The sequence below is a fragment of the Flavobacterium sp. genome (genome assembly GCF_031381455.1).
Taxonomy (GTDB): Bacteria; Bacteroidota; Bacteroidia; order Flavobacteriales; family Flavobacteriaceae; genus Flavobacterium.
Genome location: NZ_JANMXZ010000012.1, coordinates 1 through 57,671, shown reverse-complemented (window position 1 = coordinate 57,671; position 57,671 = coordinate 1). Strand labels below are relative to the sequence as shown.

The window sequence follows — 57,671 nt, the reverse complement described above, 5'->3', positions numbered from 1 at the left end:
TTCCAATACAGTTGCAATACAACTTTTACCTCTGGCATTTCTAACGAAATAGGAACCGGTTTAGAAAATTCACACGCCATAAAAAACATTTGTAATTATAATAATATTGCCTGTGCTGTTTGCTTGGACAAGACTTATAACGGACAAACAAACGGCTCATGGTTTGTTCCATCAATAAACGAGTTAAAGCAATTATATAAACTTCAAGTTATTGGTGTTGTTAATTTCAGCTATACATTGTTAAGTTCTTCACAGTCATCAGACACCAGTGCCTATGTACTTGAAACTTACGGAACAAACGCTGGGACAGAGACATCAGTAACAAAAACATCTCAAAACTATGCAGCTTGGCCGGTAAGAAGATATTAATATTCTTAGCAAAAACATAAAAAGCCTTTCAAAATAGAAAGGCTTTTTTATATAAATATCTTATCTTATTCTAAACAGTTTTTTTGTTGCTTATAAACCGTTTAATTGATGCGGATAAATCGAATGGTTTATGCGGATAAACTGAATGGTTTATGCGAATCAATTTTAAGCCTTTAAAGACAGGCGTTCCCAGTTGTTTAAAAAACAAAAAAGATTGCACTTTTCAGCACAATCTTTTTTAATTATATCAAGTACAAATTACTCTTATCCTAATATCGATTTCAAATCACCATTCATTGCTCTAACCGCATCCGCGCTCTTCGCAAATTTTGCTTTTTCATCTGCATTTAAAGTGATGTCAACAATTTTTTCTACTCCGTTTTTACCAATAATACATGGCACTCCCATACAGATATCGCTTTGTCCATATTCACCTTCAAGGTAAACCGAACATGGAATTAGTTTCTTTTGATCGTGCAAAATACTGTCTACCAAAAAAGCAACCGAGGCACCCGGAGCATACCAGGCCGAAGTTCCTAATAAAGCAGTCAGAGTAGCACCACCAACCATAGTGTCAGCGGATACTTTTTCTAATTCAGCTGCCGATAAAAATTCAGAAACGGGAACGCCGTTATAAGAAGCTAATCTTGTCAACGGAATCATTGTCGTATCGCCGTGACCGCCAATTACCATTCCCTGGATATCGTTTGCGGGTTTGTCCAAAGCCAATGATAAATAGGTTTTGAAACGGGAACTATCAAGCGTTCCACCCATTCCGATGATTCTGTTTTTTGGTAAACCTAAAGATTTGAAAGTTAAATAAGTCATCGTATCCATTGGATTCGATACAATTACAAAAACCGCTTTTGGAGAATGCTGCAATAAACTTTCCGCTACTGATTTTACAATTCCGGCGTTGATTCCAATTAATTCCTCACGCGTCATTCCCGGTTTTCTCGGAATTCCGGACGTGATGACTACCACATCGCTATTGGCTGTTTTACTGTAATCATTGGTGCTTCCTGTAACTTTGGTATTGAAACCTAAAGTAGTTTGCGTTTGCATGATGTCTAACGCTTTACCCTCGGCAAAACCTTCTCTAATATCTACCAACACTATCTCGCTGGCAATTCTTCTGTAAGCGATAGCATCTGCGCATGTGGCACCAACGTTTCCTGCTCCTACAATCGTAACTTTCATTCTTATATTTTTTGTTGTTGTTTTTATTTGTTTGAAGCTAATCCCGCTTTCCGCTTTATCTTTTATACCTTAAAGGTCTCAAAAACCTGTCAGGTATAAAAGGATACCGCTGCAATCGGGGCTAGTTACGCGTCAATTTTAGCATAAACCGCATTCTTCTCGATAAACTCTCTTCTTGGCGGAACTTCGTCTCCCATCAACATAGAGAACACTCTATCGGCTTCAGCCAAACTATCAATCGTAACCCGACGTAAAGTTCTGAAACTTGGATCCATTGTAGTTTCCCATAACTGTTCCGCATTCATTTCTCCAAGACCTTTATAACGTTGGATTGCGGCGCTTCCACCCATCTTTGCGTTGGCAATATCGCGTTGATCATCATTCCATGCATATTCTTTTTTGTTTCCTTTCTTCACTAAATATAAAGGTGGCGCCGCAATATAAATGTGTCCGCCTTCGATTAATTCTTTCATAAAACGGAAGAAGAATGTTAATATTAAGGTAGAAATGTGACTACCATCGACATCGGCATCACACATGATGATTACCTTGTGATAACGCAGTTTTTCTAAGTTTAATGCTTTCGAATCTTCTTCGGTTCCGATAGTAACGCCAAGTGCAGTGAATATATTCCGAATCTCTTCGTTTTCAAAAACCTTGTGATGCATCGCTTTTTCCACATTCAAAATCTTACCTCTCAAAGGTAAAATCGCTTGAAAATTTCTATCACGACCTTGTTTTGCTGTTCCACCAGCCGAATCTCCCTCGACTAAATAAACCTCGCATTTTGCCGGATCTTGTTCTGAACAATCCGATAATTTCCCTGGTAAACCGCCACCGCCAAGAACGGTTTTACGTTGTACCATTTCACGCGCTTTCTTAGCTGCATGACGTGCCTGAGCCGCAAGGATTACTTTTTGCACAATGATTCGGGCATCATTTGGATTTTCTTCCAAATAATTTTCTAGCATTTCAGCTACAGCCTGAGAAACCGGAGAAACTACTTCCCTGTTTCCTAATTTGGTTTTGGTTTGTCCTTCAAACTGTGGCTCCTGAACTTTAACCGAAATAATAGCGGTCAATCCTTCACGGAAATCATCTCCGGTAATTTCGAATTTTAATTTATCTAACAAACCCGAAGAGTCAGCATATTTTTTCAACGTACGCGTTAATCCCATACGGAAACCTTGCAAATGGGTTCCTCCTTCGTGCGTATTGATATTGTTTACATACGAAAATATATTTTCAGAATAACTGGTGTTGTAAACCAAGGCAACTTCAACAGGAACTTCTCCTTTTTCGTGCTCCATGCTAATCACATGCGAAATAATAGCTTCTCTTCCTTTATCTAAAAAGCGAACGAATTCTTTTAATCCTTCAGTTGAATGAAAAATTTCTGAGGCAAATTCGCCTTTATCATTTACATCTCTTCTATCGGTAAGCGTAATCGTAATTCCTTTATTCAAAAAAGACAATTCACGCATACGACCCGCAATAGTATCATACGAATACTCAATAGTTTGGGTGAATATGCTTTTATCAGGATGGAATGTAACCATAGTTCCGCGCTTGTCTGTTTCGCCAATCTGCTTCACCGGATACATTGCTTTCCCTTTTTCGTATTCTTGTTCGTAAACTTTTCCTTCTCTGTAAACGGTAGCCCTCAAGTGGTCAGAAAGTGCATTTACACACGAAACCCCAACTCCGTGAAGTCCACCGGAAACTTTATACGAATCTTTATCAAATTTTCCTCCGGCACCAATTTTAGTCATTACAACCTCAAGTGCAGAAACGCCTTCTTTTTTGTGAATATCAACCGGAATTCCACGTCCGTTATCTTCAACCGTAACCGAATTATCTTCATTTATAATAACACCAATTGTGTCACAATGTCCAGCTAATGCCTCATCGATAGAGTTGTCTACTACTTCATAAACCAAGTGGTGCAAACCTCTAACTCCAGTATCTCCAATGTACATGGAAGGACGCATTCTTACGTGCTCCATTCCCTCTAATGCCTGAATACTATCGGCCGAATAACTGTTCTTTTTAATCTCGTCGCTCATATTATTTATGGTAAAAAATCTATTTTTTGTCTAACGAGCAAATATATAAAAACGCATAGGATTTCCTATTGAAAATTGGGTTTAAAACCTTTAAGTTATTAACATTTTTGACATAATTTCAACAAAAAAACGCCTGTCAAAAATCACAAGCGTTTTAACAAACAAACTAATCTTCAAATAAAACTCAAACTACTACAATTGAGTTTTCGTTTTAAGGTTGCCCTTATGGCTGCAATATACTTTTTTATGCTTTAATATAGGCATCGTCATGGACATTTGCCACAGCTCTTCCTGAAGGATCATTCATGTTTTTAAACGTTTCATCCCACTCTAAAGCGATTTTGGTACTGCACGCCACACTCGCTTCCTGAGGAACGCTTAAAGCGGCTGCATCGCTTGGAAAATGTTCCGTAAAAATAGAACGGTAATAATACTCTTCTTTCGATGTTGGTGTTTGTATCGGAAACTTGTATTTAGCATTCGCTAATTGCTCATCCGAAATTTCAACAGCTACCACTTCTTTCAAAGTGTCAATCCAGCTATAGCCAACGCCATCACTAAATTGTTCTTTTTGTCTCCATGCTACACTTGCCGGCAACATGTCTTCAAAGGCTTTACGCAATACCCATTTCTCCATTCTTTCACCATTAATCATTTTGTCCTGCGGATTGATTCGCATTGCCACATCCATAAATTCTTTATCCAAAAATGGTACGCGCCCTTCAATTCCCCAAGCCGCTAAACTTTTGTTAGCACGAAGACAATCATACATGTGTAATTTGCTTAATTTACGAACCGTTTCTTCATGAAATTCTCTTGCATTTGGCGCTTTATGAAAGTACAAATAACCCCCAAATAATTCATCTGAACCTTCACCGGACAATACCATTTTAATTCCCATAGATTTGATAACTCTCGCCATCAAATACATTGGCGTGGAAGCTCTTATCGTAGTTACATCGTACGTTTCTATATTGTAAATCACATCGCGAACGGCATCTAAACCTTCCTGAATTGTGAATTTAATTTCGTGGTGAATGGTTCCCAAATGATCGGCTACAACTTGTGCCGCAGCTAAATCAGGCGAACCTTCTAAACCAACTGCAAACGAGTGCAATTGTGGATACCAAGCGTCAACTGTGTCTCCGGATTCGATGCGTTTCTGCGCATATTTTTTGGCTACCGCCGAAGTGATAGAAGAATCCAATCCACCGGAAAGCAGAACGCCATAAGGAACATCGCTCATCAATTGACGGTGAACTGCTGCTTCTAAGGCGATTTTAATTTCTTCAATGCTAGTTGCATTTTCTTTTACGGCATCATAATCGGTCCATTCTCTTTTGTACCATTGTACAAATTCGCCGTCTTTACTTGACATATAATGTCCTGGAGGAAACAACTGGATTTTGGTGCAATAGCCTTCTAAAGCTTTTAATTCGGAAGCTACATAGAATGTTCCGTTTTGATCCCAACCAATATACAACGGAATAATTCCCATATGGTCGCGGGCAATAAAATATTCATCTTTTTCAACATCATAAATTGCAAATCCGAAAATACCATTCATTTCATCAAGAAAGTGAACGCCTTTTTCTTGATAGAGTGCTAAAATAACTTCGCAATCACTTTCAGTTTGAAATTGATATTTACCTTCAAATTGCTTGCGTAAATCTCTGTGGTTATATATTTCACCATTAGCGGCTAAAACCAATTTTTTATCTTGACTAAACAACGGCTGTTTTCCCGAAGCCGGATCAACAATAGCCAAACGTTCGTGAGCAAGGATAGCTTTTTCATTACTATAAATTCCACTCCAATCCGGACCACGATGGCGAATGATTTTCGACATTTCCAACACTTTTGGTCTTAAGACTTCTGCTTTTTGTTTTAAATCAAAAGCACATACTATTCCGCACATATTCTTTTTATTTTATTTTCCCTTCGACAAGCTCAGGGTGACATTAACTGATTTGTTTTTACATGGGCAAAGATGGAATAATAGTTATAAATGAAAAATATAATTAACTATTTAATTATAAATTATAACTAAAAAATAAAATACTGTTGAATTATGAAAGTTAAAAAGTAGGAAAAGGTGGTTTTGGATTAGAAAGTGTTATGAAACGCTTTCAATAGTATATAGTTTGCCATTCATATCAAATGAAAAACTGGCCTCATTTCCCATCAATTTGCTTCCTAATGGAGACTGTGGCGAAAGCGCGTAAATACTTTTATCTTCAATAATTAACTTTGGCAAAGCGGTGCTAATAAAAAGAAGCATTCCATTGGCCTGAACCAAGCTTCCTAATGCTACTTTTTTGTGTGTTTGAGAAGCGTCAATTTTGTCCAGAATAGCTTTTTGTTCTAGGATTTCCTTGAGTTTGTGATTGAGTTTTTCCTGCTCCAAATGCATCATCGATAAGGCTGTTTCATGCTTATCACCTGCCGAACCTTTAGCATCGTTTTGTGCGTCAATAGTCAAACCAGAAATCATGTCTTGGAAAACATCTATTCGGTCTTGAAGCATTTCTTTGTAACGTTGGAGTATTTGTTGTTTCATTGAGGAGTTGCTGAGTAACTGAGTAGCTAAGTAACTGAGTTTTTTTCTTAGCTACTCAGGCACTTAGTAACTTAGGCACTTCTTTTAAAAATCAAATTTATAACTCGCGCCACCCAAAATCTGCAATCCCTGCACCGGATAATTGAACCATCTTTCGTAATTCTGATTGGCTAAATTGTTTCCTTTTAAGAAGAAGGTTAAGCGTTCACTAAATCTATAGCCAACATGTGCATTCAAATCGAAATAGCTTTTTAGGGTTATGTCTTCATCCAGTGGTAAAGGTAAAGTTATTGCCGATTGTTCGAAAATATCTTTTCTTTCCCCAACAAAGAACAAACTCGTTCCGGCATACCATTTTGTTGTAATGTTTACATCAAGCGTTGTCGCCAATTTTATTGCCGGTAAATTCCATGCTTCTGCTTGCTCATCTGTCGAATAACTGCTAAACGTTCCGTTGATCCCAAAAGATACATTTTTAGAAAAATCTGCTTTCAATTCACCAAAGAAACTCAACGTTTTTACTTTATCATATACTACGCCAAAGGAATTGGAATAAGTATATCCATCAGTATTAGCGTTAGATTGATTATAAATATTGCTTCTGAATAATGCTTTACCTTCTTCGTTTTTGAATGAACCGCGAATGTTATAGCTAATACTGCTTGCCAACTTTCCTTTTAATCCGGCATAGATATCAAACTTTTGATCTGTTGGTGCAACGACAAGTGTTGGTGAAACAAAGAAATTTTCCTGTACAAAATCATGATATGAATTCTGCTGTAATGTTCCTTCTAAACCAGCATAGAAAATCATCAAATCACCAACTACTTTATACGAACCTGTAACCTGCGGATAAATAAAGAATTTGCTTTCACCAGATTCTTGTGCCGCACTATAAAAGAAACCAACACCAAGATTCATCGTTAAATCATCTTTGTGAATTTTGATACTTGGCTGAAATCCAACATTCGTAAAACCATATTTTATCGAAACTGTCTTGTCAAAATTTTGATCAAATGAACCACTGATGTAATCTAACACAAAATCGGCTTTGATTTTTTGCTCAACAATATCAAACTCCAACGAAGGTTTTGCTACAAAACGATTTTCTGCCGAACCAAATGCATCCCAAAAACGACTGAATTTTAATGTGCTTTCTTTTAATATACTGTCCAAACCTAATCTTCCGCCAACATATAAAGTGTGATAGGTTTGCTGTTCGTCAATCGTTGCAATCGTTGCATCTAGCAATAAACCGGGGTAAGTTCCGTACCAATTATATACTTGATTTTTATAACCCAAATCGGCATTCCATGACATTGTTTTTGTTCTGCTTCCGTAGGTTAAATCCAAAGCGGTATTAAAGAACTTATCATCCAAAACCACATCTTTTATTCCGCCTTGAGACGAACTGTGTCGCAACATTCCACCAAAATAATCCGTGTTGCTGATGTTTTCGGTAATAAAAAGTTCCGCGTTGACTGTTCCATAATTTCCTGCTGCCAGTGTCATATAGTTGCTGAATATTTTCTCTTCCGCACTTTTATCCACATTTGCTGCTTTTCCTTTGGCTGGTGCAAAAGTTGAAGCTACCGGAAACGAAAAAATATTGTATTTAATGTTTTCTTTTTTAGCCGTTTCTTCATCATCAAGAGTTGGCGTTTCTTTCACTTTAAACGCATCCGAAATTGATGGCGTATAAGGCTTTACTACGTTTACAACTTCGGTTCCAATGTTATCGTCTTTCTTTTGGGAAAAAGAAATTTGGGTCAAAAGAAATGCTATTATTATATATTTTACTTGTTTCATATTTAAATGTTGTTACACAGAGATTCACAGAGTTTTATTTAATTTTTTTTTTGAGATTCACAGAGATTGCTATTTAAAACGCCTCTGTGTATCTCCATTTTTCTTTGTGTGTCTCTGTGAAATTATTTTGTTTTACAGAGATTTTTTCTTAATCCGTTAATGATGAGTTCGTTTTTGCGGCTTCGCCTTTAATAATTTTCAGTTCATTTTGTGCTTCAGCAACAACGTCATCGAATTCTTTGAAATTTTTGATAACGCTGTCTAAAATAGAAGTAGCGCTAAAATTATCTTTCAATTCGTAATAGTTCTTTGCCATTACAATCAAACCCTTGGCTCCAAAATATTTATAACCCGAATAATCTCTAGCTAATTTTTGAACTGTTTTATTTGAATCTTCATACTTGCCATCTTTATTTTTGAAATAAGCATCATAATACATCGCTTCGGCTGCTAATTCTCCTTTGGCAATCGTTAACAATTTTGCGTAAGCCACTCTGGCTTTTTGTTCATCATTCACTTTAATCGCAGCACGGGCAACTATAATCTGTGCATCACTTTTTATTTTGTTATCCGTTTTTGGATTTGCCAATACTTTATCAGCATACACAACCGCATTAGCATAATCTTTTTGATCGTAATACGCACGCATCAAATTGGCTTGCGCGAAGGTTACGTTTTGCGGAAAATCAGCTTCAGTTTCTAGTCGTTGTAGCACTGGAACCGCTTTGGTGTAATCGTCTTTTTTCAAATGAATTTCAGCTAAACGCGCTAACGATTGCTCGGTAAATTCGTTTCTTGGTTTGCTGATTACAAACTCATAATTCGGAACAGCACTAGCTTCTTTTCCGTCAGTGTAAAGTGATTGTGCTAAATAAAAATTGGCTTTCAAAGCGTGAATTCCGTTTGGAAATTGTTTTACATAACCGCTCAAACTCGTAATAGCTTGTTTCGTGTTGTTTTGCAAAAATTGCTTTTCTGCTGCTTCATAAGTATCATTATCCAAATCGGCATCAGAAACTTCAACAAAATCTAATGTTCTTACCCAAGCTGCATATTCGTTTACTTTTCCTTTATCCATATAAACCAATCTTGCTGTCGAAACTGCTTCTAAAGCTTCAGGCGTTCTTGGATATTTAGCCGCAACTTCTTTAAATTTGGCAATAGCCGATTCGTCTTTTTGAGCGTTATAATAAATCAATCCTTGACGCAAAATCGCTTTGGAAGCAAACGAACCATTTTTGAATTCGCTTAACAATTGGTCGTAAGTTTTGATTGCCAAATCGGTTTTGTTTTCAGTAACATAGGTATTTCCTAATTCGAACAAAGCGTCATCGCGATACTGTGACGTTTTGAATTTTTGCAGAAACAAGTTAAAGTCTTCAATTTTCTTATCGTTTTTACCAACAAATCCGTAGCTCAATGCTTTTTGGAAAGCGGCATAATCCGCATCAATCCCTTTCATATCAATGGCTTTGTTATAAGCATCCATTGCCGGCCAATACTTAGCAGTAACAAATCGGGAATCGCCTAATCTTAGATAAGCATCATTTAAACGTACTTTGTCATCTTTAGCTCCATCAACATATTTTTGGAAATAATTTCCGGCCTGATCGTATTCCTTTTGTTTGAAATAAGCGTAAGCAATATTGTAATTAATGTTCTTGTTTTCCGGAGTTGTTCTGGATTCTGCCGAACTTTCAAATTGTTTAAAGCTTGAAGTTGCATCACTAAAATTATCTAAAACATACTCGGTTTCTCCTTTCCAAAACGTAGCACGAGCCGTTATTTTTTCGTTTTTCTGATTGGCAATCGATTTTTTAAACATGCCCAACGCTTCCTGATAATTTCCGTCGGTATACAATTCGATTCCTCTGTAAAACAACACTTTTTGATAAGCCACTTTGTTTTCAGGAGTATTGTTTTTCTCCAATAAAGTCAAGGCATCTTTGTAATTCTTTGAAGTGATATAAGAGTTAATCAATAAGGTTTCGATTTCTGTTTTGCTTGTCGTATTTGGATATTTAGCTAAAAAAGCAGACAAAACATCAGGCACAGATTGATATGAATTTCCAATTTCATAACTCAATTTAGCATAATTCAGATTGGCATCTTCCTGAATTTTTTTATCAAAATCCATTTCTGATGCGCTTTTGAAAGCATTTAATGCCTGTTGCTTTTTATCGGTTTTGAAATAGCATTCACCCAAATGATAATAGGCATTCTGTGCTACAGAATCTTTTCCGTCAATGATTTTATTGAATTGCGAAATGGCATTTTCGTAATCTTTTTGCATGTAATACGTATAACCCAATTGATAGAAATCGGTATTGCTCCATTTGCCTCTTTTGCCTTTGTATTCTTTTAAATAAGGCAAAGCTTTGTCGTATTGCTGCAAGTTGAAATAGCTTTCGCCGATGATTTTATTCAATTCTGATTTTTCTGAAGCATTTGATTTTGGCATCGCTGCAATTCCGGCATCAATCGCTTTTTGAAAATCGCCCGATTTGAAATTCATATCAGCTTTGAAATACGATAGTTTATCCGAATATTTTTCTTCTCCTTCAACTTTTTGGAAATACTTATTGGCTTCCTGGTAATTGTTACCTTCGTAAGCCAAAAATCCTAAATAATAATTTGCCTGCGTTCCGTATTCTTTGGAATTGATCACTTTATTAAAGTAATCAGTGGCTGCTTTTTTGTCGCCAGCTGTGAAATAAGCATAACCTTTTTGGAAGGTAAATTTTTCAGTTTGCTCATAAGTCAAAGCATTTTCATCGACTTTGTCAAAATATTGTAACGCTTGCGGAAACTTTCCTTGTTCAAAATAATATTGCGCTACTTCTATGTAGGCTTGGTTTTGTTTAGAACTTGTTGGATAATCCGAGATGAATTTTTCAATAAGCTCATCCGCATTATTCTGATTCAGATGAATTGCGCAAATACCAATGTAATAAGCACAATCTGCCTGAATATCTTCCGTTGCGTTATCGTTTTTTATTTTATCAAATAAGATTTGAGCGGATTGGTATTGTTTATCTTTAAATAATGAAATTGCTTTATCAAATTCAGACAACCCGTTAGTGTAAATAGCTGATTGTTGAGCGAAAACCTCAGGTATTCCGGCTATAAAAAAAAGAAAAAATAACATTAAAATCTTGCGCATAGTTTTTATTTTAATTTATTCAAAAATATTACTCTTACACCTATAACGTAAAAAGCATATCATTTATTATAAACATTGTTGTAAACAATTTTTCAGGAAGAGAAAAGAGAAAAGAAAATAGAACATAGACAGACACTTAGACGTAAAATCTATATTCTATTCTCTATGTTCTATATTCTTATAAAAATAATTTTGAATACAAACCTTATCTTATTACATTTACCCAATAAACAAATTACCCATGTCAGAAACTGTTTTATCTCTAAAAAACGTAACGATTTACCAAGAAAACAAAGTGATTTTATCACAAATAAATCTTGATGTTAAAGAAGGCGAATTCCTTTATATCATTGGTAAAACCGGAACCGGAAAAAGTAGTTTTATGAAGACGCTTTATGGCGATTTACAGCTAACCGTTGGTTCCGGATACATTGTTGGTTATGATTTACTAAATCTAAAAGAAAATGAGATTCCGTTTTTGAGAAGAAAAATTGGTATCGTATTTCAGGATTTTCAATTGCTTCCAGACAGAAATGTGAACGAGAATATGCTTTTTGTATTAAGAGCAACAGGTTGGACAAACAAGACTGAAATGCAGGTTAAAATTGATGAAGTTTTGCATAGTGTTGGGATGAAAGGTTTGACAAACAAAATGCCTCATCAGCTTTCCGGCGGTGAACAACAAAGAGTTGCTATTGCCCGTGCTTTATTGAATGATCCTGAATTAATTCTGGCTGATGAACCTACAGGAAACTTAGATCCACAAACAAGTGCTGAAGTATTAGCGGTGCTAAAAAAAATCAACGATAACGGAAAAACAGTTATCATGGCGACCCACGATTATGCTGTGATTATGAAATTCCCTGCCAAAACATTGAAATGCGAAGACAACACTATTTTTGAAGTGGTGCAAAAAACGGTTTAAATCTTGTAGTTTCTGATAAATATTTTGCCAAAAGCATAATTACAAAAGGAAAAGTAACAAGGTGAAATCTATCGCCTTGATCGCATGATATTCCAGACAACACTATGATGTAAGTTATAAAAAAGGCTACAAAAAAGTATATTCTTTCTTTCCTGAAATTTTTGTATAAAAACAAAGCCGACAGCAAAATTGCCAATACCGTAAATATTCTGTTTTGCCACATTGTAATATTAAATACAAAATCTTTCCAAAACGAAAAATCATTTTTATTTTTATAATTTTTCAAATATTTAATACATACATTTCCTGATTTTGAATTTTCTTCAACATCCAAAAAATAAGCTTTAACTAAATTCGAAAAATTGGTTTTGATTTGGTGTTTAAAGTCTTCTAAAGCTACCCTTTTTTGTTCCGTAAAATCTAGAGTGAATAAATATTTTGTTCTTCGGTTATTGCTTTGATCATATTTTTCTCCATTTTTAAAACATTCGGCTTTGCTACAAATATAATTATGATAGGTTACACTGTCAATGTAAGTGATGGTAAAATCACCATACTGAACACGCATTCCTACTACTTGAATTACAATCATCAACACACTACCGTAAAGAAAAATCATGCTTTTGGACTTGTAATTTCTAAAAATTTCTTTGATGAAAAACAAAGTGATAATTATGGCTAAAAACTTGGCGCCAGGTTTTATCAACATACTAGATAAAAACAAGGAAATTGATAATGACAAATACCAAAACTCCAATGTTTTATAATATTGAAACATCAAATAAAAAGCTAACATGATAAAAAAAACAAAAATATTTTCGGTCAATATATGGAAGTTCCAAATAATATTTCCCAGAATGAAAAAAGGAATAATAGCAAACCAAAAAGCAATTTTTTTATTGATAAATTGCTTTAAAATTTCAAATAAAAGTATCGAAGTCCCTAGCCAACAAACTATATTGACAAATAAACTCCACTGAAAAATTTCAGCATCTGAACTTCCAAATAAATACGGAAATCCAGTAATAAAAGCCATGACCATCGGCCGATAATAATGCCCTGTGAACTTGTGATACATTTTTTGCGCCGACTCAAGATAGTTTTTACAATCAGGATAAATCAACGTTTGCTTGTCTAATTGTAATAGGAAATTCAATAGTTCCAAACAACACAAACCCACGAAAATAATGAGCAGATGGTATTTATATTTTGAGAATTGTTTTATCACTTTACTTCTATAAAAAAGATTCTAGTTTTTTGGCGTTATCCAAATCATTAAAGACTTCTAACAGCACGTTTTCTCTTTCCTTATTTTGAGTAAATGGCTGACTTTTTAGTAGATTAATTTTTTCGATAAACTCTTTTTCGCTATTGGCAATTTCACAAAGACTGACAATGCGCTCGTCGTCAACCATATTATCATTTATTAAACAAAACCGACTTTTAAATAAAGAATTTACAATTTTCAATTTCGTCCCAGCTTGCTGAAAGGAAAGCATAACATTGATATGTGCATTGGCTAAAAGTGCTGCTAAATGCACTTCATTTTCTATGGTAATAAACGCTACATTTTTAGCTTCGTGGAATTGCTTTTCAACAAATTCCTTACCATTAGATGAAGCGATTATCAGTTTATAATCCGGTATTTTCTGAAACAATCGGATAAGATAAGAAACTGCTTTTTTATTATCCGGCAAACGCAAATCCCCGTGATAAAAAGCATAATTTCCAAATTCTGATAAGGAATTAAAGGTTTCATTTCCATGAAATACCGGAATATAACAAACCATTTCCGTTTTGGTTTTAACATATTCAAATTCCATTTTTGAAAGCGTAAACACACAATCAAAGTCTACAATTTTGTTTTGATAACTAGTGTATTTTTTGGACTCCAGATAATAAAGCATTTTTTTTAAAAAGCTGGTTTCATTTTTACTCATACCAGCATAAAAATTGGATTCCAAATTATGAAGTCGCAAAAAAAGCTTTCTGTTTCCCAATTTAATCTTATTCAGAATCATCGTGGTTTGTAATCCTTCAAATAAAATTGGTGCTTCAACAGAATTTATATTTTGAATTAAATCTTTATGAAATCTAGAAGTAACACTTAACGGAATTGAAGAGAATAGAAACAAAGGATTTCGGTTTTTTTTGTAGAGAAAAACAGTTTTAGCAATGGCTTTTAATTCCTCTGAAACCTCGCTCCTGTCATCATAAAAACAGTGCAGATAAATTTCAAAACCCAATTGGTGTAAGCTCTTAATTTTATAAAAGACGTCAATTACTCCACCATAATTTGGTGGAAACGGATTGTCAAAACTGATGATGTGAATTGGTTTTGTTTGCATTGCTATGGACAAAAATAGCATTTTAAAAAGAAGTAAAAGCGTCTTTTGAGTATATTTGAATTCAAAATTGAGGTATGCCATTTTTTTCGATAATTATTCCTGTTTTCAACAAAGAACGTTTTGTAGCAAAAACATTGAAAAGTGTTTTAAGCCAATCTTTTATCGACTTTGAAATTATTATCATAAACGATGGTTCAACCGATAAAAGCGAAGCCGAAATTTTAGCCATCACTGACGAAAGAATTCTTTATTTTTTAAAGGAAAACAAAGGTGTTGCCGTTGCCCGAAACCTAGGAATCGGTATAGCTTCGGCTGATTATATTTGCTTTCTCGATGCGGATGATTTTTGGGATTCCAATTTTTTAGCAACTATGAATCACTATATTCAAAAACTTCCTAATGAAAAAGTATTTGCGGCTGCCATTGAAATTGAAACCGGCAAAAAGACATTTCCTGCGAGGTATTCTTTTGATAAAAAAAACGATTTTGAAATTGTGAATTTCTTTGAAGCCAGTCAAACAGAAGCTGTGCTTTGGACATCGGCTGTTTGCATTCACAAAGATGTTTTTAAAAAAGTTGGTGTTTTTGACGAGCAGTTAAAAGTTTCCGAAGATACTGATTTATGGATACGGATTGGATTGCAATATCAAGTGGTCTTTATTTGGCAGATTTTAGCGCGTTATGTTTTTGACAAAAAAAGTATTTCCAGAAGTAGGAATTATATTTTTGAAGATGCCTTTTTTGAAAAATATAAATCCGGCGAAAAACAAAATCCGGCGTTGAAAAAGTATATGGATTTGAATCGGTTTTCTTCTGCAATAAAATGCAATCTAACTGGAAGATGGGAATATTCTAAGGAAATTTATTCTGAAATCGACTTGAAAAATTTAACTTGGAAAAAAAGAATACTACTTGAATTACCTCCTATTACACTGAAGCCACTTATTTGGTTTCAAAGATTTTTAGCCAATATTGGTTTAGGAACTTCCGTTTTTAGATAATTTAAATTCTTCAAAATCTCTGATATAATCTTCCTCTTCAAAAACATCTGAAGCTAAAACCAAGCAAACAGAACCCGAAGAAAAGTTCTGTAACTCGCGCCAAATTCCGTTAACGATTAGTAAGCCAACGTTAGGTTTGTTGAGCGTAACCGTTTTTTGTTCGTTACCATCATTCAAAATCACATCAAAACTACCACTCAAAGCCACTAATAATTCTTGCTGATTTTTATGCGAATGACCTCCGCGTCTTGCACCACTGGGAATATCGTATAAATAATAAACGCGCTTCATTTCAAATGGAACCGCATTTCCTTCAATCACAGAAAGATTACCACGCGTATCGTGGACTTTGGTAATATCGAGAATAATTGCGTCGTGAATTGTTGTCATTATGCTTCTAATAATTGTTTCCAATGTTGGGCAATGGTTGTCAAAGATAAATGTTCTACGCTTTTTTGCGCATTATTTTTACAGGTTTGATATAAATTTTCATCTTCTATCATGGTTTTTATCGCTTCTGCCAAGGCATTTTCGTTGTGGTTTTCTACTAATAATCCGTTAAAATTATTTTGGATGATTTCTTTTGGACCAGTTTCACAATCTACTGAAATCACTGGTGTTGCTGCAGCCAACGATTCGACCAAACTCATTGGGAAACCTTCAAAACGACTTGTCAAAATAGTGCATTTTGCATTTTGGACAAAAGCGGTAATATTCTTTTGAAATGGCAAAACAAGAACAAAGGATTCTAATTGCAATTCCGCAATTTTTGTCTGAATAAAATCTTTGCTTGAACCTTCTCCAACAAGCAACAGCATTGTTCCTTTTGCGTAAACTTTGGACTGTTTAAAAGCGCTGAGCATCAAAGTAAAATTCTTGATTTGTTCTTCAAATCTGCCAAAAAACAACATGTAATTTTTCGGAATAAGATTGGGTAATTGATAGATTTTATAAGGAAAATCAACCGAATTATGAATTGTTGTGGTGTTTTTTAGATGATATTTCTCTTGTATTTTAAGCTCAATATCTTTCGAAACACAAACCAATTTGGTGGCTTTTTGATATAGAAAATTAACCCCAAAATCGAAATTCGAAAAATACATTTCAAGATTCGAGCTGTGAATCATAAAATACGTTTTTCTGTTGCCATAAATCCATTTGGTGAAAATCTCACGGATAAAAAATGGTCTGGAGCGATTATCAATCACTATTTGAATATCATTTTCATGAAGATAGTTGGCAATGTACTTTCCTTTTTTTATGGCTCTGAAAATACCTTTTTCATCAGCAAATAATTCCCCTAAGTTGACCAGTTTCCCTTTGAAATCATAATCAACATGGTCTAAAATAATGATATGATGCACTTCATAACCTAAATTGTGTAACATGACACTCAACAAACCTGCAAAACGCTCAGCTCCGCCAACACCAAGTGAAGCGGAAACTATAGCAATTTTGTTGTTGTTTTTCATTTCTTACTTATATTGCATGGATATTTGTCAAATATAGAAATAACCAGTTGGGTGTAATTATTTTAAACGCAAAAAAATTCAAAACAAACCACATAGAAACATAGAAAATTAGGTTTATCTAGTTCAATTCTTGAATAAACATAGCTCTGTTTTATCTAAAAAAAGTGAAACGCCTATGAAAAAATAGCAAAGACTATGTATCTATGTGGTTGAAAAATAAAAAATAAAAATGAAGATTTTACTCATTGGAGAATACAGCCGATTGCACAATTCCTTAAAAGAAGGTTTGCAAAAGCTCGGAAACGATGTGACCATTTTGGGTTTTAAAGATGGTTTCAAAGATTTTCCGGTCGATTTTCCTTTGGAGAAAAAATGGGATTCGGGTTTCAGAAAAAAAATTAAACTTATCATTTTAGTCCTTACCGGTTTTGATATTTCTTCCTATTTAACCTATCGCCAATTCTGGAAAAACAGAAACCATTTCAAAAGTTTTGATGTCGTTCAATTGATAAATGAGAATAGTTTTTTTTGTGATTATACCCATGAGAAAAAAATTCTGGAATACCTTTTTAAACACAACCAAAAAGTGTTTTTGCTTTCGGCTGGCGATGATTATATGTATGTCGATTACAACTTTCAGCATCCAGAAAATCCGTCGATTGTGCAACCATATTTAGCCGGAAAAATTGCGGATAAAGACTTTTCGAATGTTTTAAAATTCAGGACCAAACCTTTTGAAAAACTGCATCACTATATCTATGAAAATATCCAAGGTGTGATTGCAACCGATTTGGATTATCATATTCCGTCGCAAAATCATCCGAAGTATTTGGGCTTAATTCCGAGTCCAATAAACCTAGATAAATTTCCAAAAAAGGAATTGGTAATCAACGAGAGAATTGTCATTTTCCATGGAATAAACAGGGAAAGTTATTTCAAGAAAGGAAATGATTTTTTTGAAAAAGCTTTGGAAATCATAAAGAAAAAATATGACACCAAAATTGATGTTTTTGTCACCGAAAATGTTCCTTATAATGATTATATCAACCGATACAATCAAGCGCATATTTTGCTCGATCAATTGTATGGTCATGATCAAGGCAGTAATGGATTGGAAGCTATGGCAAAAGGAAAAGCTGTATTCACCAATGCGAGTGATGTCTTTGAAAAGCACTATAATTTAACTGAAAAAGTCGCCATAAATGGTTTACCCGATGTTGATTATTTGGTAAGTGAACTGTCTTTTTTAATCGAGAATCCAACCGAAATAATAGCGATTGGAAACCACGCCAGAATTTTTATTGAGAAAGAACACGATTACGTTAAAATTGCCAGGAAGTATCTTGACACTTGGGAAAAATGAAGCAGGTGAATCATTACATACAAAACCATTTTCTATTTCTTTGGCTTGTTTTGATAGCCACAATCGCTTCTGTCAATTATGCTTTGACGCTGCCCGTTTCTTTTGACGAAGCCTGCACCTATATCTTATTTACACGCGAAGGATTAGCAGAAACAGTTACTAATTATCCGGCGCCAAATAACCATGTTTTTTATTCGATACTAACCAGCATTAGTAATAATTTGCCTTTAGGAAACATCCTTTTTAAAATCAGGTTGACTTCAATCTTCATCAACATTATAAGTCTTTTGGCGCTTTACAAATTTGCGATTACCTTTTTCAGCAGAAACTTCGGATTGCTCCTTGTTGGTTTATATTCAGGACTTTTTTTAACGGTTTATTACAGCTATATGGCCAGAGGTTACGGTTTGGTTGCTCTATTGTTTATTGCCTGTTTACATTATACTTTCAAGATTAGTAACGGTGACGAAAGACGAAAAAATTTTTTGCTTTTTGGTTTGTTTTCGGTGCTTGGATTGTATACGATTCCGACATTTATTTATCCGATTATCTCGCTAAGTGCATATATTATATTTGTAAAACGTCATTTGTTTTGGGCACAAGTTAAAGTTGGTTTTGGCATTTTTTTGACATCAATGCTGCTTTATTCACCTATAATTTACAACTGCGGATTAAGCAGCATTATCAGCAATCCGTATGTAAAACCTATGGGATTTATTCCAACTCTAAAATCAATGCCAACTTATTCCCTTTTTGCAATTCAGGAAATCACAGGAATTCATTGGTTGATTGTTATTTCTATTTGCAGTTTAAGCCTATATCTTATTTGGAAATCAAAAGAAAAAAAGACATTGCTTTTTGTGCTGGTTATGATTTTTACGCCTTTAATTTTAATTACCATTCAGCGTGTAAATCCGTATGCGAGAGTATTCAATTATTGCAGTATTGTGTTATTGCTACTAGTACTTATTCCTTATAAAACAGCGATTGACAAACTTAAACTGCGTTTTATGTTTCCGTTCCTTTTAGGTATTCAGTTTGTTTTTCTTTTCAATTTTGAGACTAAAATTTTGGCCTATGAAGATAAAGATTGGGCTTTGAATATAACTTCTGATAAAATCATCAAAAAGATTCAGGGCAATCATCATTATTATACAAATGGCAATTTGATTTTTTACAATCTTAAATTTGATTTGATATCGAAAGGCTTTACCAATTATAAATTTGAGGAAGAAAAAGGGAAGAATGTTTCTGCTGATACTTTACAGTATGACTATTCCATTATCGGATTGGATTTTGACAAAACAACAATTAAAAAACCGGTATACAAAACCAAATATTATAATGTTTATTCAGAGAATTAATTTTTTATATTTTTGATAAAAAGCTTTCTGAACAAGGCTAAGACAAATATAAAAACAAAGCATATTAGTATAAATAAAAAGGATAGTTTATGAAAAGACCTAAAATTAATGATGTCTATAAATACAACTTCAGTTTTAAGAATGAAGATGTAATTGCCTATGCAGAATTATCTGGTGATGTAAACCCAATTCACATATCGGAAGAATATTCAAAAGATACAATCTACGGAAGATGCATTGTTCATGGTTATTTTAGCATAAGCATATTTTCAAAAATATATGGTACAGAATTATATCCGGACCAACATATTCTGATAAGCCAGAATGCAAGATACTTTAAACCTATATTTACAGGAGTGGAATATATAGCGGTTTTTAGGGTTAAAGAACTTTTCCCAGATAAAAACAGAGTACTCTATTTGAATGAAATATATGAAAAGGCTACTGCTGAACTTAAAGTATCTGGCGAGGCATTATTAATGAACAAAAAGTTTTACAATTGGTGATTCCTCTTTTTCTTAAAACTATTTATAAATAAATTTTTAAACATAAACAATACCAATAAAAGACAAATCAGGTTAGCGTAAAAATAAGCTTGTACAACCCCTTCAACAGAAAACTTTTTCATCAAATAAACAGAGAGAAAAAAATAGCATAAATTAAATGTAATTTCCCCGATAAAATAACGCTTCATCATCGTTTTTACTACAATTTGGAAACCAAAGGCCAAGGTAATAATCTTGATAAAATCGCCTGCTAATTGCCAAATCAATAACTCATTGATACTTGAAAATTCCTTTGTAAACGCCACGTTAAGAATAATACTTTTTGCAAAATAAATTACGATTAATATCATCAAAAACAACGGAACAAAGATTTTAAAATAGGATTTTAATTCTGTTATGAACTCTCTTTTGGTATGGATTGACGCCAGTTTTGGCATATAATACAATGATAATCCTGAACTGAAAAACATCATATAAAAACTCGATAATCTATTGACTGCATCCCAAATTCCGGCATCATGAATAGAGTAATTTTGAACAATTTCATTTCGGATAAACAGCAACGTTAAAGGCACAACTACGGCGCTCAACAAAGCCATAATTGAGAATTTTTTGATGACATTGATATATTTTTTACTCATGATTTTATGCAAATCAAATTTGAAATAATCGCTGTCTTTTCTAACTAATAAAAAAGTAACAGTTACCATTAAAATTTCACCAATAGCAATAGAAAAAAGTCCACCGGAAATGCTGTGTTTCCAAATCAAAAAAGCAGTTAATCCAAAAATTAAAACATTAGAGATTATTTGAATTACAACGATGCTTTTATATCTTTCTAAACCATTATAAATAGCCAACCAAAACGTATTGATAACCATAAATGGCATTAATAACCCGAAAAAACGAATGAGATTTGCATAATTAATTGTGTAAAATAAAAAAGCGGAAATTGGTGAGGCAAATATCAAAACAAGCAATGCTAACGCAGTAGAGATGAATAAAAATATCCAAAAAAAAGTGGAATAAATAACCGAAAGTTCCCGTTTATCTTCTTTATTTTCTACAAATAATTTGACTATAGAATTGCTGATACCAAGCGTTGCAACCGATTTCATCATTAAGGCAAAGTTTCTAAAACTTCCCATTAAAGCCATGCCCGATGTTCCCAAAAAAATGGATATAATTTTAGAGGAAAAAATGCCCAAAACAAAACTAACTGCAACTGATATCGAATTCAGTGACAAAACCTTTAGAAGTGTATTTTGTTTGAGTATTTTCAAGCTATAAATTTCGAATTACTTTAGCGGGACTACCTGCCGCAAAAACATTAGGCGGAATGTCTTTTATAACTACTGAACAAGCACCAATTACAGAATTATCACCAATAGTTACGCCTTTAAAAACAACAGAATTATAGTAAATAATAACGTTATTTCCAACAGTAATAGGCGCAGATTTTATATCGCCAGTCATTCTTTTTTCTGGATCAAGATCGTGTCCATCAGTATCAACAAGCATACAATTTATACCAATCATAACATCATTTCCAATGTTTATTTTAGAAACAGCTTGGACACTTGCACCATTTGCCATAACAACATTGTTACCAAAATTTACTTCACTATCTTCATACATTGAAAGAATATAATTATAGGTTGAGTAGGTATAATGCGCCGCACTAACTCCATTTTGAAAATTGTTTCCAAACTGAATTTTTCCTCTTCCGTTTAACAAAAGTGGTAAGTATAAGTTTGGTTTTCCCGTTACGCGTTTACAATCAGAAAGCAATTGATACTTCCAGATTCTCAACCTAACAAAAAAGAAAAATTTTATTTTATCAAAAACATCCATTAATACTTGTTTAAAACTGCAATTACATAATCAACTTCATCCATTGTCATCACTGGACTTATTGGCAAACTTAACACTTCTTGATGAATTTTTTCGGTTATTGGAAGCGAAAGCGAATTCCATCCCGAAGTTTCGGGAGCAAAAGCTTTTTGGTGGTGTGGTGGAATTGGATAATGAATAATCGTTTCTATATTGTTTTGTTTCAAATACCCTTGAAGTGCTTCTCTTTCTGTCGTACGAATAACAAATAAATGAAACACATGGCAGCCTGACAAATCCCAGGTTGGCAATATTATTTTCTCGTTTTTGATTTCTGATAAATAGCGTTTTGCGATAGTTTTTCGGATTTCATTTTGACTCTCCAAATGGGGTAATTTCACATTCAAAAAAGCCGCTTGTATTTCGTCCAAACGCGAATTTATACCAACGTAGTCGTTATGATATTTTTGTTCTGAACCATAATTCCGCAAAGCAAAAAGTACTTTGGTCAAAGCAACATCATTGGTCGTAATTGCACCGGCATCGCCCAATGCACCCAGGTTTTTCCCTGGATAAAAACTAAATGCCGCCGCATCAGATAAATTTCCTGCCCTAGTAAAAGTGTCCTGCTGAGCTTGTCGAAGCATTGCACCATGTGATTGCGCTGCGTCTTCTATTACCAATAAATTATTTTGTTTGGCGATAGCATTTATTACTCCCATTTCTGCCAATTGTCCATAAAGATGAACCGCCAAAACAGCTTTAGTTTTTGAGGATATTTTATTCTGAATTAAATCGGGATTGATATTATAAGTTTCTAATTTTGGCTCGATTAAAACAGGAACTAAATCGGCTTGCAGAATTGCCAAAATGCTGGCTATGTAAGTATTTGCACTTACAATAACCTCATCGCCTTTTTGAAGTTTTCCGAGTTGGATATATCCTTTAAAAATCAACACCAAAGCATCAAAACCATTTCCAACTCCGATACAATGGTTGGCCCCACAATAGTTGGCGAAATTGCTTTCAAATATTTTGACTTCATCCCCCAAAATAAACCAACCTTTATCTAAGACTAATTTCATCTTTTGCTGAAATTGCTCCTGATATTGTTGATTAATTTTTTGCAGGTCTAGGAATTTAATCATAGCATTACATTTTCTAAAAAATGATAATTCGCTGTTTTTACTTCATAATAATCCTGAACCGTTGTTTTTGCACCAAAAGTTTCTTTCCAAAACAATATTCCTTCATTGATTTTCCTTCCGTTTTCTTCATGTGATGGTCCAAAATCAAAGAAATTTTTATTCTTAAAAACTTCGGTAATCAAATGATTATAGAGAAAATCTAAACTTCCTAGTTCATTTTTCTGTTCATTTCCCGAAATATATTGCGGATGTGCTACGACATTTGTTATAAAAACAGTTGTTCCCGCCACAATTTTGTTATCAGCATAAACATTAAAATGGCGAATGTTTTTTGGAAATTTTTGCTGCAATTTGCTTATTTCTTCTGCTGTGTGAACTGGTTTGGAATTATGTTTTTTTGCCAAATTAGGAATCAATATTTCATTCCAAAACAAGTCAAATTCAAGCTCTTCTTTAATTACTAAATTGTTCTTTTCGCCCCGACGAATACTTTCTTTACGGGTTTTGGTTACTGCAAAAGGTTTGGCCAAATCAATTACCGAAAGGCAATCTCTGCGAATCAGTTTGGCGTCAAGCAAAAACACGGCATACTCAATCTCTTCAGAGAAAAAGGTGTTGTAAATTGATGGAATTAATTTGACTTGAAAAGTCGTAATATCATTCTGATTCAAAAACTCCAAAACAGCTTTGGTTATCACAATTACTTCCCCCAATTTAATTTTACTTTCAAAAACAAATCCCCCATAAGTCAAACCTTGATGAGAAAAAAGAGTATTTTCTACTTTATTAGCAGGAAGAACTGAAACCAATTCTTCTCCTTCAAAAACAAGCAACGAAAAATCTTGAAATCTATCGGAATGGTATTCCATAAAATCGCGGTGAAACAGAAACGTTGCATTTTTGGCACTACTTGTAAAGTTGTTCCAAAGAGCATAATCGTCTATAGTATATCGTCGAATAGAATAGTTTTTCACAAGTAGCTTTTAAACATCGGAAAATTAAACATTTATTTTAAAAAAGTCGTCCTTATTAAAAATTCAATTTCCAAAAATATTGTTTAATTTTATCTTCTTAACCGTTTTGCTTTGAAATTAAAACGACATTTTTTCCTTTTTAGTATTCTTGTTTGTTTCATTTTTAAAACTAATGGACAAAATGTATCATTGTACAACCAGTTTAATGGTCGTTATGATTTTACTTTCATTGGTAATACTATGAATATTGCTGAAAACAACACAGCTTTTGATTTGGTAACAACCACTTCTTCTACAGCAACACTTTCTTTAAATTCTACTGATGTAATTGAAAAGGCCTATTTATATTGGGCCGGAAGTGGTGACGGTGATTTTGAAGTCAATTTAAATTCAGATGTCATCACTCCAGATAGAACTTTCTCGCTTTTTAGGGTATTTGATGATGTCCCTTTTACCTATTTTAGTGCGTTTAAAGATGTAACCTCTCTTATTCAAACTACAGGAAATGGCGATTATACACTATCCAATTTAGACATATCGGCTTTTGAAGAGTTACATTCTCAACGAAGAACCAATTTTGCAGGTTGGGCAATTGTGATTATTTATAAAAATGACGCATTACCATTAAATCAACTCAACGTTTACGATGGTTTACAAGGCGTTCCAGAAGAATTATCCATTACTTTGAGTAGATTAAATGTAATTGACGACAATAATTCCAAAGTAGGTTTTGTTGCTTGGGAAGGCGATTCCAGTTTGGCGACAGAAGAATTCAGAATGAATGGAACCTTATTAAGCAATGCTTCTAATCCACCAAATAATGTTTTTAATGGAACAAATTCGATAACAGGAAGTGCAACTTTGTACAATATGGATTTGGATATTTATGATATTCAAAACAATATTGCTATTGGCGATACAACTGCAGAGATTTCGCTAACTTCTTTTCAGGATTTTGTGATGATTAATACCGTTGTAACCAAATTAAACAGTCAATTACCAGACGTAACTGTTTCAATCGATTCGGTAGAAAAGCAATGTGATTCCAAAACCATTGTGGTGAGTTATACGGTTTTTAATTTAAATTCGACCAATCCATTGCCGGCAGGAACTCCGATTTCAATTTACATCAATGGACAAATTTTCCAAACCATAGTAACACCTTCCGAAATTCCAATAGGCGGTTCGATTAGCAGTCAAATTACGATTGTTTTGCCTGATACAATTGCATTAAATTTCGAAATAAAATTTATGGTTGATGACATAGGAAACGGAACTGGAATTGTGACCGAATTAATCGAAAATAATAACACTTCAATCGCAAACGATTCGCTTTGGATTTCACCAACTTTTAATCCTTTAGAAAATATAGTGGCTTGTAATGAAGGATTTACTCGTGGCACTTTTGACTTTTCGTCTTATGAAGATTTGGTCAAAACAAATCCAGAAGATGCTGTTCATTTTTATGAAACGCTTGAAAATGCTAACGCCGATGTAAATCCTATTTTGAATCCATCAAGTTATGTTGCAATTGCAACTCCGAAAGAAATTTTTGTTCGCATTTTCAACGATAATTGTTTTAGCATTACTTCGTTTTTATTGACAACCCGAAATTGTCCACCAACAGTTTACAACTTTGTTTCTGCCAATACAGATACGTATAATGACACCTTTTTTATTGGTGGTTTGCGTGATATTTTTCTGGATTTCAAAATAGAAATCTACAGCCGATGGGGAAGATTACTTTGGACAGGAAATCAAAATACAGCAGATTGGGATGGTTATGTCAAAGATGGTGTTGGAAGTAAAAACGCTCCTGATGGCACTTATTTTTATTTGCTGTTTTTAAACGATGTAGATTATCCTGGACCATTGCGTGGATTTTTATATTTAAATCATTAAAAAACACTGTATATTTGACTTGTCACTTAGCACTATGAAACAAATTACTTCTGCTCAAAATCCGTTTATAAAATCGTTGGTGCAGCTTCAGGAAAAAGCTAAAGCGCGAAAACAATCCGGCACTTTTTTGATTGAAGGAATGCGCGAAATTGAGTTAGCCATAAAAGGAAAGTATCAAATAGAAACGATTCTAATTTGTAATGAAGTTAACGATTTTTCTAAAAATCCAAAAATCCAAAAATCTAACAGTCCAATAATAGAAATCTCAAAAGAAGTCTATCAAAAACTCGCCTATCGCGATACTACTGAAGGAATTCTGGCTGTAGCCAAATCAAAATCATTACAACTATCCGATTTAAAACTTCCAAAAAATCCGTTAATTTTAATAATGGAAGCCATAGAAAAACCGGGCAATATCGGTGCTGTTTTGCGAACATGTGATGCAGCCAAAGTTGATGCCGTAATTATCGCTAATCCAAAAACCGATTTATACAATCCGAATATTGTTCGTTCAAGTGTAGGCTGTTTGTTTACGAACCAAATTGCAACTGGGACAACTGAAGAAGTAATTGATTTTTTAATAAAAAACAATATCAATTTCTATAGCGCCACTTTGCAGAATTCGACTTCATATCACACTCAAAATTACACTACACCAACTGCTTTAGTTGTTGGTACAGAAGCTACGGGGTTAACTAAACTTTGGCGTGAAAAAGCAACTCAAAATATCATCATTCCGATGCAGGGCGAAATTGACAGTATGAACGTTTCTGTGGCTGCTGCCATTTTAATTTTTGAAGCCAAACGTCAACGCGGATTTAAGTAATACAATTTAATAATCGACCATTAAACCAAATTCAAATGAAAAAAAATCTTTTAATCTCGTTCCAACCTATCAATTTATCTTTAGGTATTTTACTTGTCAGAATTATTATTGGTGTTCTTATGGCGTTTTATGGGTATCAAAAACTCATAAATTTCGAAACTATGGCGGCTTCCGATTTTTGGGCTAAAGAAGTTAGTTTTCTTGGTATGACAGGAAAAACACCATTGGCATTGACCATTTTTGCTGAATTCTTCTGCAGTTTATTGTTAATCATTGGCTTATTTACAAGGTTGGCTTTAATTCCATTGCTTATCTGCATGGGATATATAATTGCCTGTGTTGCTAAATTTGAGGTAATCCATTCAGGCGACAATGGTATTGAAGTAAACACTGCTTTTGTCTATTTCGTAATTTACCTGGGCATTTATCTTACTGGTCCCGGAAATTATAGTTTGGATTACAAAATTGCCAATCGATAACACAATTCAGTTGCACAGTTCGTTTGTTATTCATAATTTTAGGAATTGATTGAACATGCTATGATTGAAATAGATTTAGAAGAAGAAAAAAAAGCCATTGCCCGAGAATACAAAGAATTACTTCGCATAAGTTATCAAACGCTAACCGATTCTGATAAAAAACTCATTCGAAAGGCCTTTGATGTTGCCGTTGAAGCTCATAAAGATCAACGCCGCAAATCGGGTGAAGCCTATATTTTTCATCCTATTGGTGTTGCCAAAATTGTGGCTGCCGACATTGGACTTGGTGCCACAAGTATTGCTGCCGCTCTAATGCACGATGTAGTCGAAGATACCGATGTAACTATTGAAGACATCGAAAAAAAATTCAATCCAAAGATTGCCCATTTGGTTGAAGGTTTGACCAAAATTTCCCAAGTTAAAAAAGACATGAACATCTCAATGCAGGCGGAAAATTTCCGTAAAATGCTATTGACTTTGAATGATGATGTGCGTGTGATTTTAATTAAAATTGCGGATCGTTTGCACAATATGCAAACTATGGATTCCATGCCGGATTACAAGCAAATAAAAATTGCTTCAGAAACCTTATACATCTATGCGCCTCTCGCTCATCGTTTGGGCTTGTATAATATCAAAACTAAATTAGAAGACTTAGGTTTAAAATATACTGAGCCTGATATTTATAAAGATATTGTCAGCAAAATCAAGGAAACCAAAGAAGAACAAGACGAATATATCAAAACAATTTCGGAGGTTTTAAAAAATTCGTTAGACATAGAAGGTGTTGAGTATACCATGAAAGGCAGACCAAAATCTATCTATTCTATTCGAAGAAAAATGGCGGCTCAAAACGTAACTTTTGATGAAGTCTATGACAAATTTGCCCTCCGAATTATATACAAATCAAATCTTCACGACGAAAAATTCCTAGCCTGGAAAATTTACTCTATAGTTACCGATCATTATCGCCCAAGTCCAAGTCGTTTACGTGACTGGATTTCATCACCAAAATCAACAGGTTATGAAGCCTTGCATATCACCGTTATGGGACCAAAAGGTCGTTGGGTAGAAATTCAGGTGCGGAGTGAACGGATGGATGAAATTGCCGAAAAAGGATACGCTGCTCACTACAAGTACAAACAAGGCGCTACCGAAGAAAGCGGTTTGGATACTTGGCTTAATCTTTTGAAAGAAGCATTAGAAAGTTCTGAAACCAATGCGGTCGACTTTGTAGAAGATTTCAAAATGAATTTGTATGCCAAAGAAATCTTTGTCTTTACGCCAAAAGGTGAAATCAAATCATTGCCCAAAGGTGCCACTTCACTCGACTTCGCTTTTAGCATACATTCTGAAATTGGAATTAAAACTCGAGGAACTCGTGTTAACGGAAAATTAGTGCCGCTCAATTCAGAATTGAAAAGTGGTGACCAAATAGAAATCATTACTTCTGTACATCAAAAACCAACAATCAACTGGTTGGACTATGTAACGACTTCTCGAGCCAAAAATAAAATCAGAAACGTTCTTAACGAAAACACCAAGAAAATTGCCGAAGACGGAAAAGAATTGCTGACTCGAAAACTAAAACATTTAAAAATCACTATCAATGAAAATGTGGTTAATGAATTAGTAAATTTCTTTAAGTTAAAAACCAGTTTAGATTTGTTTTATCGCGCCGGAATTGGCTCAATAGAAAACCAACAACTTAAGGATTTTGCTGCTCAAAAAAGCAATACGGTGATGAACTTCTTCAGGAACAAAATCAAGCGTTCACCAAGTTCTAATCCTGAAGAAATTAACAAACCCGTACTAAACAGCAATTACGACATGCTGGTTTTTGGGGCAGAAAATGATAAATTGGATTATAAATTATCATCCTGCTGTAACCCGATTCCGGGCGATGATGTATTTGGCTTTATAACCATCAATGAAGGTATTAAAGTCCACAAAAAAGATTGTCCCAATGCAATTGCGCTTCAATCGAATTATGCGTACCGAATTATGCTGGCCAAATGGATTGATTCATCGCAACAAGAATTTAAAGCTATTTTAAAAATTACGGGTATGGATAGTTTAGGATTGACAAATGAATTGACCAAAGTAATTTCGAATAATATGCATGTAAATATCCAAAGTATTTCCCTGAGTGGTGAGGCTGGAATGTTTTATGGACAAGTCGCTGTTATTGTTCAAAATAATGCGATTCTGAAAAAACTCATCGATAATATAAAAAAAATTGATGGTATTGATAAGGTGACTAGAGTATATACTAATTAAGGGTTATAAGGTTTATGATGTTTATCAGGGTTATATTTCGAGAAATAAACTTCTTAAACCTCATAAACTTCACAAACTTTCATTAAATCTTTAAACAAAAAAATTACCTTTGTCCCATGACACTAATTGCATCCGATAATACTAAAAATCAAGAGACCGTAAAAAACGTTTTTACACTATATCTTGAAAACAAAGGACACCGCAAAACGCCTGAGCGCTATGCAATTCTTCAGGAGATTTATGATAGCGAAGAGCATTTTGATATCGAGAATTTGTATATCAAAATGAAAAACAAAAACTATCGCGTGTCGCGTGCTACCTTGTACAACACTATCGAACTTTTATTAGATTGTGGTTTGGTGCGCAAACATCAGTTTGGACAAAATCAGGCGCATTATGAGAAATCGTATTTCGATAAGCAACACGATCATATCATCATGACCGATACCGGAGAAGTAATTGAGTTTTGTGACCCACGAATTCAAACAATCAAACAAACCATCGAAGAAATATTTGGCATCGAAATTCACAATCACTCATTGTATTTTTATGCAAACAAGAAAGAGTGATTCGGGGATTTGGTAATTCGGTTATTCGTGTGGCTGAAACTACAAATAACCAAATAAACACATAACCAGATTAACAAAAACAACAACTAACTACATACACATACAACACACAATGACTGTAGATTTACTACTCGGATTACAATGGGGCGACGAAGGCAAAGGAAAAATCGTTGACGTCCTAACTTCTAAATACGACATTATTGCTCGTTTTCAGGGCGGACCAAACGCAGGACACACTTTAGAATTTGACGGAATCAAACATGTTTTAAGAACCATTCCTTCGGGGATTTTTCATAGCAACAACATCAACCTTATCGGAAACGGTGTTGTGATTGACCCGGTAGTTTTCAAAAGTGAGATTGATGGTTTGGCCAAATTCAATCTTGATTTAAAATCAAAATTATTCATTTCGCGTAAAGCCCATTTGATTTTACCTACGCATCGTTTGCTTGACGCAGCTTCTGAAATTGCCAAAGGCAAAGGCAAAATTGGTTCGACACTAAAAGGCATCGGACCAACGTATATGGACAAAACCGGTAGAAACGGAATTCGTGTGGGCGATATTGAATTAGCTGATTTCAAAGAAAGATATAGAGCTTTGGCCGACAAACACGAATCGATGATTGCTTTTTATGGTGTGGAACTTCAATACAATTTAGCGGAACTAGAAAACGAATTTTTTGATGCTATTGAAGACTTGCAGCAATTGGATTTTATTGATAGCGAAGAATATTTGGCACAAGCCCAAAAAGCAGGAAAATCTATTCTTTGCGAAGGCGCTCAAGGTTCGTTATTGGATGTTGACTTTGGAACCTATCCTTTTGTAACCTCATCTAATACTACAGCTGCCGGAGCTTGTACTGGTTTAGGAATTGCTCCGAATAAAATCAAAGAAGTTTATGGAATTTTCAAAGCGTATACAACTCGCGTAGGTTCTGGTCCATTTCCTACCGAAGATTTTGACGAGGCAGGCGACGTGATGGCAAGTGTTGGTAATGAATTTGGTTCGGTTACCGGTAGAAAAAGACGTTGTGGTTGGCTAGATTTGGTAGCATTAAAATATGCGGTACAAATAAACGGCGTTACCCAACTGATGATGATGAAAGGAGATGTTCTTTCGGGTTTTGAGACTTTGAAAGTAGCTACAGCCTATAACTATAAAGGAGAAGTGATTCATCATTTACCATACAATATCGAAGAAGAAAATGTCACGCCTATTTACACTGAATTCAAAGGATGGAAACAGGATTTAACCGGTTTAACCACCTTTGAAAGTTTGCCAAAAGAATTAAAAGACTATATCGAATTCATTGAAAAAGAAGTTGAAGTCCCAATAAAGATTGTTTCTGTTGGTCCTGACAGAAAGCAGACGATAACCAGATAAAAAAAAGAAACCCTTTCAGTTACGAGAGGGTTTTTTAATTTTATTTTTCTTTGATTTTCACTTTACCGTTACGGTTTGTTTTCACCTTGTACGTTTTTTGTGGGTCACCTTTGAAGTCTTTTGCATATTTGACTCTAATATTGTCATAATCAGCAAAAGGTTCGTTCTCGTCAGTAAGTACCACTTTGTAACCACTGTAAAGATCATAATCTTTATAAGCTGTTGGCAATGTAGTTGTTCTCACCCATTTGCCTTCTTGTTGATAAACATACTCTCCTTTTCTGACGTCGTAATACGTTTCTGTTGCCGGAATGTAATAGTAGGTTGCATTGTCCTGATCGGCAACACCCCAATCAGGAAGCGTTACTGTTGTTTTAACTTGTGCCTGTGCCGAACTGAATGCAATACATACTATTGCAGCCAGTAAAAATTTTGGTAATCTCATAATTATTGTGTTTTAATAGACCTAAATCTGTGAACCTCAAAGTTATTCTTATGACCAACCAAACAGTTTTACTATTAATTTTTTTAATTGCATGATTCACAGTTTTGATTACGTTCATAATAAGAATATAATTAAAAACCCTTTCAATGATGAAAGGGTTTTTAATTATATAGACACCTGACAGGTTTTAAAAACCTGTCAGGTGTAGAAATTACAACTTAAATATAAAACTCTCACTAGGCTTCACACTCAAGTGTATAGTTCCTTTACCATCGGTTACTTTTAACTGTGCGGTGCTACCGTAGAGTTGGTCTTTTACGTTATATAATCCATCCTTGATGTTCCATGTTTTAATAACTTCTTCAGGAACTTTAAGTTCAAAATCACTGGTGGTTACCCAAGAGAAATTCGTTACTACAATTAGTTTTTCTTTGGCTGTCCAACGCACATACGAATACATTCCCGGACCATATCGTTTGGTTTCATTTCGGTTAATCGTTTGTATCTCTTTGAATTTTCCTGTTAGAGCATCACTTTTTAAAGTGAAGTTCAGTAAGCGTTTGTAAAAATCGCGTAACTCCATTTCACTTTTTGATAACTGTCCACCGTCAAATTTACCGCCATTCATCCAACGTTGGTGATGTGGAACGCCAACATAATCAAAAATAGAGGTACGAGAATGTGTCCCAAAACCACCATTTTCTTTTCCGTCCTCGCCAACTTCTTGTCCGAAATAAATCATCGTTGGTGAAGAACTAATAGTTGCCGAAAGCACCATCATTGGTTTTCCTTTTTCGGGAGTTCCTGCAAATTCCGGACTTGCCATACGCTGCTCATCATGGTTGTCCAAAAAGTGCAACATGTGGTGTTCAATATCTGACATGCTTTCCTGAATTTCCGAAAGCGGTTCCGGCATCGCATTGCCTTGAATAATCGCTTTTAAATGGTCATACGTTTCTACTTTGTCGTACAGATAATCCATTTTTCCTAGATTAATATAGTTTCTGTATTCTTTCGGATTATAAACCTCAGCCAATAAAAATGCTTTTGGATTCTTAATCTTGATAGCAGAATTCATATAACTCCAAAACTCATAAGGCACCATTTCGGCCATATCATAACGGAAACCATCCACGCCTTTTGCCGTCCAATACAAAGCAATGTCACGGAATTTTTTCCATGAACTTGGCACGTCTTTGTCTTTCCAAAATTCATAATGCGATTTGCAATCTTTTTTATCAAATCCTTCAAGCAATTCTGGAAAATCTTTTGAACCATCAGGTTTAATGCCATAATTTACTTTTACGGTTTCATACCAATCGTTGATATCTGGTTTAGCTTCACGCGAACCGTTGCCTGTCCATTTTGCAGGAAACTCGGTAAATTTAACATCACTTAAAGAATTTTGTTCGCCATTTAAAGGTTTGTAAGTAGGTGAAGTTGGCACTTCAAATGCTTTACCTGGAATGTAATAAAAGTTATTGTTTCTGTCGTATTCCACCGAAGTATTATCTTCTGCACCAAAATCGGTAACACCTTTCGGATTACTCAAACTATGATAATTTCTGGCAATGTGATTCGGTACAATATCGATAATGACTTTCAAACCATTCTTATGCGTTCGGGCAATTAAGGCTTCAAATTCTTCTAATCTCTTAGCTGGATTAACCGCCAAATCTGGATTTACATTATAATAATCTTTGACAGCATAAGGCGAACCAGCACGGCCTTTTACCACATCGGGATCATCATTGGAAATACCATATTTAGTATAATCTCTAATTACATCATGATGTGGAACGCCAGTATACCAAATGTAGGTTACACCCAGTTTCTTGATTTCCTGTAATGCTTTATCGGTAAAATCATTGAATTTCCCAACGCCATTTTCTTCAATCGTTCCCCAAGGTTTGTTGGTGGTATTTTTGTTTCCGAACAAGCGGGTAAAAACTTGATAAACTACATCTTTTTTAGGCGTAATACTAACTTTGGGTTTGGCACTCATAGTGGTCTTTTTTTGAGCAATAGTCGTATTAGCTATAACACAACTTATAACTATAGCAAATGTTAAACTTGTTTTCATACTTATTTCAGACTTAAAATAGGTTCAATAAGTCATAACTACAAATATAGAAATATTAGTAACATAAATAATTCTTAATAACCATTTTCATTGTTCCTAATTTCCTAAATTTGGTGCAAAAATATTTTCATTGAAAAAGTTACTTTATTATATCGGATTATTGCTCTTTGCTTTGACAAATGTAAATGCGCAGAAATCTTCCAAAATAGTTGTTGAACATGCCGATCATTTTGATGTTGATGAAACACTGTTTCCAGATGCCGCTTTACTTCAGGGAAATGTTAGAGTAAATCACGAAGGAGTCGTTTTTACTTGTAACAAAGCGTATTTTTTCCAAAAGGAAAACTACATCAAAGCTTTTGGCGAAGTCCAAATGGTGCAAGGCGATACACTTTTTCTAAACAGCAAATATGCCGAATACAATGGCGAAGTTAAACAAGCTTACGCTACAGGAAACGTAGTCATGCGTTCACCCGAATCGACTTTGGTTACCGATACAATCAACTTTGACAGAAATAAACAAGAAGCTTTTTACAACACTTACGGAACAATTACAAACAAAGAAAATACCTTGAGAAGCAAATCCGGTAGGTATTTCGCCAACGAAAAGAAGTTTAAATTCCTAACCGCAGTGACGATTACTAATCCCAAATATGTTATCAAATCAAATCATTTGGATTATTATACCAACTCCGGACACTCCTATTTATTTGGTCCTTCAACCATAACGAGTAAGGAGAATTTTATTTATACCGAAAAAGGCTTTTATGATACCAAAAAGAACTTTGCCTATTTTCTTCGAAAGTCTTATATCAAATACAAAGACCGGAGAATTGAAGGCGACAGTTTGTACTACGACCGAAACCGGGAATATGCATCGGCAACGAATAATGTAAAAGTTACCGACTCCATCAATAAAGGACTTATCAAAGGGCATTATGCAGAAATTTATCGCAATCTGAAAACGGAAAAAGATTCGATGATGATTACCAAAAGAGCTGTCGCAATATCATTAGTAGAAAATGATTCCATGTATATTCATGGAAAAAAAATGTTGATTACTGGAAAAACGGGAGACAGAACCATTCGCGGTTTTAACAATGTGCGTTTCTATAAAACAGATATGAGTGGTAAGTGCGATTCTATACATTCCAATCAAAAAATTGCGCTGACAAAACTCATTGGTAGACCAATTATTTGGAATTATGACAACCAAATGACGGGCGATATCATGCATCTAATTGGAAATAACAACACTGAAAAACTCGATTCGCTCAAAGTCCTAAACAATGCTTTTATCATATCAAAAGACACCATTGGAACAGGCTATAATCAAGTGAAAGGACAAAATCTTTATGGCAAATTTAAAGACAATAAACTCAGTGAAGTTGATATTATAAAAAATACAGAAGTCATTTATTATTTGCGAAATGACAAAAATGAACTCATAGGAATTAACAAAAGTGTTGGAAGCAAAATTAATTTGATTTTAGACAAAAATACTATTGAAACCCTAACCGTTTATAACAATCCTGATGGCGATATTTATCCCGAAAAGGATTTGCCCGAAAATGCGAGGAAACTGCGTGGTTTTATTTGGCGTGCCGATGAACGAATAAAATCCAAAGATGATATTTTTCCTCCGGAAGAAAATGAACTCGATGCCAAAATTCAAGCGGATAGAAAAGCCGAAATGGCTAAAGACAACCTACCGTTGGAACCAAGTAAAGAAACTTTAGACTACGATAAGAAGAATCCCAACCCGAGGCCAAAGTCCGAACGTAGCGAAGCTAAGCCAATGGTAAAATAGTTTTCAGTCGCAGTTTTCAGTATGGATAATATAACTTTGTGAACTTTGCGTATCCCGAGGCTTCGGGATTGCGCCCTTTGCGGTTAAAAAACATGAAACAAGATTTCCTAAAATACCAAGCACAAACGTCTCCGTATCCTTTGAATATGGAAGTTTCTCATGCTGTTGGTTCTTATGTTTACGATACGAATAACAAAAAATACTTAGATTTTGTGGCTGGAGTTTCGGCGACAAGTTTAGGCCATCAACACCCAAGATTGAATCAAGCCATCAAAGACCAGTTGGATAAATATTCTCACGTTATGGTGTATGGCGAATATGCACAACATCCTGCTGTTGCCTATTGCAAATTATTGGTGGAGAATTTACCTCCGAGTTTAAACAAAGTTTATTTAGTAAATTCAGGAACCGAAGCTTGTGAAGGCGCATTGAAACTAGTTCGCAGAGTAACCGGTAGAAGCCAATTGATTTCGTGCCACAATGCCTATCATGGCAATACGATGGGTTCGATGAGTGTGATGGGTTTTGAAGAGCGCAAACAAATCTTTCGTCCATTAATTCCTGATGTCGATTTTATCACATTCAATAACGAAGAAGACATTCAAAAAATAACAACCAAAACCGCCGGAATCATTCTTGAAAGTATCCAAGGCGGCGCGGGTTTTATAGAACCAAAAAATGATTTCTTAATTAAAATCAAAAAACGCTGTGAAGAAGTTGGTGCCTTAATGATTCTCGACGAAATCCAACCTGGATTTGGACGCACAGGAAAACTGTTCGGTTTTGAAAACTACAATGTCGTTCCGGACGTAATTATAATAGGAAAAGGTATGGCTGGTGGTATGCCTGTTGGAGGTTTTGTTGCTAATTCCAACCACATGGATTTATTAAGCCATGATCCAAAGCTTGGACACATTACCACTTTTGGCGGTCACCCTGTCATTGCGGCAGCCTGTTTAGCCACTTTGGAAGAAATTTTGGAAAAAGACTACGCAAGCCAATCATTAGCTAAAGAAAAGCTATTTCGAACCCTTTTGGTACATCCTTTGATAGAAGAGGTTCGCGGAAGAGGTTTGATGCTCGCAGCGATAACAAAAGATGCAGAAATTACTAATAAAGTAATTTTTAAATGCCAGGAAAAAGGTTTGATTTTATTTTGGCTGCTTTTCGAAGGTTGCGCTATCCGAATCACTCCTCCGTTAACAATATCTGAAGATGAAATCAGAGAAGGTTGCGCTATTATTATTGATGCTATGAATGCCATTCAAAATGAAAATTGATATTGAATTTTGAAATTGATATTTTCATTGTTAAATTGTTAATTAAATTGTTTACAACAATAATCGCAACTCACTAAAAAAGCACCGTGTTTTCCTAATTTTATTAAGGATAATTTTAACACCTACTGTTATGCACCTAGATCACGACGAAGAAGATTACAACTTATCCTTATCGAAATTTGAATCGATGTTGAAGACCAACAAAGTTCTATTTTTCGACTCAGAGGAATTCGAGGAAATCATTCTACATTACCTCGATATGGGAAAAGCGACTTTAGCAAAGAAAGCTTTAAAGTTAGGACTTGATCAACACCCAAAATCTACCGGACTAAAATTGGTTCAGGTAGAAATGTTGGTGTACGATGACAAACTCGATCAAGCTGAAAGGTTGCTTAACGAACTGTATGCTATTGAACCAACTAACGAAGAAATTTTTATCCAAAAAGCCAATATTTATTCCAAAAGAGATGATCACGAAAAAGCGGTCGAATTCTTAAAAACAGCGTTGAAATTTACCGAAGATTTTGCTGATGTCTACAACTTAATTGGTATGGAATATCTTTTTATGGATAATCTGGAATTGGCAAAAGAAAACTTTATCAAATGTTTGGAAGAAGATTTTGAAGATCAATCTGCCTTATATAATGTGGTGTATTGCTTCGAATTTTTAGACCAAAACTTGGAAGCCATTGAATACCTTAAAACATATATTGATAGAAATCCCTACAGCGAAATTGCTTGGCATCAATCAGGAAGATTATATTACGGAGTAAAAGATTATGAAAATGCAGTTCGTTCTTTTGAATTCGCAACCTATATAGATGAAGAATTTGTTGGCGCTTACATGGAAAAAGGTAAAGCTTTAGAGCGATTGAAACGCTATGAAGACGCCATTGAAAGTTATAATAAAACTATCGAATTAGATGACCCAACATCCTATGCTTTGTTGCGCATTGGTAAATGTTATGAAAAACTAGGCAATAAAGTACAAGCATTGAAATTTTTCAACAAAACAGTACACGAAGATCCATTGTTAGATAAAGGTTGGATTGCGATTACTGATTTTTATGTTCGTCAAAAAAATTATCAAAAAGCTTTATATTTTGTCAACAAAGCATTAGCTATTGATGACCAAAATCGTTTGTACTGGAAACGTTATGCTACGATTAACAAAGCGATGGATCATTTTGAAGAAGCTGAATTCGGTTATCGTAAAGCTATTGAATTTGGTGATTATCAATTAGACACTTGGTTGTTTTGGGTTGACATTATGCAAATAATGGGCGAATACAACAACGCCATTTTAACTTTAATTCAAGCAGCAGAATACTTCCCGGATGATTACGAAATAGAATACCGTATGGCAGGTTTTCATATGCTTTTGAACGAAGAAGAAAAAGGAAACTACCATTTGAGTAACGGCTTGCGAATCAATTCCAAACACAGCACCATTATAAAAGAACTATTTCCAACCGTTTGGGATAGAGCATCTGTACAAGAATATATTGCAAAACACACAAAACCAGAATAAATGTCGCGAAGACAATTTGGCTTACTCGGCAAAAACATTTCTTATTCATTTTCGAAGAAATACTTCACTGATAAATTTGCTTTAGGGAACTTAGCCGATTGCTCTTATGAGAATTTCGACATTCAAACCATTGAAGAATTCCCGTCAATTATTACCAATAATCCTGATTTAAAAGGATTAAACGTTACCATTCCCTATAAAGAAAGTGTCATTCCATACTTGAATAAACTTTCTAAAAACGCTGCTCAAATTGGAGCCATAAATGTCATTCGGGTAACCAAAAAAGGCAACTTAAAAGGATACAATTCCGATTATTATGGTTTTATGAAATCCTTAGAACCATTAGTACAATCGCATCATAAAAAAGCATTAATTCTGGGAACTGGTGGCGCAGCCAAAGCAATTTCTTTTGCGTTAGACAAACTCGGAATTCTTTACACTTTTGTGACTCGTGAAGAAAAAGAAGGCATGATTGATTATAACCGAATCAATGCAACCACTTTTGATAATTACCATATTATCATCAATTGTACGCCAGTTGGAACTGCTCCAAACACAAAAGAGTTTCCTCCAATTCCTTATAATTTTTTTACAGATAAACACATTGCTTTCGATTTGATATACAATCCGGAGGAAACGCAGTTTTTGAAGAAGGCAAAAAAGAAAGGCGCTATTACCAAAAACGGTCACGAAATGTTAGTCCTTCAAGCGGAAAAAGCCTGGAAGATTTGGAATAAATAATCAAAACTATAAAACCATGAAACCAAACAGAAGAAGAATTGTTTTCGCAGTATTGTTTATGCTTTCCGTTGGAAATTTTAGCCGAATTCAGGGAAACGAAAATATTAGAACCGTACAATTTTTGGCTATTTTTGCTATGGGAATGTTGTTCAGTTTATTGGTAAGAGAAATTATTGAAAGCATCCGCAATAAGCAGCAATAACACTTTATGAATATCAAACTTTTAGCCATTGGTAAAACCGATAACAAAGCGTTGCAGTCATTAATTGATGATTACACAAAGCGTTTATCGTTTTACATCAAGTTTGATTTAGAAATTGTTCCCGATATTAAAAACGTCAAAAATCTTTCAGAAAGTCAGCAAAAAGAAAAAGAAGGGGAACTGATTTTGTCCAAACTCACACCAACGGATCAATTGATTTTATTAGACGAAAACGGAACGACATTTTCTAGCGTTGGTTTTTCCGATTATCTGCAGAAGAAAATGAATTCCGGTGTAAAAACTTTGGTGTTTGTAATTGGAGGACCTTATGGTTTTAGCGACGAAATTTATCAAAAAGCCCAAGGTAAAATTTCGCTTTCGCTGATGACATTTTCGCATCAAATGGTGCGTTTGTTTTTTATAGAACAATTGTATCGTGGATTTACAATTCTGAAAAATGAACCGTATCATCATCAGTAAAAGTACGAAGTCAGAAGTGCGATTTACGAAGTTTAGTAAATGTATTCTTTTTTGGTGTTGATAGTAATTCCTTTGGGAGCAATCAAATGCTTCACAAAAAACTGATACTGAATGTATTTCCCAAACGACATTCCTTTATCATAAGCAAAAATAACACTTGAACCTTGAACAGTTTGTTTATCCAAAAAAGCTTGTAATTCATTTTTAGAAAAAACTTCATCTTTAAAATGAACCAAATCATTTCGGTCTAAATAGAAATATACCAGATTAAAATCGGGTTTTTCTAACTTGAATTTCACTTTAGTAAAAGGCAAAAAAGCCATAGTTTTATTCAGTGTATCCGTGTAAGTAAAATAGTTTTCAGACGTTTTGCTTTTGTAAATGATTGTAGCTTTTTTTGTTTGCAGCTTTTTAATTTCCAAAATCACTTTTCGTAACGGTAAACGGGTATCAATATTGAACAGCCAATTGGTAGAACTAATGGAATTGTTTATATTGACATCAACTAAAGTGTCTTTTTCTTCCGTTTTGAAAAAGAAATAAATCGGAGAATGATCTTTTACATCTGTCACAACCGTTTCATTGGCTTGCGACAACAAGACTTCTTTGTTTTGGCAAGACAATAGAACAAACAAAAAACCTAAAACAATTATTCTTTTCATAATTGACTAACTAACTTTATTGTTTCCACTGCTTCTTTTACATCATGCACTCTGAGGATTTTTGCGCCTTTTTGCAACGCAATCGTATTCAAAACAGTTGTTCCGTTTAGTGCAGCATCAGCGGATGTTTCCAGCGTTTTATAAATTATTGATTTTCTTGAAACACCAACCAATATAGGCAATTCGAGCATTTGAAACAACTCTAAATTATTCAAAACTTCAAAATTTTGTTGCTTCGTTTTAGCAAATCCAAAACCCGGATCAATTAGCAAATCGCTGATTCCCAAACTTCGTGCAAGCGCTACTTTTTCGGAAAAGTAAAGCAACATTTCTTTGGTTACATTTTCATAATTCGCCATACTTTGCATTGTTTGCGGATTGCCTTTCATGTGCATCATTACATACGGAACTTTGAGTTTGGCAACGGTTTCCATCATTGTTGTGTCCAAACTTCCTGCTGAAATATCATTGATAATGCATGCACCGTTTTCAATTCCGGCTTTGGCTACTTTGGCACGAAAAGTATCAACAGAAATCAAAGTTTCTGGAAAGTGTTTTAGAACTAATTGTATAACCGGAATTAATCGTTCCATCTCTTCGTCATCCGAAACAAATTCAGCACTTGGCTTGCTGGAATAGGCTCCAATATCGATAAACGTTGCGCCTTCAGTAAGCATTTTTTCAACTTGGCAAAGCACACTTTTATCATCGGAATGTTTGCCTCCATCGTAGAACGAATTTGGTGTAACATTCAATATTCCCATTACTTTGGGTGATGTTAAGTCAATTAGTTTTCCGAGGCAATTAATGGTCATATTTTTTAGTAATAAGTGTTCAGTTGATAGTGTTCCGTTAAGATATCCTTAAATCTTAAATCACTAATCTTAAATCTTCAATCAGCAATGGAAAAAATTCTTTACTTTTGGGAAAATTTGACACAAAGATACATTGAAATGAGTAAAACTTCTCAAGAATATGATAAGGTTATCGCAATTTGCCGACAACTTTATGCCAACAAAATGACAGATTATGGAAGTGCTTGGAGAATCTTGAGATTGCCATCATTAACCGACCAAATATTTATCAAAGCCCAACGCATTAGAAGTTTGCAACAAAACGAAATCCGTAAAGTTGACGAAGACGAAACAAGTGAATTCATTGGGATTATCAATTATTCAATCATGGCGTTAATCCAATTGGATATGGGTGTTGTGGATCAACCTGATTTAGATGCGGCTAAAGCTATTCAGTTATATGATGAGAAAATAGCAGCAACAAAATTGCTAATGGAAGACAAAAATCACGATTATGGTGAAGCTTGGCGCGAAATGCGTGTGAGTTCGTTAACCGATTTGATTCTGCAAAAGTTACTTCGCGTAAAGCAAATTGAAGACAATAAAGGAAAAACTTTAGTGTCTGAAGGTATCGATGCTAATTATCAGGACATGATTAATTACTCTGTTTTTGCTTTGATTTTAATGAAATTTGGACAATAACCCTTCGTCCGACGCTTCGGGAGCGCTCAGGGTGACAAAAAATATACTATGACAACATCATCAAAAAACACTATCGCCTGGTCTTTAAGAATTATTGTGGCGATTCTTTTTATACTCTCTGCTTTAGCTAAGCTATCTAAAGCACATTTATTAGATTCACCCTATTTTGCAATTTCAACATTTGAAGTTAAGCAATTGTATCCTATGGGTTTTTCAGAAGGTTTTGCTCCCTATTTTTCGAGAACACTTATCGGTATTGAATTAGCTTTAGGATTATTGCTTTTACAAAACAATTGGTTACGCAAATTTATTGTTCCCGTGACTACACTTTTATTATTAGTCTTTATTGGTCATTTGAGTTATGTTACTTTTTTAAGTGGTGGAAATAGTGGAAACTGCGGTTGTTTTGGAGAACTTTTGCCAATGACTCCAATAGAAGCTATTATCAAAAATATAATAGCAGTTGGGCTTTTGGCTTATTTATACATACTGTTGCCTAAAGAAGCTAAAGACGGAAATTTTTGGGTTTTGACCACAGTGCTGTTTGCTACAATTTTGGCTATTTTTATGTTGGCTCCAATACAACCACCAGCAAATAACTTTGAAGTTTCGACACCTGAAGAAGTAACTAATGATACAATTCAGACAGCAACTGTGGACACAACAGCAACTTTAGTTTCAAAAGATACCATAAAGAAAGTTGAAGCAGTAAAAACTATTATAAAACAAGTAATAAATGAACCTGAAAAACACAAATCAGGTTATGCATCCTATTTTTCCAAAATTGATACGGGAAGAAAGACACTATGTTTTTTTGTTCCTGGCTGTGACCATTGTCGTGTAGCGGCAAAAGAATTGACAGAATTGAAACAAAAAGATAAAAATTTTCCAGAAATTTCGATTATCTTTATGAATGAAGAAGCAGATTTGATTCCGGACTTTTTTAAATTCGCCGGAGCAGAATATCCTTTTAAAATAATTGAAGTTATTCCTTTTTGGAAAGTATTGGGTTCAGGAAAAGATACTCCAGGTGTGAAATATTTATGGAACGGAAATGAATATAAATATTATTGGGGCATCACTGATAATAAGTTTGACCCTGTTGATTATCAAAAATTGATTAGCAAACCTTTCTCCGAACTTAAAAAATAATTATATTAAGTATTTTTTTACTATTTTTAAATATTAAAATATAGAGTAATGATTAAATATATAATGTCTAGAAGATTGCATCAACGTGTCCTCATTGGAATTGGAGCTTGTGTTGCAGTTTTTTTTATAGGATATTACATTTTGGAGCACATCTCTACATTGGAAGACCCACCATTAGGAAATACTATATACATACTTCTTGGGAGTACACTTGTGTTTACTTCAGGCTTAGGCCTTATTTTAATTATAAAATATCTATATGATTATAAAAAGAAAAAAGAAAGACGAGAACGTAAAAGAAAAAAACATAAATTATTTTATCTAAAAGATGCTGATAAAGAAAAGAAACTTGATTAGTTAGTTTATCCCCAAATTAAAAAAAACATGAAAAAAATAGCGCTATGTTTAATAGTAACAATATCAGTTTTGGCTTGTAGCAAAGCTCAAAACAAAGAATTCTCCAAAGAGAGTTTATCCAAAAAATTAATTACTACCGAAAACAAAGAAATTTCATTTAAGGAAATTTTAAAAGCACACAAAGGTAAAGTTACTGTGATTGAAGTTTGGGCTTCTTGGTGTGGCGATTGTGTAAAAGCAATTCCAAAAGTAAAAGAAATGCAGGCCAACAATCCGAATGTTGATTACCTATTCGTTTCAATGGATAAAGCTTTTGATAAATGGCAAGCCGGAATTGAAAAACATGAACTAAAAGGTAATCACTATTGGGCAACGGATGGTATGAAAGGTGAATTTGGGAAATCAATTGATTTAGATTGGATTCCGAGATATATAATTCTTGATAAAAAAGGTAAAATTGTAATTTATCGCGCTATTGAAACCGATTTTGATAAAATTAACGAGCAATTAAAAAAACTAGAATAATGAGACAAAAAATTGTTGCAGGCAATTGGAAAATGCACAAAAATGCGGAAGAAACAGAAGATTTATTAAATGAATTAATAGATAAATTACCTAATGATGTTGAAGCACAAGTCATTGTAGCTCCAACATTTATTAACCTTGCTTCCGCTGTGGATCATTTAGAGTTTACCAATATTGCAGTTGCTGCACAAAACATGAGTCAGTTTGAAAGTGGTGCTTACACCGGAGAAATCTCGGTAGATATGCTTAAAAGTGTCGGAGTAAATATTGTTATTATCGGCCATTCTGAAAGACGTGCTTATTTTCATGAAACCGATTTTATTTTAGCAGATAAAGTAACAACTGCATTATCACACAATATGACAGTAATTTTTTGCTTTGGCGAAGAATTAAAAGACAGACAAAACAACCAACATTTTAATATAGTCGAAAACCAACTTCGTGATGGTTTGTTTCATATAAACGACAAAGATTGGGAGCAAATAGTTTTGGCATACGAACCTGTTTGGGCAATCGGAACCGGAGAAACTGCTTCACCGGAACAAGCACAAGAAATGCATCGATTCATTAGAGAAACAGTAAGACAACGTTTTGGAAGTACCATTGCCGAAGATGTTTCCATACTATACGGAGGTAGCGTTAAACCTGATAACGCTAAAGAGATTTTCTCAAAACCAGATGTTGATGGTGGACTAATTGGTGGTGCAGCTTTAAAGGCAACCGACTTTGCCGCAATTGTCAGTTCGATATAAGAAAAATATCATTAAAATTACAAGCCTTTCATTAATTTGAAAGGTTTTTTTTATTTATTTTCTATTTATATTGCATTTCATCGATATTATTTGCATTTAAACAGATTAATAGTCTATTTTTACTTCGCCCTAAAGTCAAAACAAATGAAAACAAAATTCACCCTAATTCTTGTGATGCTATTCACATTGAATAGTCATGCCCAAGTTGATATTCAGAAACGGTTTCAATCCGATTCGAGAAAATATTATAATTGGAACAAAGAGTTTGAAAAATACGAATTGAAAGAAACAGAATACGAAAACACCATTATTGATATTCGTGAAATAGGATCAAAAACTAATGGTTATATCGTAATCAGCATGTATGATAATGGGCAAGTGCGATTGCATCATGGCTCTATAGTTGAATTCACTCAAACCAGTGAAGAGGAAGGAACATGGTTGATACGCTCCAAATTTATGAAGGCAAAATTGGTCTACAATCCAAAAGAAAATACCATTACCTATCTTTATGATGCCGAAGGAAAACGCTATAGTAAATTGATGATTTTCAAAGTAACTCCAGATGAAATTCCGAATGCCAGCTTAAAAACTGTTGCCAAAACAGACGATTAATTTTTTGATGAAATGACTTCAATGTAAGGGTATCGATTGTTACCTTTGCAAAAAAAAGAATGTCAAACATCTATTTAGCATATCATTTTTCGGTTGAACCAAAAGAACTAGGTTCTGAAATTTTAATCGCAGAACTTGGCGAAAAACCTTTTGAAAGTTTCATGGAAACCGAAAACGGATTTAGCGCCTTTATTCAAAAAGACCTTTGTACTAAAAATATATTAGATGATATTTATTTGTTACATTCTCCTGAATTCACTATTTCCCACACTATCGAAGAAATTGAGCAAGTCAATTGGAACGAAGAATGGGAAAAAAACTTCGAGCCAATTGATGTAGGCGGAAAATGCCATGTTCGCGCACCGTTTCACCCAAAAACCAACGCCGAATTTGATATTGTCATAGAACCTAAAATGAGTTTTGGAACTGGTCATCACGAAACAACTCACATGATGATTCAGCATCTTTTAGAAACAGATGTAGCCAACATGAAAACTTTAGACATGGGTTGCGGAACTGCAATTTTGGCTATTCTTGCCGAAATGAAAGGCGCCAAACCTATTGATGCTATCGATATTGATAACTGGTGTTATTTGAATTCAATTGAAAATGCAGAACGCAATAATTGTCATGAGATTTCTGTTTATGAAGGTGATGCTTCCTTACTAAAAAACAAAACATACGATTTGATTATTGCCAATATCAATCGGAATATTTTGCTAAATGATATGCAGCAATACGTTGATTGTTTGAACAAAAACGGCATCCTTTTATTAAGCGGATTCTATAATGAAGACATTCCATTTATTGACGAGTCGTGCACCGAAAAAGGCCTGACATTTGTTAAAAAATTCGAAAGAAACAATTGGGTTTCTTTGAAATATGTAAATTAGCAGCTGAAAATTTTACACTTGTAAAACGAAATGAAAATGAGTACTATTGAAAAAGTTCAAGAAGACGTTTTAGTCGAAGAACAAATTGGAATTAACAACGAAATTGTATTGTATAATGATGAAGTCAACACTTTTGATCATGTGATTGACACGCTGATTCGTGTTTGCAAGCATACTTCTGAGCAAGCTGAACAATGCGCTATTTTGGTTCACTACAAAGGAAAATGTACGGTAAAAACAGGTTCGTTTGACGAACTAAAATCAGAATGCACCCAATTGTTGGAGGCTGGTTTGAGTGCGGAGATAGTTTAAAAGTTTATGAAGTTTATGTTTGTTTTACTGAACACTAATTTCTGAACACTAAGCCTTAAACTTCCAATCAAACTCGTCGTTATTATTGATAATAGCACCAATTTCAACTCGAATAATATCATCATATTCTGATTGCAGAATTAACCAATTACTTTCATTGAAGTGATTTTCAGTGGTGTCAAAATCTTCTTTTGTCCAGGATTTGAATGGCAATTCGTTTTTAACAACTTCTATGTTTCTTCCTATGACTTTTCTATCTAAAATAGTTGCCTCTTGATGTGAACAAATGATGTAACCCAAACGAAAATCTTCGTCTTCATAAAAAGTTAAACTACATTTCTGAGCGTTATACAAACAGATAACATTTCCGTCTTCGTCTTTATATTGTTTGTCTGCTTTGCCATATAAAGATTCAACATCTTTTTGTTTCATGCCAAAAAGCAATTTTTCGACACCATTTTTTAAGTTAATAGTCATAGTCTGTTTTAATAATAAAATCGCATTTATTAAAGATATAAGAAAAAATTCATAAATTAGTACTTACATTCTTTTTGCAAAGTTAAATTATATTAAATAATTTATTTTATGAAATCTATTCAAATACAAACAATAACTATCGTATTGAGCGTGATTGTGTTTATTATTTCACTAACTCAATTTGTAGTTACCATTGATTACGACATCATTGAATCGGTAAATTCTTGGCAATATTTAACCATTGGAAGTGTCGCCATATTTGGAGGTGGTGTATTAGAATGGTTAATTTGGTTAGCCAATCCTTTGTATGTGATATCAATAATCTTATTTGTTAAACACTATAAACTATCCATGATTACGGCTTTTTTAGCTTCTTTTTTAGCCGTTATTTTTTCTACTTGGGAAGAAATTCGAGTGGACGAAAAAGGAGTTTCTGCCAAAATAATTCACTTTGAATTAGGGTATTATCTTTGGGTTTCAAGTATACTGTTATTAACTACAGGAATATTTATATTCTTTAGACACAGAAGCAAAAGAAAAACACATCATGATGGTCACCATCATAAAACCATTAATCAAACTCACTAAAACAGGTGCCTTTTTTTGATTGAAAATGTATTGATTTACTTGACAAATTTGGAAAGAGATTCGTTATTTTTACGTTATGCTAAATCTCAACAACTTACAGCAGTTTTCAGAAAATTTACCCAATACTGAGCGCATGCCATTATTATTTCTTGGGCATGGAAGTCCAATGAATGCTATTGAAGAAAATGAGTTTGTGGTCGGTTTTAGAAATGCTGCCAAAACACTACCCAAGCCAACCGCAATAATTTGTGTTTCGGCACATTGGTTTACAAATGGAACCAAAGTTACGGCTATGAAAATGCCACAAACGATTCATGATTTTGGCGGATTTCCAAAAGCGCTTTATGAGGTGCAATATCCTGCAAAAGGAAACCCTGAATTGGCTGAAACCACAAAATTATTATTGGAACCAACTCTAGTTGAACTCGATGAAAAATGGGGTTTGGATCATGGTGCCTGGTCGGTTTTAAAACATTTATATCCTAAAGCAGACATTCCCGTAATTCAGTTAAGTATTGATTATACCAAACCTGCGCTCTACCATTTTGAGTTGGCACAAAAGCTAAGTAAACTGCGTGACAAAGGTATTCTGATTATTGGAAGCGGCAACATTGTACATAATCTTGGTTTGGTAGATTTTCATAATTTTCATAAAGATGATTACGGTTTTGATTGGGCGATTGAAGCTCGAAGTAAGTTTAATAGTTATCTTTTAAATGGTGATTTCAAATCGTTGATTGATTACCAAAAAGAATCGTACGCCATACAATTAGCTATTCCAACACCGGACCATTATTTACCTCTGATTTATACTTTGGGTTTAAAACAAAAAAATGAAGAACTGTCGCTGTTTAATGATAAGCTTTTAGCAGGTAGTTTGAGTATGACTTCGGTAAGAATCGGGTAATTGTTCCGTAAATTTTTAAAGATTTAACCAAAATTCTGTAACAGAAAAACAAGATTTACAAGCTAAATTTGGATAAACTAAACCATATCCAAATGAACACAACAAAACTTATCGGAGCAGCATTAATCATATTAAGCTTGTCATTAGCCTACATCGGGATAAATAAAATTTCAGACAGCACAACACAAATTAATTTCCTTGGACTGAAAATAGATGCTTCCAATGAATCCGGTAAACAACAAGGTTATATTTATATTGGAGCTGCAATTCTGCTTTTTGGTGGCGGGATTTATACTTTGAAATCAAAAAATCAGTAATGATTACAGGAAGTGGCAACTAAATTTTAAAATTTATTATAATGCCAAATTCAAAAAAAGACGCACCTTAGCAACACAATAATTAAATTGTATAATTAACACCTGGCTAAACAATGTGGTGGCATTATTTATTAGTTTTTTTTGGAGCATTTGTATTTGATGTAGTTCCTATTCCTTTTCCTCCGGCCTTTTCAATCATGGTTCCTTTACAAATCATGTTTAAGCTGAATGTTTGGGTGGTAACTATAGTTGGTGTTGCAGGTTCTATCTTAGGAAGATATGTTCTTACCTTATATATTCCCTTATTGTCCGATAAATTTTTTAATCCTGAAAAAAATAAGGAGGTTCAGTTTCTTGGCAAAAAATTAACTGAGAAAGGCTGGAAAAGTCAGTTGATTATATTGAGTTATTCATTATTACCACTCCCCACCACTCCATTATTTTTAGCAGGTGGAATGGCACGTATAAAACCAGTTCAAATTATTCCGGCATTCTTTATTGGTAAATTCATCAGCGATGCTATAGCTGTACATTTTGGTAAATTCGCTTCAGAAAATGTAGAAGATATGATCAAAGCCACTTTGTCGTGGAAGTCTATTGCCAGTTTGGTACTAGGCTTAATACTTATCTGTGCTTTATTATTTATCGATTGGTTTATGCTTCTTGAAAGGAAAAAATTTAAATTGAATTTTAAAATTTGGAAATAAGAAACAAGCGTAACTATAAATTTAGTACTCAAACTTCCCAAACTCACTAGTAATAGTGAGTTTTTTAGTCTTGTTCTGATGAATATCAGAAGCTGAAGCTTCTACTCTACCCACAATTTGAGCCTCAACACCAAAAGATTTTGAGATTTCGATAATGTCATTGGCTATTTCGTTTGGAACATACAATTCCATTCGGTGGCCGCAGTTAAAGACTTGATACATTTCTTTCCAATCCGTTTTTGATTGTTCCTGTATTAGCTTGAAAAGTGGTGGCACAGGAAATAAATTGTCTTTTATCACATGAACATTGTCTACGAAATGCAACACTTTTGTTTGTGCGCCGCCGGAACAATGCACCATTCCGTGAATGTCTTTTGGAGTGTATTTGTTTAGAATAGTCTTTATAATTGGTGCGTACGTTCGTGTTGGTGACAACACTAATTTACCAGCGTCAATTGGAGAATTTGCAACTTCGTCCGTGAGTTTTGTGTTTCCGGAATATACCAAATCATTTGGCACCGAACTATCAAAACTTTCCGGATATTTAGCGGCTAAATATTTGGCGAAAACATCATGACGTGCTGATGTTAATCCGTTGCTTCCCATTCCGCCATTATAACTTTTTTCATATTTGGCCTGACCGAAAGAAGCTAAACCAACAATTACATCTCCAGCTTTGATATTTGCATTGTCAATCACATCGCTGCGTTTCATTCGGGCTGTAACGGTTGAATCTACAATTATGGTTCTGACTAAATCGCCAACATCTGCAGTTTCACCACCAGTTGAATGAATGGTTACGCCAAAAGTCTTTAGCTCGGCAATCAATTCTTCGGTTCCGTTGATAATCGCAGAAAGTACTTCGCCCGAAATGAGGTTTTTATTTCTTCCGATGGTAGATGAAAGCATTATATTATCAGTCGCACCAACGCAAAGTAAATCGTCAATATTCATAATCAACGCATCCTGCGCAATGCCTTTCCAAACGGAAATATCGCCGGTTTCTTTCCAATACAAATACGCTAAAGACGATTTTGTTCCGGCACCATCGGCATGCATAATGAGACAATAGTTGTCATCATTAGTCAGATAATCGGGAACAATTTTGCAAAAAGCATTGGGAAATAATCCTTTGTCGATATTTTTAATAGCGTTGTGGACATCTTCTTTGGAAGCCGAAACTCCACGAAGATTGTAACGTTGACTGTTATCGGAACTCATGTGTTGTAGTTAGTTGCCCTTCGACAAGCTCAGGGTGAATGTTGTGCAGCAAAGATAAGATTAGATTTGGGATTTGGGATTTGGGATTTGGGATTTTTTTAGAATTATTTCTCCACAATCAGAATCTCTACACGGCGGTTTTCATTTTCTTCTTGGTCGTTTTTTTCAGGAATTGGGTGAATAGGTCTTGAAGTGCCGTATCCTTTAAAAGTCATTCGCTTTCTGTCAATTTTACTTCGTATTAAAGAATTATAAATGGCTCGCGCTCGTGCAGTGGAAACATCGTTTTTGTCACCGTTTGTTTGGCAACAAATATGTCCCTGAATTTCGATTTTCAGTTTTGGATTTTCTTCCATGGCACATCTCAAATCAATTAGTGTAGGCTGTGATTTGGGAACAATTCGAGCTGAATTATTGAAAAAATAAATATTAGGGAGGGTAATAAGTTCGCCCACTTTAGAGCTTTTTATTCTTCTGGTCAGCTCACTTTCGGCAGGCAAAACTGTAGGTTCATTATAAAAAATTGTTACTTTTCTGTTCTCAGCTTGAATTTTGGATTGTTTAAAATCTTTACCAAAAGCAGTTTTTTCTATATTTTTATTGAATTTCAAACCACTTTTATCCAACAAAATCTGAACATTATCAATACGTCTTACCGCTAATTTTTTATTGTAATCCTTAGTATCAATACTATCGCAATAGCCTAACAATTTAGTGATTTCAACATTTTTGTTTTTGGAAATCCATTCGTTTATTTCTAAAATTGACGTTGGATTTGGAAAATCTTTATTGAAATCGAAAAAGACTTCGACTTGTTTTTGTCCCAACGATTTGAGAGAAACCAGAAAAAACAATATGACGATTTTTAATTTCATTATTTATTTACAATTAAGATTTCTACTCTGCGATTGGCAGCTCTTTCTTTTTCATTTCTCTCGGGCACTTTATAAATCGGATCATTGCTTCCGTAACCTCTGAACGCTAATCTATCTACATTAACTCCGTATTTTGTCAAATATTTCAGAATAACCAAGGCTCTTCTATAGGATAATTTGGTGTCATTCGGGTTTGGATTACAGCAAATATGTCCGTGAATTTCAATTACCAGCTTTGGATTATTCATCATAATATCAAGCAATTCATCCAAAAGCGGCAGCGATTCGTCCATCACTCTTTCTGAATTAAAATAAAAATTGATGTTATTTATTCTAACTAAATCGCCTTTTTTGGCTTTATAAAATTTTGATTCTAATGTTGACCTTTCGGCTTCAACAAGTGCTTCCTTATCGGCAACCTCTAGTATATCTTCTTCTTTTGTTTCTTCTGTTGTTACTTCTTTAGTTCGTCCTCTTCCAAAAGGACCATTAGGTATTGTTTGGGCATTTTTTGCATTCGCATTTTTTTCTTTTATCAGATTGTAAAAAACTTCTGCTTTCCTGTTCTCACTTTGATTTTTGGAATATTTAAAATCCTTGCCAATTGCTTTTAGCGCTACTTTATCCGAAACTTTAATATTGCTTTTATTAAAAAACTCCACCATCGAATTCACTCTTCGCATGGCTAACTCTTTATTATAGTTACTATCATCAACACTATCGCAATAACCAAGAACTTTAGTGATTTCAGCAGTTTTATTATCCAAAACCCATTGATGTATTTTAATTTGTGATGCTTCATTTGGAACATCTTTATTAAAGTCAAAAAAAACATCAAGCTTATTTTGGCTAAAGCCATATAACGAAAATAGTGAAATACAAAGTACATAAATCTTTTGCATACTAATTTTCTACAATTAAAATTTCTACTCTGCGATTGGCAGCACGCTCTTGTTCATCTTTTTCAGGTATTGAATAAATAGGCATTGAACTTCCAAAACCTTTATAAGACAAGCGCTCTTTTTGGATTTCATTATGCACTAAAAAATTATAAATGGCTTTGGCGCGTTGTGTTGACAAATCGGCTCTATCAATAGGCATGCAGCACAAATGTCCTTGAATTTCGATTTTTAAACTTGGGTTTTTTTGAAGTACCAAAAGCAATTCATACATTTTTCCACGAGATTCATTTACAACAGCAAAGGTGTTGATTACGAAATTGAGGTTTTCGATTTTGAGTTTTTCACCTGATTTGGCTTCACCCACTTTCTTCATAAAAGCGCGGTCGAGTTTGAATTCAGATTTGGTTCCGTTTGGGTTTTCGAAGACTAATTTTTCGGGGTAAACTATTTCTGGCTTAGGTTCTTCTTTGACGATTTCTTTTTTAATTCCAAGGATTTCATCTTCGCGCGTTAAATCTTTTTCGAGAATATAATAAATGACAACTCTGCGATTCTCAGCTTTGTTTTTGGATTGTTCAAAGCTTTCGCCAAAACTTCTGGTTTTAAAATCTTCTCTGATTTTGATTTGATTTTTGACAGAATTGAAAATACAATTTACGCGTTTTTGGGCTAAAGTATCGTTGAAACCATTGGTACCATCTTCATCTGTAAATCCGTGAATGGCTACTATTTTATTGTTCTTGTTTTCGGAAATCCAAGTTGTTAGTTTTGTGTTTTCTTTGGTATTTAATTCAAACTTATTACTCTCAAAATACACAGTAAATTTCTCTTGAGCATAACAAGTGACTATTGAAATTAAAAAGAAAAAGAAGCTAAAATATGTTTTCATAGGTTAAAAAAAACAATCGAAAGTTACGTAAAATTGTTTGGAGTAATCAAAAATAAGACCAATAATATGTAGAAAATAATTACATTTATTAACTAGTAATGCTTTTTCCTTTTTTAACGGTCAAAAAAAATCCCGCTCGATGAACGGGAATTTTTTTAGCCCTGATGGAAGCGGCATCCTTTTTTGTTTTGTACTTCGACAAGCTCAGCATGACAAAACAAAAAAGATATAGCGAACAGCGGGAACAGCTACAAATTACATTATCTAGTAAATAGCAACTCTCTATATTTAGTCAATGTCCAAACTTCATCATCAACCAAAAGTTCCAGTTTATCGCAATGGGCTCTAATTATATCAAAATATGGTTTTACTTTGTCGCAATACATTTCGGCCATTTTCTGAGCATCAGTTAAGGCATTTGCTTTTTTACGCGCTTCGGTCATTGCTTCCACATTAGAATTAATTCCTTCAATGTGAGCAGAGATTTCTTTGATTAAAGAGATTTGTTCTTTGGCAATTTTCTCAAAATCTTTTCCGAAGATTTCTTTCAATCCACGTACGTTTTCAATTAACGTATTTTGGTAACGAATCGCTGTTGGAATAACATGATTACGAGCAATATCGCCAAGAACTCTTCCTTCAATTTGGATTTTCTTAGTGTATTCTTCCAATTCGATTTCGTAACGCGCTTCCACTTCAACATGATTCATTACATTCAAATCTTTGAATAAATCCAATGCTTTTTTGGAAACTTTAGCTTTCAAAGCCGTTGGTGTCGTTTTATGATTGCTTAATCCGCGTTTCTTTGCTTCTTTTTCCCAAGCTTCGCTATAACCATCACCTTCAAAAAGGATGTTTTTTGTTTCTTTAATATATTCTCTCAATACATTGAAAATCGCTTCGTCTTTCTTTAAATCTTTTTTCTCTATTAAAGTATCTACTTCTTTTTTGAAATCTATTAATTGTTTAGCCACAATAGAATTCAGAGTTGTCATCGCATTAGCGCAGTTTGCAGATGAACCCACAGCACGGAACTCAAATTTATTTCCAGTGAAAGCAAATGGTGATGTTCTGTTTCTGTCCGTATTATCCAAAATTACTTCCGGAATTTTACCAACCACATTCAGTTTTAAATCTGTTTTTTCTTCCGGAGATAACTTCCCTTTGGTTACGCCTTCTAATTCCGCTAAAACTTTTGTCAATTGTTGCCCGATGAAAACTGAAATAATAGCCGGCGGTGCTTCATTTGCTCCTAATCTATGATCGTTGCTTGCTGTTGCAATCGCAGCGCGAAGTAATTCTTCATATTCTTGAACTGCTTTTATAGTATTGATAAAAAACGATAAGAATTGTAAGTTGCTCATTGGAGTTTTTCCAGGAGAAAGCAAGTTTACACCAGTGTCAGTTGCCATTGACCAGTTGTTATGTTTGCCAGAACCGTTTACACCTTGAAAAGGTTTTTCATGAAACAACACTTTAAAATCATGGCGCTCGCCCACTTTTGACATTACATCCATTAATAATGAATTATGGTCAACCGCTAAATTGGTTTCTTCAAAAATTGGAGCTAACTCAAATTGGTTTGGCGCTACTTCATTATGTCGTGTTTTCACCGGAATTCCAAGTAACATACATTCTTCTTCCAACTCTCTCATATAATTTAAAGCACGAGATGGAATTGAACCAAAATAATGATCATCTAATTGTTGTCCTTTTGCCGAAGTATGACCTAACAAAGTTCTGCCCGTCATAACGATATCGGGGCGGGAATTTGCCAAAGAAGCATCAACCAAAAAATATTCTTGTTCCCAACCTAAAGTGGCTGTTACTTTTTTTACGTTTTTATCGAAATATTTACAAACGTCAACTGCGGCTTCATCAACGGCATTTAACGCACGTAAAAGTGGTGTTTTATAATCTAATGCTTCACCTGTATAAGAGATGAAAACGGTTGGAATACACAAAGTTGTTCCAAAAATAAATGCTGGTGAAGTTGGATCCCAAGCAGTATATCCACGAGCTTCGAATGTATTTCTGATTCCACCATTCGGAAAAGAAGAAGCATCAGGCTCTTGTTGTACTAATTGTCCACCTCCAAATTTTTCAACTGGATCTGAACCATCATAAGACGTTTCGAAAAAAGCATCATGTTTTTCAGCAGTTGCTCCTGTTAATGGTTGAAACCAATGCGTGTAATGCGTTACGCCTTTTGACAAAGCCCATTCTTTCATTCCCATCGCAATGTAATCGGCAAGCTTCCTGTCAATCTTAGTTCCGTGCTGCACTGCGTCTTTTACGCCTTTGTGAGCATCTGCAGTTAAGAACTGTTTCATCGCTTTATCATTAAACACATTTGAACCAAAAAGATCTGATTTTCTTCCGGATTCTTCAAATTTTACAGGTTTTCTACCTGATGCATCTTTTAATGCTTGAAAACGTAATGTTGCCATAAATTCAAATTTTAAATAGTTATACTATAGTTTTTAAAATTAAAATACAAAAGTAATCAAACTATACCTAAAAATAAATCTCTGATATTATTAAATTACATTTATTTATCAAAATAAATACATTTTTAGCAATTCACCCCCATAAAAAATACTCTTACAACAAAAATATTTGTTATTATAATAATAAATACCCTCCTATATTTGGCAAATAAAAATTTATTCTATTTTTGCTATAAGATACGATTACAAATAAAATTTATATAATATGACTAAAATAAAATTAGAATACCTTTGGTTAGATGGTTATGAACCAACACAAAATTTAAGAAGCAAAACTAAAGTTGAAGAGCATGAAAATTTTAAAGGAACTTTAGCTGAAATTGGAAATTGGTCTTTTGATGGCTCATCTACAAAACAAGCTGATGGAGGTTCATCGGATTGTGTTTTAGTTCCAGTTGCTATTTATCCTGATCCTACTCGACTAAATGGATACTTAGTTATGACTGAAGTATTGAATGCTGACGGAACTGCCCATCCATCAAACGGTAGAGCTACTATTGATGATGATGGTGATTTCTGGTTCGGATTTGAGCAGGAATATTTCATCATGGATACCAAAACTTTATTGCCTTTAGGATTCCCAATTGGCGGTTACCCTGCTCCACAAGGTATGTATTACTGTTCAGTAGGTGGTAAAAACACACACGGTAGAAAATTAGTTGAAGAGCATGCTGATTTATGTATCGCAGCCGGGTTGAACTTTGAAGGTATTAATCAAGAAGTTGCCTGTGGACAATGGGAATTTCAATTATTTGCGAAAGGAGCTAAAAAAGCCGGAGATGAAATTTGGGTTGCACGATACATGTTAGATCGTTTGACTGAAAAATACGGTTACTATATTGAATACCATCCAAAACCACTTGGTGATACGGATTGGAATGGATCAGGAATGCATGCCAATTTCTCAAATGAAGTATTAAGAACGTGTGGTGACAAAGCTGTTTACGATAAAATATGTGAAGCTTTCCGACCAGTTGTTGAAGAACATATCGCAGTTTATGGCGCCTATAATGAGCAAAGATTAACGGGTAAACATGAAACGGCTTCAATTCATGATTTTTCGTATGGTGTTTCAGATAGAGGAGCTTCGATTAGAATTCCTATTGCAACAGTACAAAGAGGATGGAAAGGATATCTTGAAGACAGAAGACCGGCATCTAATGGTGACCCATACAAAATTGCTTCACGAATTATTAAAACTGTAAAATCTGCATTATAAAAAATTTGTTTAGTTTTAGTAAAAAAGTGCCTTCTTAAATGGAGGGCACTGAAAAACATCTCTTGTTTTGATTAGAGATACTTTTTTTAGACAAAAAAAAACGCTTATAACAGGATTTTTAAAAATTTGTTATGAGCGTTTTTATTTTGGTGACTGATTTTTATTGTAGGTTGTATGATTCG

General features: G+C 34.3%; 55 protein-coding genes (1 of these 55 running past the window's edge). 31 read left to right on the top strand and 24 right to left on the bottom strand.

Annotated features, from left to right (window positions below; genetic code table 11):
• On the top strand, nt 1-369 hold the 3' portion of the coding sequence (locus tag RMN97_RS03640; protein WP_309613160.1) for a hypothetical protein. Its footprint begins 804 nt before the window's first position; only the last 369 of its 1,173 coding nucleotides appear in the window; the start codon falls outside the window, past its left edge; it ends in the stop codon at nt 367-369.
• A gap of 264 nt (nt 370-633) precedes the next feature.
• On the opposite strand, the gene mdh is transcribed toward RMN97_RS03640, so the two are convergent.
• The 6 genes from mdh to RMN97_RS03610 all read right to left on the bottom strand — a co-directional run bounded on the left by mdh (nt 634) and on the right by RMN97_RS03610 (nt 11,167).
• Nucleotides 634-1,569 carry a malate dehydrogenase gene (gene mdh / locus RMN97_RS03635; protein ID WP_309613159.1) on the bottom strand — a complete coding sequence of 312 codons (936 nt, stop codon included), beginning with the start codon at nt 1,567-1,569 and terminating at the stop codon, nt 634-636.
• 125 nt (nt 1,570-1,694) lie between these two features.
• The gene (gyrB, locus tag RMN97_RS03630; protein ID WP_309613158.1) at nt 1,695-3,635 is read right to left on the bottom strand and encodes a DNA topoisomerase (ATP-hydrolyzing) subunit B; all 1,941 of its coding nucleotides are present in this window, start codon (nt 3,633-3,635) and stop codon (nt 1,695-1,697) included.
• A 244-nt stretch (nt 3,636-3,879) separates the two neighbouring features.
• Entirely contained in the window at nt 3,880-5,553 is a 1,674-nt protein-coding gene (asnB, locus tag RMN97_RS03625; protein ID WP_309613157.1) for an asparagine synthase B, read from the bottom strand.
• Between the two features lie 198 nt (nt 5,554-5,751).
• On the bottom strand, nt 5,752-6,195 hold the full coding sequence (locus RMN97_RS03620) for a hypothetical protein (RefSeq protein WP_309613156.1): 444 nt from the start codon (nt 6,193-6,195) through the stop codon (nt 5,752-5,754).
• An 84-nt stretch (nt 6,196-6,279) separates the two neighbouring features.
• On the bottom strand, nt 6,280-8,004 hold the full coding sequence (locus RMN97_RS03615; RefSeq protein WP_309613155.1) for a TonB-dependent receptor: 1,725 nt from the start codon (nt 8,002-8,004) through the stop codon (nt 6,280-6,282).
• Nucleotides 8,005-8,152: 148 nt separating this feature from the next.
• Nucleotides 8,153-11,167: a tetratricopeptide repeat protein gene (locus RMN97_RS03610; RefSeq protein WP_309613154.1), complete on the bottom strand. Its 3,015-nt coding sequence runs from the start codon at nt 11,165-11,167 to the stop codon at nt 8,153-8,155.
• A gap of 241 nt (nt 11,168-11,408) precedes the next feature.
• Between RMN97_RS03610 and RMN97_RS03605 the strand changes: the two genes are divergently transcribed.
• On the top strand, nt 11,409-12,092 hold the full coding sequence (locus RMN97_RS03605) for an ATP-binding cassette domain-containing protein (protein ID WP_309613153.1): 684 nt from the start codon (nt 11,409-11,411) through the stop codon (nt 12,090-12,092).
• Here the strand turns inward: RMN97_RS03605 and RMN97_RS03600 are convergent.
• Together RMN97_RS03600 and RMN97_RS03595 are read right to left on the bottom strand one after the other, a co-directional pair.
• Entirely contained in the window at nt 12,061-13,170 is a 1,110-nt protein-coding gene (locus RMN97_RS03600; RefSeq protein ID WP_309613152.1) for a glycosyltransferase family 39 protein, read from the bottom strand. The two genes, RMN97_RS03605 and RMN97_RS03600, sit on opposite strands and share 32 nt — an antisense overlap.
• A 157-nt stretch (nt 13,171-13,327) precedes the next feature.
• Nucleotides 13,328-14,521: a hypothetical protein gene (locus RMN97_RS03595; RefSeq protein ID WP_309613151.1), complete on the bottom strand. Its 1,194-nt coding sequence runs from the start codon at nt 14,519-14,521 to the stop codon at nt 13,328-13,330.
• Here RMN97_RS03595 and RMN97_RS03590 point away from each other — a divergent pair.
• Entirely contained in the window at nt 14,515-15,441 is a 927-nt protein-coding gene (locus RMN97_RS03590) for a glycosyltransferase (protein ID WP_309613150.1), read from the top strand. The two genes, RMN97_RS03595 and RMN97_RS03590, sit on opposite strands and share 7 nt — an antisense overlap.
• Here the strand turns inward: RMN97_RS03590 and RMN97_RS03585 are convergent.
• Nucleotides 15,418-15,831, bottom strand: a complete 414-nt coding sequence (locus RMN97_RS03585; RefSeq protein ID WP_309613149.1) for an FdtA/QdtA family cupin domain-containing protein — start codon at nt 15,829-15,831, stop codon at nt 15,418-15,420. The genes RMN97_RS03590 and RMN97_RS03585 overlap by 24 nt on opposite strands.
• Nucleotides 15,831-16,913 (bottom strand): glycosyltransferase, encoded by a 1,083-nt coding sequence (locus tag RMN97_RS03580; RefSeq protein WP_309613148.1) that lies wholly within the window; start codon nt 16,911-16,913, stop codon nt 15,831-15,833. The genes RMN97_RS03585 and RMN97_RS03580 overlap by 1 nt, the downstream gene beginning before the upstream one ends.
• 229 nt (nt 16,914-17,142) lie before the next feature.
• Here RMN97_RS03580 and RMN97_RS03575 point away from each other — a divergent pair, with 229 nt between their 5' ends.
• From RMN97_RS03575 to RMN97_RS03565, 3 genes are all read left to right on the top strand, one after another.
• Nucleotides 17,143-18,276: a glycosyltransferase gene (locus tag RMN97_RS03575; RefSeq protein WP_309613147.1), complete on the top strand. Its 1,134-nt coding sequence runs from the start codon at nt 17,143-17,145 to the stop codon at nt 18,274-18,276.
• Nucleotides 18,273-19,640: a glycosyltransferase family 39 protein gene (locus tag RMN97_RS03570; RefSeq protein ID WP_309613146.1), complete on the top strand. Its 1,368-nt coding sequence runs from the start codon at nt 18,273-18,275 to the stop codon at nt 19,638-19,640. The genes RMN97_RS03575 and RMN97_RS03570 overlap by 4 nt, the downstream gene beginning before the upstream one ends.
• An 89-nt stretch (nt 19,641-19,729) precedes the next feature.
• A complete protein-coding gene (locus RMN97_RS03565) occupies nt 19,730-20,146 on the top strand; it encodes a MaoC family dehydratase (protein WP_309613145.1) in 417 nt (138 codons plus the stop codon).
• Here RMN97_RS03565 and RMN97_RS03560 read toward each other — a convergent pair.
• Genes RMN97_RS03560 through RMN97_RS03545 form a run of 4 tightly spaced genes read right to left on the bottom strand, consistent with a single transcriptional unit; the run spans nt 20,134 to nt 24,101 of the window.
• Nucleotides 20,134-21,393: an O-antigen translocase gene (locus RMN97_RS03560; RefSeq protein ID WP_309613218.1), complete on the bottom strand. Its 1,260-nt coding sequence runs from the start codon at nt 21,391-21,393 to the stop codon at nt 20,134-20,136. The genes RMN97_RS03565 and RMN97_RS03560 overlap by 13 nt on opposite strands.
• Nucleotides 21,394-21,430: 37 nt before the next feature.
• Nucleotides 21,431-22,000, bottom strand: a complete 570-nt coding sequence (locus RMN97_RS03555; RefSeq protein WP_309613144.1) for an acyltransferase — start codon at nt 21,998-22,000, stop codon at nt 21,431-21,433.
• Complete coding sequence (locus tag RMN97_RS03550; protein ID WP_309613143.1) at nt 22,000-23,127, bottom strand: DegT/DnrJ/EryC1/StrS family aminotransferase; 1,128 nt, start codon at nt 23,125-23,127, stop codon at nt 22,000-22,002. The genes RMN97_RS03555 and RMN97_RS03550 overlap by 1 nt, the downstream gene beginning before the upstream one ends.
• Complete coding sequence (locus RMN97_RS03545; protein WP_309613142.1) at nt 23,124-24,101, bottom strand: GNAT family N-acetyltransferase; 978 nt, start codon at nt 24,099-24,101, stop codon at nt 23,124-23,126. Before RMN97_RS03545 ends, RMN97_RS03550 begins: the two co-directional genes overlap by 4 nt.
• A 189-nt stretch (nt 24,102-24,290) precedes the next feature.
• On the opposite strand from RMN97_RS03545, the gene RMN97_RS03540 reads away from it, so the two are divergent.
• From RMN97_RS03540 to RMN97_RS03515, 6 genes are all read left to right on the top strand, one after another.
• Entirely contained in the window at nt 24,291-26,003 is a 1,713-nt protein-coding gene (locus RMN97_RS03540) for a gliding motility-associated C-terminal domain-containing protein (protein ID WP_309613141.1), read from the top strand.
• 34 nt (nt 26,004-26,037) lie between these two features.
• Entirely contained in the window at nt 26,038-26,829 is a 792-nt protein-coding gene (locus RMN97_RS03535; protein WP_309613140.1) for an RNA methyltransferase, read from the top strand.
• 35 nt (nt 26,830-26,864) lie between these two features.
• Nucleotides 26,865-27,308: a DoxX family protein gene (locus RMN97_RS03530; protein WP_309613139.1), complete on the top strand. Its 444-nt coding sequence runs from the start codon at nt 26,865-26,867 to the stop codon at nt 27,306-27,308.
• Between the two features lie 60 nt (nt 27,309-27,368).
• Nucleotides 27,369-29,588, top strand: a complete 2,220-nt coding sequence (locus tag RMN97_RS03525) for a RelA/SpoT family protein (protein ID WP_309613138.1) — start codon at nt 27,369-27,371, stop codon at nt 29,586-29,588.
• Nucleotides 29,589-29,704: 116 nt separating this feature from the next.
• The gene (locus RMN97_RS03520; RefSeq protein ID WP_309613137.1) at nt 29,705-30,157 is read left to right on the top strand and encodes a transcriptional repressor; all 453 of its coding nucleotides are present in this window, start codon (nt 29,705-29,707) and stop codon (nt 30,155-30,157) included.
• A 112-nt stretch (nt 30,158-30,269) separates the two neighbouring features.
• The gene (locus RMN97_RS03515; protein WP_309613136.1) at nt 30,270-31,541 is read left to right on the top strand and encodes an adenylosuccinate synthase; all 1,272 of its coding nucleotides are present in this window, start codon (nt 30,270-30,272) and stop codon (nt 31,539-31,541) included.
• A 40-nt stretch (nt 31,542-31,581) separates the two neighbouring features.
• Here RMN97_RS03515 and RMN97_RS03510 read toward each other — a convergent pair whose 3' ends face one another.
• Nucleotides 31,582-31,986 (bottom strand): hypothetical protein, encoded by a 405-nt coding sequence (locus tag RMN97_RS03510; protein WP_309613135.1) that lies wholly within the window; start codon nt 31,984-31,986, stop codon nt 31,582-31,584.
• Nucleotides 31,987-32,197: 211 nt separating this feature from the next.
• On the bottom strand, nt 32,198-33,991 hold the full coding sequence (locus RMN97_RS03505; RefSeq protein ID WP_309613134.1) for an alpha-amylase family protein: 1,794 nt from the start codon (nt 33,989-33,991) through the stop codon (nt 32,198-32,200).
• Between the two features lie 208 nt (nt 33,992-34,199).
• On the opposite strand from RMN97_RS03505, the gene RMN97_RS03500 reads away from it, so the two are divergent.
• The 6 genes from RMN97_RS03500 to rlmH all read left to right on the top strand — a co-directional run bounded on the left by RMN97_RS03500 (nt 34,200) and on the right by rlmH (nt 40,113).
• Nucleotides 34,200-35,879 (top strand): OstA-like protein, encoded by a 1,680-nt coding sequence (locus RMN97_RS03500; RefSeq protein WP_309613133.1) that lies wholly within the window; start codon nt 34,200-34,202, stop codon nt 35,877-35,879.
• A 92-nt stretch (nt 35,880-35,971) separates the two neighbouring features.
• The gene (locus tag RMN97_RS03495) at nt 35,972-37,159 is read left to right on the top strand and encodes an aspartate aminotransferase family protein (RefSeq protein WP_309613132.1); all 1,188 of its coding nucleotides are present in this window, start codon (nt 35,972-35,974) and stop codon (nt 37,157-37,159) included.
• A 130-nt stretch (nt 37,160-37,289) separates the two neighbouring features.
• On the top strand, nt 37,290-38,690 hold the full coding sequence (locus RMN97_RS03490; protein ID WP_309613131.1) for a tetratricopeptide repeat protein: 1,401 nt from the start codon (nt 37,290-37,292) through the stop codon (nt 38,688-38,690).
• The gene (gene aroE, locus RMN97_RS03485; protein ID WP_309613130.1) at nt 38,691-39,431 is read left to right on the top strand and encodes a shikimate dehydrogenase; all 741 of its coding nucleotides are present in this window, start codon (nt 38,691-38,693) and stop codon (nt 39,429-39,431) included. It begins immediately after the preceding gene.
• Nucleotides 39,432-39,447: 16 nt separating this feature from the next.
• Nucleotides 39,448-39,633, top strand: coding sequence for a hypothetical protein (locus RMN97_RS03480; protein ID WP_309613129.1), 186 nt, complete (start codon nt 39,448-39,450; stop codon nt 39,631-39,633).
• 6 nt (nt 39,634-39,639) lie between these two features.
• Nucleotides 39,640-40,113 carry a 23S rRNA (pseudouridine(1915)-N(3))-methyltransferase RlmH gene (rlmH, locus tag RMN97_RS03475; RefSeq protein WP_309613128.1) on the top strand — a complete coding sequence of 158 codons (474 nt, stop codon included), beginning with the start codon at nt 39,640-39,642 and terminating at the stop codon, nt 40,111-40,113.
• A 32-nt stretch (nt 40,114-40,145) separates the two neighbouring features.
• On the opposite strand, the gene RMN97_RS03470 is transcribed toward rlmH, so the two are convergent.
• A complete protein-coding gene (locus RMN97_RS03470) occupies nt 40,146-40,775 on the bottom strand; it encodes a hypothetical protein (RefSeq protein ID WP_309613127.1) in 630 nt (209 codons plus the stop codon).
• The gene (gene folP, locus RMN97_RS03465) at nt 40,772-41,590 is read right to left on the bottom strand and encodes a dihydropteroate synthase (protein WP_309613126.1); all 819 of its coding nucleotides are present in this window, start codon (nt 41,588-41,590) and stop codon (nt 40,772-40,774) included. The genes RMN97_RS03470 and folP overlap by 4 nt, the downstream gene beginning before the upstream one ends.
• Nucleotides 41,591-41,728: 138 nt before the next feature.
• Between folP and RMN97_RS03460 the strand changes: the two genes are divergently transcribed.
• The 8 genes from RMN97_RS03460 (at nt 41,729) to RMN97_RS03425 (ending at nt 46,877) form a co-directional block, all read left to right on the top strand.
• Nucleotides 41,729-42,271 (top strand): DUF1599 domain-containing protein, encoded by a 543-nt coding sequence (locus tag RMN97_RS03460; RefSeq protein ID WP_309613217.1) that lies wholly within the window; start codon nt 41,729-41,731, stop codon nt 42,269-42,271.
• Between the two features lie 48 nt (nt 42,272-42,319).
• On the top strand, nt 42,320-43,423 hold the full coding sequence (locus RMN97_RS03455) for a MauE/DoxX family redox-associated membrane protein (RefSeq protein WP_309613125.1): 1,104 nt from the start codon (nt 42,320-42,322) through the stop codon (nt 43,421-43,423).
• 48 nt (nt 43,424-43,471) lie between these two features.
• The gene (locus RMN97_RS03450; protein ID WP_309613124.1) at nt 43,472-43,780 is read left to right on the top strand and encodes a hypothetical protein; all 309 of its coding nucleotides are present in this window, start codon (nt 43,472-43,474) and stop codon (nt 43,778-43,780) included.
• Between the two features lie 27 nt (nt 43,781-43,807).
• A complete protein-coding gene (locus RMN97_RS03445) occupies nt 43,808-44,305 on the top strand; it encodes a TlpA disulfide reductase family protein (RefSeq protein ID WP_309613123.1) in 498 nt (165 codons plus the stop codon).
• A complete protein-coding gene (tpiA, locus tag RMN97_RS03440; protein WP_309613122.1) occupies nt 44,305-45,057 on the top strand; it encodes a triose-phosphate isomerase in 753 nt (250 codons plus the stop codon). Before RMN97_RS03445 ends, tpiA begins: the two co-directional genes overlap by 1 nt.
• 144 nt (nt 45,058-45,201) lie before the next feature.
• Nucleotides 45,202-45,672: a hypothetical protein gene (locus RMN97_RS03435; RefSeq protein ID WP_309613121.1), complete on the top strand. Its 471-nt coding sequence runs from the start codon at nt 45,202-45,204 to the stop codon at nt 45,670-45,672.
• Between the two features lie 59 nt (nt 45,673-45,731).
• Entirely contained in the window at nt 45,732-46,565 is an 834-nt protein-coding gene (prmA, locus tag RMN97_RS03430; protein WP_309613120.1) for a 50S ribosomal protein L11 methyltransferase, read from the top strand.
• A gap of 36 nt (nt 46,566-46,601) precedes the next feature.
• Nucleotides 46,602-46,877 carry an ATP-dependent Clp protease adaptor ClpS gene (locus RMN97_RS03425; protein WP_309613119.1) on the top strand — a complete coding sequence of 92 codons (276 nt, stop codon included), beginning with the start codon at nt 46,602-46,604 and terminating at the stop codon, nt 46,875-46,877.
• Nucleotides 46,878-46,925: 48 nt separating this feature from the next.
• On the opposite strand, the gene RMN97_RS03420 is transcribed toward RMN97_RS03425, so the two are convergent.
• Nucleotides 46,926-47,354, bottom strand: coding sequence for a hypothetical protein (locus RMN97_RS03420; protein ID WP_309613118.1), 429 nt, complete (start codon nt 47,352-47,354; stop codon nt 46,926-46,928).
• A gap of 108 nt (nt 47,355-47,462) precedes the next feature.
• On the opposite strand from RMN97_RS03420, the gene RMN97_RS03415 reads away from it, so the two are divergent.
• The 4 genes from RMN97_RS03415 to RMN97_RS03400 all read left to right on the top strand — a co-directional run bounded on the left by RMN97_RS03415 (nt 47,463) and on the right by RMN97_RS03400 (nt 49,873).
• Nucleotides 47,463-47,942 (top strand): hypothetical protein, encoded by a 480-nt coding sequence (locus RMN97_RS03415; protein ID WP_309613117.1) that lies wholly within the window; start codon nt 47,463-47,465, stop codon nt 47,940-47,942.
• Between the two features lie 76 nt (nt 47,943-48,018).
• Nucleotides 48,019-48,849: a 4,5-DOPA dioxygenase extradiol gene (ygiD, locus tag RMN97_RS03410; protein WP_309613116.1), complete on the top strand. Its 831-nt coding sequence runs from the start codon at nt 48,019-48,021 to the stop codon at nt 48,847-48,849.
• A 92-nt stretch (nt 48,850-48,941) separates the two neighbouring features.
• Nucleotides 48,942-49,166: a hypothetical protein gene (locus tag RMN97_RS03405; RefSeq protein ID WP_309613115.1), complete on the top strand. Its 225-nt coding sequence runs from the start codon at nt 48,942-48,944 to the stop codon at nt 49,164-49,166.
• A 113-nt stretch (nt 49,167-49,279) separates the two neighbouring features.
• Nucleotides 49,280-49,873, top strand: coding sequence for a hypothetical protein (locus RMN97_RS03400; protein ID WP_309613114.1), 594 nt, complete (start codon nt 49,280-49,282; stop codon nt 49,871-49,873).
• 21 nt (nt 49,874-49,894) lie between these two features.
• On the opposite strand, the gene RMN97_RS03395 is transcribed toward RMN97_RS03400, so the two are convergent.
• From RMN97_RS03395 to RMN97_RS03375, 5 genes are all read right to left on the bottom strand, one after another.
• Complete coding sequence (locus RMN97_RS03395; RefSeq protein ID WP_309613113.1) at nt 49,895-51,094, bottom strand: AIR synthase related protein; 1,200 nt, start codon at nt 51,092-51,094, stop codon at nt 49,895-49,897.
• A 104-nt stretch (nt 51,095-51,198) separates the two neighbouring features.
• On the bottom strand, nt 51,199-51,969 hold the full coding sequence (locus RMN97_RS03390; RefSeq protein ID WP_309613112.1) for an OmpA family protein: 771 nt from the start codon (nt 51,967-51,969) through the stop codon (nt 51,199-51,201).
• A complete protein-coding gene (locus RMN97_RS03385) occupies nt 51,969-52,871 on the bottom strand; it encodes an OmpA family protein (protein WP_309613111.1) in 903 nt (300 codons plus the stop codon). Before RMN97_RS03385 ends, RMN97_RS03390 begins: the two co-directional genes overlap by 1 nt.
• A 1-nt stretch (nt 52,872) precedes the next feature.
• Nucleotides 52,873-53,760 carry an OmpA family protein gene (locus tag RMN97_RS03380; protein WP_309613110.1) on the bottom strand — a complete coding sequence of 296 codons (888 nt, stop codon included), beginning with the start codon at nt 53,758-53,760 and terminating at the stop codon, nt 52,873-52,875.
• Nucleotides 53,761-54,020: 260 nt separating this feature from the next.
• Nucleotides 54,021-56,210, bottom strand: a complete 2,190-nt coding sequence (locus RMN97_RS03375; RefSeq protein WP_309613109.1) for a glutamine synthetase III — start codon at nt 56,208-56,210, stop codon at nt 54,021-54,023.
• A 265-nt stretch (nt 56,211-56,475) separates the two neighbouring features.
• On the opposite strand from RMN97_RS03375, the gene RMN97_RS03370 reads away from it, so the two are divergent.
• Complete coding sequence (locus RMN97_RS03370) at nt 56,476-57,489, top strand: glutamine synthetase beta-grasp domain-containing protein (RefSeq protein WP_309613108.1); 1,014 nt, start codon at nt 56,476-56,478, stop codon at nt 57,487-57,489.
• Nucleotides 57,490-57,671 lie beyond the last annotated feature (182 nt).

What these genes read in the sequence shown, in the direction of transcription:
- RMN97_RS03400 (WP_309613114.1), top strand. Translation starts at nt 49,280, where the DNA reads ATGTGGTGGCATTATTTATTAGTTTTTTTTGGAGCATTTGTATTTGAT.
- RMN97_RS03550 (WP_309613143.1), bottom strand. Translation starts at nt 23,127, where the DNA reads ATGATTAAATTCCTAGACCTGCAAAAAATTAATCAACAATATCAGGAG.
- RMN97_RS03570 (WP_309613146.1), top strand. Translation starts at nt 18,273, where the DNA reads ATGAAGCAGGTGAATCATTACATACAAAACCATTTTCTATTTCTTTGG.
- RMN97_RS03385 (WP_309613111.1), bottom strand. Translation starts at nt 52,871, where the DNA reads ATGCAAAAGATTTATGTACTTTGTATTTCACTATTTTCGTTATATGGC.
- ygiD (WP_309613116.1), top strand. Translation starts at nt 48,019, where the DNA reads ATGCTAAATCTCAACAACTTACAGCAGTTTTCAGAAAATTTACCCAAT.
- RMN97_RS03495 (WP_309613132.1), top strand. Translation starts at nt 35,972, where the DNA reads ATGAAACAAGATTTCCTAAAATACCAAGCACAAACGTCTCCGTATCCT.
- RMN97_RS03575 (WP_309613147.1), top strand. Translation starts at nt 17,143, where the DNA reads ATGAAGATTTTACTCATTGGAGAATACAGCCGATTGCACAATTCCTTA.
- RMN97_RS03515 (WP_309613136.1), top strand. Translation starts at nt 30,270, where the DNA reads ATGACTGTAGATTTACTACTCGGATTACAATGGGGCGACGAAGGCAAA.
- aroE (WP_309613130.1), top strand. Translation starts at nt 38,691, where the DNA reads ATGTCGCGAAGACAATTTGGCTTACTCGGCAAAAACATTTCTTATTCA.
- mdh (WP_309613159.1), bottom strand. Translation starts at nt 1,569, where the DNA reads ATGAAAGTTACGATTGTAGGAGCAGGAAACGTTGGTGCCACATGCGCA.
- RMN97_RS03520 (WP_309613137.1), top strand. Translation starts at nt 29,705, where the DNA reads ATGACACTAATTGCATCCGATAATACTAAAAATCAAGAGACCGTAAAA.
- RMN97_RS03615 (WP_309613155.1), bottom strand. Translation starts at nt 8,004, where the DNA reads ATGAAACAAGTAAAATATATAATAATAGCATTTCTTTTGACCCAAATT.
- RMN97_RS03580 (WP_309613148.1), bottom strand. Translation starts at nt 16,913, where the DNA reads ATGAAAAACAACAACAAAATTGCTATAGTTTCCGCTTCACTTGGTGTT.
- RMN97_RS03395 (WP_309613113.1), bottom strand. Translation starts at nt 51,094, where the DNA reads ATGAGTTCCGATAACAGTCAACGTTACAATCTTCGTGGAGTTTCGGCT.
- RMN97_RS03490 (WP_309613131.1), top strand. Translation starts at nt 37,290, where the DNA reads ATGCACCTAGATCACGACGAAGAAGATTACAACTTATCCTTATCGAAA.
- RMN97_RS03530 (WP_309613139.1), top strand. Translation starts at nt 26,865, where the DNA reads ATGAAAAAAAATCTTTTAATCTCGTTCCAACCTATCAATTTATCTTTA.
- RMN97_RS03455 (WP_309613125.1), top strand. Translation starts at nt 42,320, where the DNA reads ATGACAACATCATCAAAAAACACTATCGCCTGGTCTTTAAGAATTATT.
- RMN97_RS03450 (WP_309613124.1), top strand. Translation starts at nt 43,472, where the DNA reads ATGATTAAATATATAATGTCTAGAAGATTGCATCAACGTGTCCTCATT.
- RMN97_RS03375 (WP_309613109.1), bottom strand. Translation starts at nt 56,210, where the DNA reads ATGGCAACATTACGTTTTCAAGCATTAAAAGATGCATCAGGTAGAAAA.
- RMN97_RS03445 (WP_309613123.1), top strand. Translation starts at nt 43,808, where the DNA reads ATGAAAAAAATAGCGCTATGTTTAATAGTAACAATATCAGTTTTGGCT.
- RMN97_RS03425 (WP_309613119.1), top strand. Translation starts at nt 46,602, where the DNA reads ATGAGTACTATTGAAAAAGTTCAAGAAGACGTTTTAGTCGAAGAACAA.
- RMN97_RS03390 (WP_309613112.1), bottom strand. Translation starts at nt 51,969, where the DNA reads ATGAAATTAAAAATCGTCATATTGTTTTTTCTGGTTTCTCTCAAATCG.
- RMN97_RS03380 (WP_309613110.1), bottom strand. Translation starts at nt 53,760, where the DNA reads ATGAAAACATATTTTAGCTTCTTTTTCTTTTTAATTTCAATAGTCACT.
- gyrB (WP_309613158.1), bottom strand. Translation starts at nt 3,635, where the DNA reads ATGAGCGACGAGATTAAAAAGAACAGTTATTCGGCCGATAGTATTCAG.
- rlmH (WP_309613128.1), top strand. Translation starts at nt 39,640, where the DNA reads ATGAATATCAAACTTTTAGCCATTGGTAAAACCGATAACAAAGCGTTG.
- RMN97_RS03590 (WP_309613150.1), top strand. Translation starts at nt 14,515, where the DNA reads ATGCCATTTTTTTCGATAATTATTCCTGTTTTCAACAAAGAACGTTTT.
- RMN97_RS03415 (WP_309613117.1), top strand. Translation starts at nt 47,463, where the DNA reads ATGAAATCTATTCAAATACAAACAATAACTATCGTATTGAGCGTGATT.
- RMN97_RS03600 (WP_309613152.1), bottom strand. Translation starts at nt 13,170, where the DNA reads ATGTATCACAAGTTCACAGGGCATTATTATCGGCCGATGGTCATGGCT.
- folP (WP_309613126.1), bottom strand. Translation starts at nt 41,590, where the DNA reads ATGACCATTAATTGCCTCGGAAAACTAATTGACTTAACATCACCCAAA.
- RMN97_RS03605 (WP_309613153.1), top strand. Translation starts at nt 11,409, where the DNA reads ATGTCAGAAACTGTTTTATCTCTAAAAAACGTAACGATTTACCAAGAA.
- RMN97_RS03505 (WP_309613134.1), bottom strand. Translation starts at nt 33,991, where the DNA reads ATGAGTGCCAAACCCAAAGTTAGTATTACGCCTAAAAAAGATGTAGTT.
- RMN97_RS03405 (WP_309613115.1), top strand. Translation starts at nt 48,942, where the DNA reads ATGAACACAACAAAACTTATCGGAGCAGCATTAATCATATTAAGCTTG.
- RMN97_RS03420 (WP_309613118.1), bottom strand. Translation starts at nt 47,354, where the DNA reads ATGACTATTAACTTAAAAAATGGTGTCGAAAAATTGCTTTTTGGCATG.
- asnB (WP_309613157.1), bottom strand. Translation starts at nt 5,553, where the DNA reads ATGTGCGGAATAGTATGTGCTTTTGATTTAAAACAAAAAGCAGAAGTC.
- RMN97_RS03595 (WP_309613151.1), bottom strand. Translation starts at nt 14,521, where the DNA reads ATGGCATACCTCAATTTTGAATTCAAATATACTCAAAAGACGCTTTTA.
- RMN97_RS03585 (WP_309613149.1), bottom strand. Translation starts at nt 15,831, where the DNA reads ATGACAACAATTCACGACGCAATTATTCTCGATATTACCAAAGTCCAC.
- RMN97_RS03620 (WP_309613156.1), bottom strand. Translation starts at nt 6,195, where the DNA reads ATGAAACAACAAATACTCCAACGTTACAAAGAAATGCTTCAAGACCGA.
- RMN97_RS03610 (WP_309613154.1), bottom strand. Translation starts at nt 11,167, where the DNA reads ATGCGCAAGATTTTAATGTTATTTTTTCTTTTTTTTATAGCCGGAATA.
- RMN97_RS03555 (WP_309613144.1), bottom strand. Translation starts at nt 22,000, where the DNA reads ATGGATGTTTTTGATAAAATAAAATTTTTCTTTTTTGTTAGGTTGAGA.
- RMN97_RS03535 (WP_309613140.1), top strand. Translation starts at nt 26,038, where the DNA reads ATGAAACAAATTACTTCTGCTCAAAATCCGTTTATAAAATCGTTGGTG.
- RMN97_RS03525 (WP_309613138.1), top strand. Translation starts at nt 27,369, where the DNA reads ATGATTGAAATAGATTTAGAAGAAGAAAAAAAAGCCATTGCCCGAGAA.
- RMN97_RS03480 (WP_309613129.1), top strand. Translation starts at nt 39,448, where the DNA reads ATGAAACCAAACAGAAGAAGAATTGTTTTCGCAGTATTGTTTATGCTT.
- RMN97_RS03470 (WP_309613127.1), bottom strand. Translation starts at nt 40,775, where the DNA reads ATGAAAAGAATAATTGTTTTAGGTTTTTTGTTTGTTCTATTGTCTTGC.
- RMN97_RS03370 (WP_309613108.1), top strand. Translation starts at nt 56,476, where the DNA reads ATGACTAAAATAAAATTAGAATACCTTTGGTTAGATGGTTATGAACCA.
- tpiA (WP_309613122.1), top strand. Translation starts at nt 44,305, where the DNA reads ATGAGACAAAAAATTGTTGCAGGCAATTGGAAAATGCACAAAAATGCG.
- RMN97_RS03435 (WP_309613121.1), top strand. Translation starts at nt 45,202, where the DNA reads ATGAAAACAAAATTCACCCTAATTCTTGTGATGCTATTCACATTGAAT.
- RMN97_RS03565 (WP_309613145.1), top strand. Translation starts at nt 19,730, where the DNA reads ATGAAAAGACCTAAAATTAATGATGTCTATAAATACAACTTCAGTTTT.
- prmA (WP_309613120.1), top strand. Translation starts at nt 45,732, where the DNA reads ATGTCAAACATCTATTTAGCATATCATTTTTCGGTTGAACCAAAAGAA.
- RMN97_RS03460 (WP_309613217.1), top strand. Translation starts at nt 41,729, where the DNA reads ATGAGTAAAACTTCTCAAGAATATGATAAGGTTATCGCAATTTGCCGA.
- RMN97_RS03510 (WP_309613135.1), bottom strand. Translation starts at nt 31,986, where the DNA reads ATGAGATTACCAAAATTTTTACTGGCTGCAATAGTATGTATTGCATTC.